Source organism: Enterobacter cloacae complex sp. 2021EL-01169, assembly GCF_020733125.1.
Classification (GTDB): Bacteria; Pseudomonadota; Gammaproteobacteria; order Enterobacterales; family Enterobacteriaceae; genus Enterobacter; species Enterobacter roggenkampii.
In genome coordinates, this window is sequence record NZ_JAJFTC010000002.1 from 511,082 (window position 1) to 568,752 (window position 57,671).

Here is a 57,671-nt window from a genome sequence, read left to right on the forward strand (position 1 = left end):
ACGGCGCGCTTCGCCTTAACGTCTGGGATACCGCCCCGGGCATTCCTGCCGGGCAGGAGTTGGCTATTTTCGAGAAATTCGCGCGCGGCAATAAGGAGTCGGCCATTCCGGGCGTGGGGCTGGGGCTGGCTATTTGCCAGGCGATCATTGACGTGCATGGCGGCTCCATTTCCGCGGAGAATCGTCCGGAAGGCGGTGCGCGTTTTTGTGTTACACTTCCTCTGGAAACCCCGCCAGAACTTAATGAATTACCAGAGGATTTGTGATCAACGTTCTGATTGTTGAAGATGAGATCGCCATTAGCCGCTTTCTGCGCGCTGCGCTGGAAGGAGACGGGCTGCGCGTCCATGATGCAGGTACGCTTCAGCGGGGGTTAATTGAAGCCGCCACCCGCAAGCCGGACCTGGTGATCCTCGATCTGGGTCTCCCGGACGGTGACGGCATCGATTTTATTCGTGAAGTCCGTCAGTGGAGCCAGATGCCGATCCTCGTGCTCTCCGCCCGTACTGAAGAGACGGATAAAATCGCCGCGCTGGATGCCGGGGCGGATGACTACCTGATTAAACCGTTTGGCATCGGCGAGCTACAGGCTCGCCTGCGCGTGGCGCTGCGTCGCCACAGCGCCACCACGCCAGCCGACCCAACCTACACGTTTGGGGATATCCGGGTTGACCTGGCCGCGCGGCGCATTGTGCGCGGCGAAGAGGAAATTCACCTCACGCCCATCGAATTTCGCCTGCTCGCCGTGCTGCTCAACAATCACGGCAAGGTTCTCACCCAGCGCCAGCTGTTAAGTCAGGTGTGGGGACCCAACGCCGTGGAACATAGTCACTATTTACGCATATATATGGGCCATCTTCGTCAGAAACTCGAAGTCGACCCCGCTCGCCCTCGCCATTTATTAACTGAAACCGGTATCGGTTATCGGTTTATGCTCTGAATAACTATTCAGTTTATTTTTAAATAAAATAAAAATCTCTCAGAAAATATTTCATAAATAATCCACTCGATATTTTTGGGTTATTTATGTCCATTTAAAACATTTGCAATACATCCTATTAACCCGATACCAACAAATCAGAATTTTGATCTGCGATATTCATCAAAAACGACTATTTATTTCTAAAATGATCGGTTAACGGTGATCTCCTTCACAGTTAATCGCGTTTTCCTGGATAAAATGACCGTGCTTTCAATTACTGAAAGGAAAATAAATCATGGAAAACAACAATCGTTTAATGCCCCATATAAGGCGGACAACACATATCATGATGTTTGCCCACCGAAACTGCTTTGACTTTCATCTCTTTAATGCCCGGTAGTCCTTCGACTTCTGGCGCATTCGCTTACAGGTCACCCTGAAACATCTTATTTTACAGGTCATTGCCTGTGAACGCGTGCGCTCATTCATTTTGATTCAGACCCATCCGCACCGGGCGGACTGAATTTCAATCATCAAAAAAGCAATGTACTGATTTTAATCAGCAGCCACCCTTTGCTTTTTTTCCGGAAAATTATCGATTTCTTTTTTGCAAGAAATCGAGGGACGCTTATTACCTAAAATAAAGAGAGAAAGATGAAAAGTTTAAAAATCGCAGCCAGCCGCGCATGTCCGGATTGCTTTACCACCCAGCGTGAACTGGTGGATGTCCGGGCCTCGGATTATATCGACGTTGCCGCTATTGTGCTGGCGGTCAGTGATATTACCGACGGCATACTGGAAGAAATAGAAGCCACCGGATTTGGCATTCCTGTTTTTGTCGCGACGCATAAAGAAGAATTCATTCCGGCAGATTATTTATCGCGCATTCATGGCGTATTTGAGTATTCAGACACCAGCAACGACTTTTATGGACGCCAGCTGGAGGCGGCTGCCCTGAAGTATGAAACCCAGCTGCGCCCGCCGTTTTTCCGCGCCCTGGTCGACTATGTAAAACAGGGCAACAGCGCGTTTGACTGTCCGGGGCATCAGGGCGGCCAGTTCTTCCGCCGCCATCCTGCCGGTAATCAGTTCGTTGATTTCTTTGGCGAGACGCTTTTCCGCGCCGATCTGTGCAACGCCGACGTGGCAATGGGCGATCTGCTGATTCACGAGGGCGCGCCGTGCATCGCACAGCAGCATGCGGCGAAGGTCTTTAATGCCGATAAGACCTACTTCGTGCTCAACGGCACCTCGTCATCCAACAAAGTGGTGCTTAACGCCCTGCTCACCCCGGGCGACCTGGTGCTGTTCGACCGTAATAACCACAAATCCAACCATCACGGTGCTCTCCTCCAGGCAGGCGCAACGCCGGTCTATCTGGAAACCGCGCGCAACCCGTACGGCTTTATCGGCGGCATTGACGCCCACTGTTTTGAAGAAAGCTATCTTCGCGAGCTGGTGGCAGAAGTCGCACCCGGCCGTGCACGCGATGCGCGTCCGTTCCGTCTGGCGGTGATCCAGCTGGGCACCTACGATGGCACCATCTATAACGCCCGCCAGGTGGTGGATAAGATTGGGCACCTGTGTGATTACATCCTGTTTGACTCGGCCTGGGTGGGTTACGAGCAGTTTATTCCAATGATGGCCGACTGCTCGCCACTGCTGCTGGAGCTGAACGAAAACGACCCGGGGATTTTGGTTACCCAGTCGGTGCATAAACAGCAGGCCGGCTTCTCCCAGACCTCGCAAATTCACAAGAAAGACAGCCACATCAAAGGTCAGCAGCGCTATGTCCCGCATAAGAGGCTGAATAATGCCTTTATGATGCACGCCTCCACCAGCCCGTTCTATCCGCTGTTTGCCGCGCTGGACATCAACGCCCGTATGCATGAAGGCCAGAGCGGCCGCAACATGTGGATGGACTGCGTGGTGAACGGGATTGAGGCGCGAAAATTAATCCTGGAGAACTGCCAGTATCTGCGCCCCTTCGTGCCGGAGACGGTGGATGGCCGTCCGTGGGAAAGCTGGGACACGGCGGAGATTGCGACCGATCTGCGCTTCTTCCACTTCGTACCGGGTGAAAACTGGCACGCTTTTGAAGGCTACGCCGAGCATCAGTATTTTATTGACCCGTGCAAGCTTCTGCTGACCACGCCGGGCATTAACGCCCGCACCGGGGAGTATGACGGCTTCGGCGTGCCTGCCACCATCCTCGCCAACTTCCTGCGTGAAAACGGCATCGTGCCGGAGAAATGCGATCTCAACTCGATCCTGTTCCTGCTCACGCCTGCGGAAGATATGGGCAAGCTGCAGCAGCTGGTGGCGCAGCTGGTGCGTTTCGAAAAACTGCTCGAGAGCGATGCTCCATTAAAAGAGGTGCTGCCTTCCATCTGCAGACAACATCCGGAACGTTACGCGGATTACACCCTGCGCCAGATCTGCCAGGAGATGCATGACCTGTACGCCCGTCACAATGTCAAACAGCTGCAGAAAGAGATGTTCCGCAAGTCTCACTTCCCGCGCGTGATGATGAACCCGCAGGACGCGAACTACGCCTATCTGCGCGGAGAAGTGGAACTGGTCTCCCTGCGCGACGCGGAAGGCCGCATCGCCGCGGAAGGCGCCCTCCCTTATCCACCGGGGGTATTGTGCGTGGTTCCAGGGGAGGTCTGGGGCGGCTCCGTGCTGCGCTACTTCGCCGCGCTGGAAGAAGGCATCAACCTGCTGCCGGGCTTCGCGCCGGAGCTGCAGGGTGTGTACGTCGAAGAGTGCGAGGGCCGCAAACAGGTTCGCTGTAACGTCATCAAACAACCCGCCGCTCAGCCCGCGCTGCTGAAAGGAGAGAAATTATGAGTAAGTCCAATAAGATGGGCGTGGTGCAGCTGACCATCCTCACCATGGTGAACATGATGGGTTCAGGGATCATTATGCTGCCCACCAAGCTTGCCGAAGTAGGAACCATTTCAATTATCTCCTGGCTGGTGACCGCCGTCGGCTCGATGGCGCTGGCGTGGGCGTTTGCCAAGTGCGGGATGTTCAGCCGCAAGTCAGGCGGCATGGGGGGCTACGCCGAGTATGCCTTTGGCAAGTCGGGCAACTTTATGGCCAACTATACCTACGGGGTGTCACTGCTGATCGCCAACGTGGCGATTGCCATCTCCGCCGTGGGCTACGGTACGGAGCTGTTTGGCGCGACGCTTAGCCCGGTACAGATTGGCCTGGCCACCATCGGCGTGCTGTGGATCTGCACCGTGGCTAACTTTGGCGGGGCGCGTATCACCGGACAGCTCTCCAGCATCACCGTCTGGGGCGTGATTATTCCAGTCGTCGGCCTGTGCATCATCGGCTGGTTCTGGTTCAGCCCGACCCTGTACGCCAACTCCTGGAACCCGCACCATGTGCCGTTCTTCAGCGCAGTCGGCTCTTCTATCGCCATGACGCTTTGGGCCTTCCTGGGCCTGGAATCCGCCTGCGCCAACGCAGAAGTGGTTGATAACCCTGAAAAGAACGTGCCGATTGCGGTCCTCGGCGGTACGCTGGGCGCAGCGGTGATCTATATCGTCTCGACAAACGTCATCGCGGGCATCGTTCCGAACATGGATCTGGCCAACTCCACGGCGCCGTTCGGGCTGGCCTTCGCGCAGATGTTCACGCCGGAAGTCGGGAAAGTGATTATGGGTCTGATGGTCATGTCATGCTGCGGTTCACTGCTTGGCTGGCAGTTCACCATCGCACAGGTATTTAAATCTTCGGCTGATGAAGGTTACTTCCCAAAAATCTTCTCCCGTGTGACCAAAGCCGATGCGCCGGTGCAGGGCATGCTGGCGATTGTTATCTTCCAGAGCGGATTGTCGCTGATGACCATTAGCCCGTCGCTGAACAGCCAGTTCAACGTGCTGGTCAACCTGGCGGTGGTGACGAACATCATTCCGTATATTCTGTCGATGGCGGCGCTGGTGATTATTCAGAAGGTTGCGAAGGTGGATCCGCGCAAGGCGCGTGCGGCCAATATCGTGGCGCTGATTGGCGCAATCTACAGCTTCTATGCGCTCTATTCCTCCGGCCAGGAAGCGATGCTGTATGGTGCGATGGTGACCTTTATGGGCTGGACGCTGTACGGTCTGGTGTCGCCGCGGTTTGAATTGAAGAATAAGCACAGTTGAAAAAAAGCCCGGTGGCGCTAGCGCTTACCGGGCCTACGATCGTTGTTGTAGGCCGGGCAAACGCAGTGCCGCCCGGCACACAAACCGCACTTACGCGTTTTTCAGCACTTCGCTGACAATCTCTACCGCTTCTTTCTCAATCTGCTGACGATGCTCAGCGCCGAGGAAGCTTTCGCAATAGATTTTATACGCATCTTCCGTACCGGATGGACGCGCAGCGAACCAGCCGTTTTCGGTCATTACTTTCAGACCACCAATAGACGCACCGTTACCCGGTGCCGCCGTCAGACGCGCGGTGATCGGATCGCCCGCCAGGGTGCTTGCACTGACCATCTCCGGAGAGAGTTTGGACAGGGCCGCTTTCTGGGCAGACGTCGCGCTGGCCTGAATACGGTTATAGCTTGGCGCACCAAAGCGTGCTGCCAGGTCGTTGTAATGTTCCTGCGGGTTTTTACCGGTGACCGCGGTGATCTCCGCCGCCAGCAGGCACATGATGATGCCGTCTTTATCAGTTGACCACGGCGTGCCGTCGAAGCGCAGGAAAGAGGCCCCCGCGCTCTCTTCACCACCGAAGCCAAAGCTGCCGTCGTGCAGACCGTCAACAAACCATTTGAAGCCCACAGGTACTTCCACCAGCTTGCGGCCCAGCGCCTCGACCACGCGGTCGATCATCGCGGAGGACACCAGCGTTTTACCGACAGCCACCTCTTTGCCCCACTGCGGACGGTGCTGGAACAGGTAGTTGATCGCAACGGCCAGATAGTGGTTCGGGTTCATCAGCCCGGCAGGAGTGACGATACCGTGACGGTCGTAATCCGGGTCGTTCGCAAACGCCAGATCGAATTTATCACGCAGCGCCAGCAGGCCCGCCATCGCGCACTCGGAGGAGCAGTCCATGCGGATCGCGCCGTCTTTGTCCAGGTGCATAAAGCGGAAGGTCTGATCGACGTGATCGTTTACGATGGTCAGATCCAGCTTGTAGTGCTCGGCAATACGTTTCCAGTATTCAATACCGGATCCGCCCAGCGGATCCACGCCCAGCTTCAGGCCGGCTTTCTGGATAGCCGCCATATCGACGATCTCCGCCAGCCCTTCCACGAACGGCTGAACCAGATCCTGCTCTTTTACGTGGCCGGACGCCATGGCCGCATCCAGAGAGATGCGCTTCACGCCTTTCAGACCGTCAGCCAGCAGGGCGTTCGCACGATCTTCCACCACTTTGGTGACGTTGGTTTCTGCCGGGCCACCGTTAGGCGGGTTGTATTTGATGCCGCCGTCTTCCGGCGGGTTGTGGGATGGCGTGATCACGATACCGTCAGCCAGCGCGCCACCTTTTTTGTTGTGCACCAGGATGGCGTTAGAGACCGCAGGCGTTGGGGTGAAGCCGTTGTTCTCCTGAACAATCACATCGACGCCGTTCGCAGTCAGAACTTCCAGCACGGAGATAAAGGCCGGTTCAGACAGCGCATGGGTATCTTTCCCCACGTAGCACGGACCGGTAACGCCATTTTTAGCGCGCTCTTCCGCAATGGCCTGAGCAATGGCCAGAATGTGCGGTTCGTTAAAGCTGTGGCGAGCCGCGCTGCCGCGGTGACCAGATGTACCAAACTTCACTGCGTGTTCTGCGTTGCCCACGACCGGCTTCAGCACGTAATACTGCGCGGTCAGCTGAGCGACGTTAATCAAATCGCTTTGTTGTGCAGGTTGGCCTGCACGGCTGTGATTTGCCATTACCGGGTCCTTCTGATGCAAGGGTTAAATTGTACCGCAAACCTTCTCAATCAATTCCGCCGGGAACTGCATGGACTGCATGATGTGTTCAATCATGCTGCACTTGCGGCCCGTATTGGTATTGGTGATCACCCAGTACGGGGTGCCAGGAACATGTTTGGGTTTGGTTTGATTGCCATTTTGCAGCAGCGTCTGCTCGTCGCCCGCGAAGTAGACGCGAGTACGACCGTGCAGCGACTCGGTCGCTTCAGCAAACGCTTTGTTATCCAGTGAATAAAGTGTAGACAGCACCAGCATAAAGCGGTTAACCGCCTTTTTTTGCTCCGCATATTCATCGGAGAGCAGCAGCTCGCGCATCGCGCGCACTTTATCTTTTGCCGGTGTCACGGCAGGTTTTGCTTGTGCAACAACGCTTGGCTGAGACACGACATCTTTGGTGACTGGGGTAGCAGGCTGTGAAGCGGCGGAAATTTTAAGCATGCGCCGTAAAATGTCGGACGCGCTCTCCCCGATATGCCGCGTCTGGCTGGCAATATACTGATAGAGTTCGTCATCAACTTCGATTGTTTTCATCTTAATCCAGTGCGATATCTTATCTGAATACAAGTCATTGGGATTATAAGGTCAAATCCCAACAGCGGATAGCGTCAAACCAGGTTGGCGGCAAAAGTCAGATTAAACTGGAACCTTGCAGCCGGGCGGCAGAATGGTCAACATGATACCCTAACCTGACATACGTAAAAAAAGAACTTTGCCATGAAATTGAATACCCGAGCGCAAACTGCACAATCGCCGAACAATAATTCTCCCATCGTACTGGTTCACGGGCTTTTTGGCAGCCTGGATAACCTGGGCGTGCTGGCGCGCGATCTGGTTACCGACCACGATATTCTTCAGGTCGATATGCGCAATCATGGTCTTTCCGGCCGTTCCGACGAGATGACCTACGCCGCGATGGCGCAGGATCTGCGGGATACGCTGGATGCCAACGACTTGCAAAAGGTGACCCTCATCGGGCATTCAATGGGCGGTAAAGCGGTGATGGCCCTGACGGCGCTGGCCCCGGAGCGTATTAACGGCCTGGTGGTGATTGATGTTGCGCCCGTGGATTACGACGTCCGCCGTCACGACGAAATTTTTGCCGCCATCAATGCTGTCACCGAAGCGGGTGTCGCGACGCGTCAGCAGGCGGCTGCCGTCATGCGTGAGCATCTTGATGAAGAAGGCGTCGTCCAGTTCCTGCTGAAGTCGTTTGTTGACGGGCAATGGCGTTTTAACGTGCCGGTGCTCTGGAACAAGTACAACAATATTGTGGGCTGGCAAACCGTACCCGCCTGGCCACACCCTACCCTCTTTATTCGCGGCGGCAATTCCCCTTACGTTACCGACGCGTACCGCGACGCCATACTGGCGCAATTCCCGCAGGCTCGTGCCCACGTCATTGCCGGAGCCGGACACTGGGTGCATGCGGAAAAACCTGACGCCGTGCAGCGCGCCATTCGCCGCTATCTTGCTGATACTGCAAATTGATTAAAAAGAGAGCGACTGGAAGGCTGCGGGCTTCCAGTCGTTGGCGCGCCGTTTTTGGTGATGTATGATGGCGCGCTTATCGCCCGGGCATTAGCAGGGCGGCGTGTTTCCCCCGAAGTCTCAGAATCATGGCCAAAGAACAAACGGACCGTACGACACTAGATCTGTTCGCGAATGAGCGTCGCCCGGGACGACCGAAGACGAATCCGCTTTCGCGCGATGAACAGCTGCGTATCAATAAACGCAATCAGCTTAAACGCGATAAAAATCGTGGGCTTAAGCGTGTCGAACTGAAGCTCAACGCCGACGCGGTCGATGCGCTTAACGAGCTGGCCGACGCGCGAAATATTAGCCGCAGCGAGCTCATTGAAGAGATGTTGATCGCCCAGCTTGAGATGCTGCGCAGCCAGGCATAAGTCTGAAAATTCCTTTAATTACCCTTTTCATGTAGCACAGAGTGCAGTCCTGCGCGATAGCTGTTTCCGCAGGGTTGCCAGTTCTGCTATTATTGCCCTTATCCGTGGCCGAATTGCGCCACCATACTATTAAGTTTCAAGAGGTTATTTTACTCATGGCAATCATCGGCATTTTCTTTGGCAGTGATACCGGCAATACCGAAAATATCGCGAAAAACATTCAAAAACAGCTCGGTAAAGACGTTGCTGATGTGCATGACATCGCCAAGAGCAGCAAAGAAGATCTCGAAGGCTATGACATTCTGCTGCTGGGTATTCCGACCTGGTACTACGGCGAAGCCCAGTGCGACTGGGATGATTTCTTCCCGACGCTGGAAGAAGTGGACTTCAACGGTAAGCTGGTTGCCCTGTTTGGCTGCGGCGACCAGGAAGACTACGCCGAGTACTTCTGTGACGCGCTGGGTACCATCCGCGACATCATTGAGCCGAATGGCGCTGTGATCGTCGGCCACTGGCCAACCGCCGGTTACCACTTCGAAGCGTCCAAAGGCCTGGCCGATGACGATCATTTCGTGGGTCTGGCCATCGACGAAGACCGTCAGCCAGAACTGACTTCAGAGCGCGTCGAGAAATGGGTTAAGCAGATCCGTGAAGAACTGCACCTGGACGATATTCTCAACGCCTGATTTTTATCGCGGCGCAACGGCGGTTGCGCCCGCGCACCAGGTCAAACCGATTAAATTAATTGCTACAATCTTTTAACTTTTTCGCCCAGACCTGTACAATGTCTCCCTGATAAAATGTGGTTTTCCACCGAGCAAGTTTGTTGGTGATACCCCATTTTTATAAGCATATTTTGCCTGAGACTTGCAGTTTTCATTTAGCCATGGCAGTTCTATAATGAGACGCATTATCCCGGGTGCATTTTCTGTCACTTCCTACAGAAGTGAATCGTTTAGCAACAGGACAGATTCCGCATGACTGACAACAATACCGCATTAAAGAAGGCTGGCCTGAAAGTTACGCTTCCTCGGTTAAAAATCCTCGAAGTGCTTCAGGGTCCAGACAATCACCATGTCAGTGCGGAAGACCTTTATAAACGTCTTATCGACATGGGTGAAGAGATTGGGCTGGCTACCGTCTATCGCGTGCTGAACCAGTTTGATGACGCGGGCATTGTCACCCGTCATAATTTCGAAGGTGGTAAATCTGTCTTCGAACTGACCCAGCAGCAGCACCACGATCACCTGATCTGCCTCGACTGTGGCAAGGTCATTGAATTTAGCGATGACTCTATCGAAGCGCGCCAGCGTGAAATCGCCGCGCGTCACGGTATCCGCCTCACTAACCACAGCCTGTACCTTTATGGTCACTGCGCTGAAGGCGATTGCCGCGAAAATGAACATGCGCATGACGCAAAATAAGTGAGTGTTCATACTCTGAGCCAGCCGTAAGGTTGGCTTTTTTTTGCCAGAAAAAAGCCCGGTGGCACTGTGACACCGGGCGTAAAGCAACTTATTTATTGTTATTGCGTATCTCGTTCCAGATCTTATCGCAACGCTTCGCCACTTCCTGATCGTTACCGGTTTTACGTGCCTGGATACAGGCCTGGTAATCCATCACGCGGACATTCTCCTGCGTCGCGAACTGCTCGTGCGCTTTCTCTTTCTTCAGCACGTTCAGCACGCTCTGGCAGGCTTCAATTTTCTCCGGCGATCCTTCCGCTGTATTAATACAGGCGCTGTAGGCCTCCTTGAGACGGGAGTCCTCTTTCGGTGCCTGAGTCTGGGCACACGCCACCAGCCCCGATGCCAACAGCGCGACGATTACGATTTTTTTCATCATTTGCAGTCTCCGGTCCGGCGGGATCTAACCCGCCGGACGATTCATCAGAAGATGGTGAACGGTGCGATAACCATGAATTTCACGTCACGTTCATCCTGGAAGATGTTGCCGTAACCGCCCGCGTAGCTCGGGATATCGGAGTGGTTGTCGTACTGGGTGAAGTGCAGTTTGAACATCGTGCCTTTCGCGCGGCCATCCTGCAGGGTATAGATAGCATCCAGGCTGTAGGAAGACTCTTTCAGGCGATAGTTTGGATCGTAGTAAGCATCCGGTGTTGCCATGTCGGCAGGTTTTGCATCCCAGGCGTAAGCGTAAGAAGCGCCCACGGCCCAGCCCGGCAGGTTCCAGTTTTTCAGGTCATACATCGCGCCGAAGAAGACCGCTTTCTCACCGTCGGCGTTGAAGTCGGAGCGGTTATCCCACCAGATATCAAGACGACCGTTGGAGGAAGCATAGGTCGGGGTCATACGCTGCAGGAAGTAGCCCTGCTGCCCTTCCGCTTTCACCCATGTGCCTTCCAGACGCAAATCAACCTGACCGATCTTGTAGCCGAAGGTTAACGCCTGCAGCCACGCGGTGCCGTCGTAGATATCATTGACGCCACCGTTACTGACTTTGTCGCGCGTACCGTAGAACTGGTAGCTGGTACTCAGCGGGCTACCCGCAATATCAAACTTATAGCTGGCCTTGGCAAAGTATTGATCGATATACCCTTGCGCCTGGCCGAATGCCGCTTCGAGAACCAGATCGTTTTTGAAGTCGTATTTCGCACCCAGCGAGTGAAGGTAATCGACTTTGGTTTTCTTATCGTTCTGGTAGAACTTGTCCATTTCAATGTGCCACGGTGCTTTGTACTCGTTGGTCCACATATAGGAGAAACTCAGCGCACCTGCGTCACCGTAGTCAAAGTTAGCCCCGGCTTCTGCACCCTGATAGGTACCCGGCATAAAGCTCCAGTGTGGGGCTAACAGCGTCTGGCCGGTTGGCTGAATATAGCCCCCACGCGCCCAGACCGGGCCGTATTTAAATTTCGCTGCGGCTTTGTAGAGGCTGATACCGCTCTTATCCCCGGACCAGTCTTCATCATAGGCTTTGTTGCTGGAGGAGAAGGCGATTTCGTTCGGGTGGCCGCTGTCGCCGTTTTCCGCCATTTCGATCGCAGTGAACGCGGCGATATCCAGACCGAACATATCCGCGGCGTAGCCTGACTGGAAGTCCAGGTTGGCGTTCCAGGTGGAGTGCGAGAGGTTGGTTTTGTATTTATCTTCAGTGACGTCTTTACGGTCACGCTCACGCTGCCAGTAATAAATACCGCCCGTGAGGGTAGAATCTTCGATGAAACCCGCTGCTTTTGCCTCTGGCGCAATCACCAGGCCCGACATTGCTGTCACACCGGCAATAGCCAGCGCCAGCGCACTACGTTTGCCACTGAACGTACGCATAGATTATTCCTCTTTGACGAATTAAAACGCCTGAAACGGCGTAAATAAAAAAGACCAAATGGTCAGAGGTAGTGTTAAATACCCTCGAATTAACTACCGTCTTTAGGTTATTTTTCGCGACGCGAATTATCAATGCTTTTCAGCGGGCAAAAGTCAGGATTATGACGAAGTGCACATAATTGGTAGTGCTTTGTAACATTTACAGGAAGGCAAGGAATGACGGGAAATTCTCAGCTATTTCAGTGTCCAGGCATGGGATCGGTTTCCTTTTTTATAACCCTTTTGAATTTCGTAATGACACAAACTTTTTTTAAAAAAATAAGTAGCACCTCATTGACCTGTTATTTTCATGACGCCACTTTAACCCCTGGCTTAATACTCTGATCGTTAAATAAAAAAACGCCGCATAATGCGGCGTTTGTTTCTCATTGACCAGAGCAGCAATATTATTCGCCGATCTTCGTCCAGGTATCACGCAGACCCACGGTACGGTTAAATACCGGTTTTTCCGCCGTGCTGTGACGGCTGTCCAGGCAGAAGTAACCTTCACGTTCGAACTGGAACGCTTTGCCTGCTTCAGCCGCTTTCAGAGAAGGCTCCGCATAACCCTGCTTGATCACCAAAGATTCCGGGTTAATGGTCGACAGGAAGTCTTCCGCCGCACCTGGGTTAGGCACGCTGAACAGGCGATCGTACAGACGAATCTCTACCGGCAGCGCGTGGGATGCGCTCACCCAGTGGATAACGCCTTTCACCTTGCGGCCATCCGCCGGATCTTTACTCAGCGTTTCAGCGTCATAAGTACAGAAGATGGTGGTGATATTTCCTTCCGCATCTTTTTCTACGCGCTCGGCTTTGATGACGTAAGCATTACGCAGACGCACTTCTTTACCCAGCACCAGACGCTTGTACTGCTTGTTGGCTTCTTCGCGGAAGTCAGCGCGGTCAATCCAGATCTCGCCGCTGAACGGCACGTCGCGGCTTCCCATTTCCGGTTTGTTCGGATGGTTAGGCATGGAGACCAGCTCGCTCTCGCCCTGCGGATAGTTTTCGATAACCAGCTTCACCGGGTCGATAACGGCCATCGCGCGCGGGGCATTTTCATTGAGGTCTTCACGAATGCAGGATTCCAGAGACGCCATCTCAATGGTGTTGTCCTGCTTGGTCACGCCGATGCGTTTGCAGAACTCACGAATAGAGGCGGCAGTGTAACCACGACGACGCAGACCAGAGATGGTTGGCATACGCGGGTCGTCCCAGCCCTCAACGTGCTTGTCGGTGACCAGCAGGTTCAGCTTACGCTTGGACATCACGGTGTATTCCAGATTCAGACGAGAGAACTCGTACTGACGCGGATGCACAGGAATGGTGATGTTATCCAGCACCCAGTCGTACAGACGACGGTTGTCCTGGAACTCCAGCGTACACAGCGAGTGGGTGATGCCTTCCAGCGCATCGCTGATGCAGTGGGTGAAGTCGTACATCGGGTAGATGCACCACTTGTTGCCGGTCTGGTGGTGTTCTGCGAACTTGATGCGGTACAGCACCGGATCGCGCATCACGATGAACGGAGACGCCATATCGATTTTGGCACGCAGGCACGCTTTGCCCTCTTCGAAGCCACCGGCACGCATTTTTTCAAACAGCGCCAGGTTCTCTTCCACGCTGCGATCGCGGAACGGGCTGTTTTTACCCGGTGCGGTCAGCGTACCGCGGTATTCACGGATCTCATCTGCAGACAGTTCGTCTACATACGCCAGACCTTTGTTGATGAGCTCTACCGCGTAGGCATACAGCTGATCAAAATAGTCAGAGGAGTAGCAGATATCGCCAGACCAGTTGAAGCCCAGCCATTGCACGTCATTTTTGATGGACTCAACGTATTCGATGTCTTCTTTTACTGGGTTGGTGTCATCGAAACGCAGGTTGCACTGTCCCTGGTAGTCTTGCGCAATGCCAAAGTTCAGGCAGATGGACTTCGCATGCCCGATATGCAGGTAGCCATTCGGCTCCGGCGGGAAACGGGTATGAATTGTGGTGTGCTTACCACTGGCCAGATCTTCATCGATGATCTGACGAATAAAGTTACTCGGGCGGGCTTCTGCCTCACTCATCGTGGATTCCTCAAAGCGTAAACAACGTATAACGGCATATGATCTTATAAGCCGGACGTAGTGACAACCCTTAGTTACGGAAAATACGTATCAGATGAAAATAATGGGGGCATTTGCTGCAAAAAAAAAAGCGGCGGAGGATATCCCCCGCCGCTTAAGGCATGACTCTACTCAGGAGCGATTACTTGCCTTTAATCTCATACAGCGGGGTTTGACCCGCAACAACCTGACCTTTCGCCTGGATGACCAGACCGCTGAAGTCGTCAATGTTGCTGCAAACCACCGGGCTTATCATGGAACGCGCGTTGGCATTCAGGAAGTCCAGATCCATTTCCAGAATCGGCTGCCCGGCCACCACTTCAGCGCCCTCTTCCACCAGGCGAGTAAAGCCCTGACCATTCAGCGCAACGGTATCGATACCCATGTGGACAACGATCTCCGCACCCTTTTCGGTTTCGAGGCAGAACGCGTGGTTGGTGTTGAAGATTTTCACGATGGTACCGGCAGCAGGAGACACCACGGTTTTATCCGTTGGTTTCACCGCCACACCGTCACCGACCGCTTTGCTGGCGAACGCTTCATCAGGTACCTGCTCAAGGTCAACCACGTCACCCGTTACCGGAGAGACCAGCGCGGCCACCGTCACGGCGTTAGGCACGGCCTGCGGCTTCGCTACCGGGGCAGCCGTCGACGCAGGTGCGCTGTCGGCTGATGCTGCCGCAACCGGACCGCGGGCAACCACTTTCTTCATTTCGTCACCGATGGATTCCGCTTTGGCACCCACGATAACCTGGATAGTTTGTTTGTTCAGTTTAACCACGCCCGATGCACCAAGGCGTTTACACATTGCGTCGCTGACGCGCGCAGAGTCACCTACCGTCAGACGCAGACGAGTGATACAGGCATCAATGGCTTTCAGGTTGTCAGTCCCCCCAACGGCAGCGATATAGCTGGTCGCCAGCTGGGTCAGACCCTCTTCGGTATTGCTATTAGCTTCGTTGGTGACCACTTCATCTTTGGTGTCTTCGCGGCCCGGCGTTTTGAGGTTAAACATACGAATAACCGCAGTGAACAGCACGAAGTAGATGACGAAGAAGACCAGACCCATTACCACCAGCATCCAGACGTTCTTGCTTGCCGCCGGCAGGTTGTACATCAACACGTAGTCGATCGCGCCTGCAGAGAAGGAGAAGCCAGCATGGATACCCAGCAGGGTCGCCACAAACAGGCTGATACCGGTCAGGACCGCATGCATGAGGTACAGCACCGGCGCCAGGAACATGAACAGGAATTCCAGCGGCTCGGTTACGCCGGTCAGGAACGCGGTAATCGCAACGGACAGCAGCATGCCGCCAACCATTGGGCGACGCGCTTTTGGCGCAGCCAGGTACATTGCCAGCGCAGCGCCCGGCAGACCAAACATCATGATTGGGAAGAAGCCAGACATGAACATGCCTGCGGTGCCGTCACCCGCGTAGAAGCGGTTGATGTCGCCGTGGAATACGGTGCCCGCAGCATTGGTGAACTCACCAATCTGGAACCATGCGATAGTGTTCAGCACCTGATGCAGACCGGTTGGGATCAGCAGACGGTTGATGAAACCAAAGATACCTGAGCCAAGTGCACCCGCTGATACAATCCACTCACCACCCGCATGGATCGCATGCTGTACCGGTGGCCAGACGTAGCCAAAGATAGCGGCCAGAACCAGACAGAAGAAACCTGTCGCGATCGGCACGAAACGTTTGCCGCCAAAGAAACTCAGGAAGTCTGGCAGCTTAATGTTTGCCCAGCGGTTGTACACAGCACCACCGACCAGACCGGTAATGATACCTGCCAGCACGCCCATGTTGATTTCCGGGTTAATCGTTACCATCGCTTTCGTCAGGATGAAATAACCGACTGCCCCTGCCAGCGCTGCAGCACCCGCGCTGTCTTTTGACCAGCTTGAGGCAACACCGATGGCGAAAATCAGCGCCAGGTTGTCAAAAATAGCACCGCCAGCCTGAGCAATAAACGGTACGTTAAGAAGATCGGGTTGCCCGAATCGCAGCAGCAATGCTGCAACCGGTAGCACGGCGATAGGGAGCTGCAAAGCCCTACCGAGGCGCTGGAAAAAACCTAAAATATTCATCCTATTCCCCCTACGAGACCCGTTTTTCAGGCTCGCGCATAAACTATGTTTTTATTGTGTCACGAACGATAGATACCGTTGATAATTCACTGGCAGTCTGAGTGTGTGAAAAATTAATTCGTATCGCAAATTAAACACCTATTTTTTGTGATTTTTGTCACCAAATATCGTATTCAGCCCTCCCTTACACTGGCTAACAGCGAAAACTTATTTTATCATTCAAAAAATCAAGACGGATTGATCCGGCCTGAAAGTTTCCAGGTTACGCTTTAGTATCAGGTTCCGAAGCCATCCGCCCACTCTTCTACTTAAACTTTGAGGTGAACAATGAGACTGATTCCCCTGGCAACTGCTGAACAAGTCGGTAAATGGGCCGCTCGCCATATCGTAAACCGCATTAACGCGTTCAAGCCGACCGCCGATCGTCCTTTCGTTCTTGGCCTTCCAACCGGCGGCACGCCGCTGACCGCCTACAAGGCGCTGGTTGAGATGCATAAAGCAGACCAGGTTAGCTTCAAACATGTTGTGACCTTCAATATGGATGAATACGTTGGCTTACCGAAAGACCATCCGGAAAGCTACCATAGCTTTATGCACCGCAATTTCTTTGATCACGTTGATATCCCTGCTGAAAATATTAACCTGCTGAATGGAAACGCGCCGGATATTGACGCAGAATGCCGTCAGTATGAAGAAAAAATCCGTTCCTACGGTAAAATCCACCTGTTCATGGGTGGCGTAGGTAATGATGGTCATATCGCGTTTAACGAACCGGCGTCCTCTCTGGCTTCCCGTACCCGTATTAAAACGCTGACCCATGACACGCGCGTGGCAAACTCCCGCTTCTTTGACGGTGACGTTAACCAGGTTCCAAAATACGCCCTGACCGTAGGCGTAGGCACCCTGCTGGATGCCGAAGAAGTGATGATTCTGGTGCTGGGCGGCGTGAAAGCGCAGGCGCTCCAGGCTGCTGTTGAAGGCAACGTTAACCATATGTGGACCATCAGCTGTCTGCAGCTGCATCCTAAATCAGTCATCGTCTGCGACGAGCCGTCCACGATGGAGCTGAAGGTTAAAACGCTGAAATACTTCAACGAGTTAGAAGCCGAGAACATCAAAGGTCTGTAATTGAATAACCGCCTCTTTCTCAAGAGGCGGCCGCTTTTTTTAACCGGGGGTCGTTATGTACGCTTTAACCCACGGTCGGATTTATACCGGCCATGAAATTCTGGATGACCACGCGATTGTTATCGCGAATGGCCTGATTGAACGTGTTTGCCCGCTGGCAGAACTGCCGCCGGAGATTGAACAGCGCTCACTCAATGGAGCAGTAATCTCCCCCGGTTTCATCGACGTACAGCTCAACGGCTGCGGCGGTGTGCAATTCAATGATACCGCCGATGCGGTAACGGTAGAAACGCTGGAGATCATGCAGAAAGCCAACGAGAAATCGGGCTGCACCAGCTATCTGCCAACGCTCATCACCAGCAGTGATGACCTGATGAAGCAGGGTATCCGCGTGATGCGCGAATATCTGGCCAAACACCCAAATCAGGCGCTCGGTCTGCACCTTGAAGGGCCATGGCTGAACATGGTCAAGAAAGGAACGCATAACCCGGATTACGTGCGTAAGCCCGATGCGGAGCTGGTTGACTACATATGTGCCAACGCCGATGTGATCACCAAAGTGACGCTGGCACCGGAAATGACCGGCACGGACGTCATCAGCAAGCTGGCCGCCGCCGGAATTGTGGTTTCAGCGGGCCACTCAAATGCCACGCTGAAAGAAGCGAAAGCCGGTTTCCGCGCGGGCATTACCTTTGCGACGCACCTTTATAACGCCATGCCATACATCACAGGTCGTGAACCGGGTCTGGTTGGCGCGATTCTGGATGAGCCAGACGTTTACTGCGGCATTATCGCGGACGGCTTACACGTTGATTACACCAACATTCGCAACGCCAAGCGGCTGAAAGGTGACAAGCTCTGCCTGGTAACGGACGCTACCGCACCGGCAGGTGCAAATATTGAGCAGTTCATTTTTGCCGGTAAAACAATATACTACCGCAATGGACTGTGTGTGGATGAAAACGGTACGCTGAGCGGTTCCTCTTTGACCATGATTGAAGGGGTGCGTAACCTGGTTGAGCATTGCGGAATTGCGCTTGATGAAGTCCTGCGCATGGCCACCCTTTATCCTGCGCGCGCTATCGGCGTGGATAAACAGCTTGGCGGAATTGCACCAGGTATGGTTGCAAACCTGACGGCATTCACACACGATTATAAAATTATTAAGACCATCGTTAATGGTAACGAGGTCGTCACTGAGTAAGTAAAAGTATGACACCTGGCGGACAAGCTCAAATCGGTAATGTCGATCTCGTTAAACAGCTTAACAGCGCGGCGGTATATCGCCTGATTGACCAACACGGGCCAATCTCACGTATTCAGATAGCCGAACAAAGCCAGCTTGCTCCCGCCAGCGTGACAAAAATTACCCGCCAGCTCATTGAGCGCGGTTTGATCAAAGAAGTCGATCAGCAGGCCTCCACCGGGGGCCGCCGCGCTATCTCCATTATTACCGAAACCCGCAATTTTCAGGCAATTGGCGTCCGTCTGGGCCGTCATGACACCACGCTCACGCTGTACGATCTGAGCAGTAAAGCCATTGCGGAAGAGCACTATCCCCTTCCGGAACGCACCCAGGAGACGCTGGAGCATGCGCTGCTGAATACCATCGCGCAGTTTATTGAAAGCTGTCAGCGCAAGATCCGCGAACTCATCGCCATCTCGGTGATTCTGCCCGGTCTGGTCGACCCGGAAAGCGGCGTGATCCGCTATATGCCGCACATTCAGGTTGAAAACTGGGGGCTGGTCGACGCGCTGGAAAAGCGCTTTAAAGTGACCTGCTTTGTGGGCCACGATATTCGCTCTCTGGCGCTGGCAGAGCACTACTTTGGTGCGAGCCAGGACTGTGAAGACTCTATTCTGGTGCGCGTTCACCGCGGTACGGGCGCAGGCATTATCTCTAACGGCCGAATTTTTATCGGTCGCAACGGTAACGTCGGTGAGATCGGCCACATTCAGGTTGAACCGCTCGGGGAGCGCTGCCACTGCGGCAACTTTGGCTGCCTTGAAACCATTGCCGCCAACACCGCCATCGAGCAGCGCGTTCGCCATCTGCTTGAACAGGGGTACCAAAGCCGCGTCACGCTGGACGACTGCAAGATAGGCACCATCTGCAAAGCCGCCAATAAAGGCGACGCGCTGGCCTGCGAAGTGATCGAGCAGGTGGGGCGCCATCTGGGGAAAACCATCGCCATCGCCATTAACCTGTTTAACCCACAAAAAGTGGTGATCGCCGGTGAAATTGTGGAAGCGGAAAAGGTGCTGCTCCCCGCGATTGAAGGCTGTATTAACACCCAGGCGCTGAAAGCATTCCGCCAGAATCTTCCGGTGGTTCGTTCAAAGCTTGACCATCGTTCGGCGATTGGGGCGTTCGCGCTGGTCAAACGCGCCATGCTCAACGGAATTCTGCTGCAGCATTTGCTGGAAAGTTGATCGGACCTTATAGTAACGCCTTCTTTTTTTTAATGTCGGACTGTCCATGACCATTAAGAATGTAATTTGTGATATCGACGGCGTGCTGATGCACGACAACGTTGCCGTGCCGGGTGCTGCGGAGTTTCTTCACCGCATCATCGACAAGGGAATGCCTCTGGTTCTTCTCACGAACTACCCTTCTCAGACCGGTCAGGATCTGGCAAACCGCTTTGCCACGGCGGGGGTCGACGTCCCGGACAGCGTGTTTTATACCTCGGCGATGGCCACGGCGGATTTTCTGAAGCGTCAGGAAGGAAAAAAAGCCTATGTGGTCGGTGAAGGCGCGCTGATCCATGAGCTGTATAAAGCGGGCTTTACCATCACCGACGTCAACCCGGACTTTGTGATTGTGGGTGAAACGCGTTCCTACAACTGGGAGATGATGCATAAGGCATCCTTCTTTGTGGCTAACGGCGCGCGCTTTATTGCGACCAACCCGGATACCCACGGTCGCGGTTTTTATCCGGCCTGCGGCGCGCTGTGTGCCGGTATCGAGAAGATCTCCGGGCGCAAGCCGTTCTACGTCGGCAAGCCCAGCCCGTGGATCATCCGTGCCGCACTCAACAAGATGCAGGCCCACTCAGAAGAGACCGTGATTGTCGGCGACAACCTGCGCACCGATATTCTTGCCGGTTTCCAGGCAGGCCTGGAGACGATTCTGGTCCTGTCAGGCGTCTCTCAGCTTGATGACATTGACTCAATGCCGTTCCGCCCAAGCTGGATTTACCCCTCTGTCGATGAAATTGACATCATCTGATACCGAACCACGCCTCAGGGCGTGGTTTTTTATTTTCTCACCTGCAAAACACGACTACATCTAACGAAAAAGCACTTTCATTGCATAATCATCAATAAAAGCGCTCATGAAATACGCGTTTTTCACTGATCTGCAACCACCATTGCACTATTTCCGTTTTCGCCCGTAAAACGCTTGCGCGCCCTGCCCCTTTGCGGCATTTTCATAAGCAAGCAACATTACAAAGCAACAGGGTTAACGGAGAAGGTTATGTGTTCAATTTTTGGCGTACTGGATATTAAAACTGACGCGGGCGAACTGCGTAAAAAGGCACTCGAACTGTCCCGCCTGATGCGCCATCGCGGCCCGGACTGGTCAGGCGTTTACGCCAGTGACAAAGCAATTCTGGCTCACGAACGTCTGTCTATTGTTGACGTCAACGCCGGTGCACAGCCGCTGTATAACGAGAAAAAAACGCACGCGCTGGCTGTCAACGGTGAGATCTATAACCACCAGGCGCTGCGCGCCGAGTACGGCGACCGCTACGCGTTCCAGACCGGGTCCGACTGTGAAGTGATCCTGGCGCTGTATCAGGAGAAAGGTCCCGAGTTTCTGGACGACCTGCAGGGTATGTTTGCCTTCGCCCTGTACGACAGCGAAAAAGACGCTTACCTGATTGGCCGTGACCACATCGGTATTATCCCGCTGTACATGGGCCACGATGAACACGGCAACTTCTACGTTGCGTCTGAAATGAAAGCCCTGGTGCCGGTCTGCCGCACCATCAAAGAGTTCCCGGCAGGCAGTTACCTGTGGAGTAAAGACGGCGAGATCCGTCCGTACTACCAGCGCGACTGGTTCGACTACGACGCGGTAAAAGACAACGTGACGGACAAAGCCGAGCTGCGTCAGGCGCTGGAAGATTCCGTGAAAAGCCACCTGATGTCAGACGTACCTTACGGCGTGCTGCTCTCCGGCGGTCTGGACTCCTCCGTGATCTCCGCGATCACCAAGAAATTTGCGGCTCGTCGCGTGGAAGATCAGGAGCGCTCAGAAGCCTGGTGGCCACAGCTGCACTCCTTTGCCGTGGGCCTGGAAGGCGCGCCGGATCTGAAAGCCGCGCAGGAAGTGGCAAACCACCTCGGCACCGTGCACCATGAAATTCACTTCACCGTGCAGGAAGGCCTGGATGCGATCCGCGATGTGATCTATCACATTGAAACCTATGACGTTACGACAATTCGCGCCTCCACGCCGATGTACCTGATGTCGCGTAAGATCAAGGCGATGGGCATCAAAATGGTGCTCTCCGGTGAAGGTTCTGACGAAGTGTTTGGCGGCTACCTGTACTTCCACAAAGCGCCAAATGCCAAAGAGCTGCACGAAGAGACCGTGCGTAAACTCCAGGCGCTGCATATGTTTGACTGCGCGCGTGCCAACAAAGCGATGTCGGCATGGGGTGTCGAAGCGCGTGTACCGTTCCTGGATAAGAAATTCCTCGACGTGGCGATGCGCATCAACCCGCAGGATAAAATGTGCGGCAACGGTAAAATGGAAAAACATATCCTGCGTGAATGTTTTGAATCCTACCTGCCGGCGAGCGTAGCATGGCGTCAGAAAGAGCAGTTCTCCGATGGCGTAGGCTACAGCTGGATCGACACCCTGAAAGAGGTAGCGGCGAAACAGGTTTCTGACCAACAGCTGGAAACCGCAAGCTTCCGCTTCCCATACAACACGCCGGGCTCGAAAGAAGCGTACCTCTACCGTGAAATTTTTGAAGAACTGTTCCCAGTACCGAGCGCTGCAGAGTGTGTGCCGGGTGGTCCATCCGTCGCCTGCTCGTCTGCCAAAGCGATTGAATGGGATGAATCGTTCAAATCCATGAACGATCCGTCAGGACGTGCGGTAGGCGTTCACCAGTCAGCCTACAAATAATCACGCATTTCATCTCAGGCCCTGCGGGGCCTGATTTTTTTTGCCCCGCTTTTGCACAGCTAAAACCGATTAATAACCAATAATTGCCGAATATTCGGTCACGCTGTTCGCAACCTAACCAAACAGTCACATTCCGGCTATTTTCGTTGAAAAAGGTGTTGACGCTGCAAGGGTCTATACGCATAATGCGCCCCGCAACGCCGATAAGGTAACGCGAAAAAAAGATGGCTACGTAGCTCAGTTGGTTAGAGCACATCACTCATAATGATGGGGTCACAGGTTCGAATCCCGTCGTAGCCACCATCTTTTTTTGCGGGAGTGGCGAAATTGGTAGACGCACCAGATTTAGGTTCTGGCGCCGCAAGGTGTGCGAGTTCAAGTCTCGCCTCCCGCACCATTCCCGGGTAAGCGTTGCACGGATGGGGTATCGCCAAGCGGTAAGGCACCGGTTTTTGATACCGGCATTCCCTGGTTCGAATCCAGGTACCCCAGCCATATTTCTTCGATTTTGCGGTTCTCCGCGGTATTGGGGTATCGCCAAGCGGTAAGGCACCGGTTTTTGATACCGGCATTCCCTGGTTCGAATCCAGGTACCCCAGCCATCGAAGATTGCAGTACTGGCTACGTAGCTCAGTTGGTTAGAGCACATCACTCATAATGATGGGGTCACAGGTTCGAATCCCGTCGTAGCCACCAAATTGAGATTATCGATCGATTTCGGTAATGAGAAAAAATTGTTGGGGTATCGCCAAGCGGTAAGGCACCGGATTCTGATTCCGGCATTCCGAGGTTCGAATCCTCGTACCCCAGCCAATTTACAAAGTCGTTAAGCAGCTTGTTTAACGCAATTGGGGTGTCGCCAAGCGGTAAGGCTCTGGTTTCTGATACCAGCATTCCGGGGTTCGAATCCCTGCACCCCAGCCACTTAAAACAAACAAGCCCGCTCTGCGGGCTTTTTTGTTTTTGTACAGAATTGTGCGGCCTGATGCCCTCACCCTGGCCCTCTCCCACGGGGAGAGGGAAAAAAGTTTAGAGTCCGAGAGCGTACTTAAGGGCCTGACGCTTCAGGCCACCGGCACGTTCCGCTGCCATCAGGCCTATATTACGCAGAATACGCACTGGCGCTACGTCATTGCTGAACCCCGCATAGAACAGATCCATCCCCGACTGCATGATGAAGTTATCCGCCATACGCCGCGTCTGATAACGCTTCAGCACCCGATGGCTGGCCCAGTTTTCCGCGTGTCCGCGGGCGCTGCCCAGCACATCCAGCAGGGCATCGACGTCACGATACCCCAGGTTCACGCCCTGCCCGGCCAGCGGATGAATGGTGTGTGCCGCATCCCCCACCAGCGCTAAGCCTTCGCGGGCATACTGCAACGCATGACGACGCGTGAGTGGGAACGCCCCGGCGGCGACCGGCGTGACGTGCCCCAGACGGCTCGGGAAGTGCAGCAGGATCTCGCGCTGCAGCTGTTCCATGTTCATCCCCTGCAGCTGACGAATGCGCGCCGGTTTGTCGTACCACACCAGCGACGCCCAGTTATCAAACAGCGGTAAAAAGGCATGCGGGCCGTTCGGCGTAAAGTGCTGCCAGGTGCTTTCACCCGGCGCATTCTCACACTCGGCGGTAATCAGCATACAGGACTGTTCATACTGCCAGGCATGACCCCCGATCCCCGCCATCTGTCTGACCTGCGAGTTAGCGCCGTCCGCCCCGATGACCAGCTTCACGGCCAGCTCATCGCCATTGTCGAGCGTCAGTAGATAGCCACGCTCGTGAGGATGCAGCGCCTTAAGCGACGCAGGAACGCGCAGCGTCACCTTCGGATGCGCCTCCAGCGCCTGCCAGAGCGCCCGCTGGAGCACGTTGTTTTCCACCATATACCCCAGGCGCGGCAGCTTCAGCTCTGCGGCATCAAACGCGACGTGGGCATTTTCCCACTCCCAGGTTTCGAGGCGGCTGTAAGGGTGCGCGCGCATCGCCTGCACTGCCTCCCAGACGCCCAGCCCGCGCAGCAGATCGACAGATGCCGCGCTGATCGCAGAAATGCGCACGTCCGGTTTGCTGGCGGGATCGTAGGCTGGCGGAGCCGCCTGTTCGATTACCGTTACCTCAAATCCCTGCTGCGCCAGCCCCAGCGCCAGCGCGCCGCCGACCATACCGCCGCCGACAACGGCAACTTCGGTGTGTTGGAGTGTCATGGTCAATTTTCCTTATTGGAGAATCCCTTAAGTTTACCGGATTTTTGCGGTCCTGAGACACATAACCTTCATACTGGTCACAACCCCACCAAAGCATTACAATACGCGGCTTGCAATCCTGAGCTGAGCAAGTCGATGACTAAAAAACTCCATATAAAAACCTGGGGCTGTCAGATGAACGAATACGATTCATCCAAGATGGCCGATCTGCTGGATACCACCCACGGATACCAGCTGACTGAAAATGCGAAAGAAGCCGATGTGCTGCTGCTGAACACCTGTTCAATTCGTGAAAAAGCGCAGGAAAAAGTCTTTCACGTGTTAGGCCGCTGGAAACTTCTCAAACGAAAAAATCCGGACCTGATCATCGGCGTGGGCGGCTGCGTCGCGTCGCAGGAAGGCAAGCTGATCCGCCAGAGAGCGCCGTATGTGGACATCGTCTTTGGCCCTCAGACCCTGCACCGCTTGCCTGAGATGATCAATCAGGTTCGCGGCAACCGTAGCCCGGTCGTTGACGTCAGCTTCCCGGAAATCGAAAAATTTGACCGTCTGCCTGAACCCCGTGCCGATGGCCCGACCGCCTTCGTCTCCATCATGGAAGGCTGCAACAAATACTGCACGTACTGCGTGGTGCCGTACACCCGTGGTGAAGAGGTCAGCCGCCCGGCAGATGATATTCTGTTTGAAATCGCGCAGCTTGCCGCGCAGGGTGTGCGCGAAGTGAACCTGCTGGGCCAGAATGTTAACGCCTGGCGCGGTGAGAACTACGACGGCACGACCGGCAGCTTTGCTGAGCTGCTGCGTCTGGTGGCCGCGATTGACGGCATCGACCGCATTCGCTTTACCACCAGCCATCCGATGGAATTTACCGATGACATCATTGACGTTTATCGCGATACGCCAGAGCTGGTGAGCTTCCTGCACCTGCCGATTCAGTGCGGCTCTGACCGCGTGCTGAACCTGATGGGCCGTCCCCATACGGTGCTGGAGTACAAATCCACCATCCGTAAGCTGCGTGAAGCACGTCCGGATATCCAGATTAGCTCCGACTTTATCGTCGGCTTCCCTGGCGAAACCGCAGAAGACTTCGAGCGCACCATGAAGCTCATCGGCGAAGTGAACTTTGACGTCAGCTACAGCTTCATCTTCTCTGCGCGTCCAGGAACACCGGCGGCCGATATGGTTGACGATGTACCGGAAGAAGAGAAAAAGCAGCGTCTGTATATTCTGCAGGAGCGCATCAACCAGCAGGCTAACGCCTGGAGCCGCCGCATGCTCGGTACCGTACAGCGCATTCTGGTGGAAGGCACTTCCCGCAAGAGCATTATGGAACTCTCTGGTCGTACGGAAAATAACCGCGTGGTGAACTTTGAAGGCACCCCGGATATGATCGGTAAATTTGTGGACGTCGAGATTGTCGAAGTGCTGACCAACTCGCTGCGCGCGAAAGTGGTCCGCACCGAAGACGAAATGGGCCTGCGTATTGCAGAGTCACCGGAATCCGTGATCTCGCGTACCCGCAAAGAAAACGATTCTGGCGTTGGGATTTACCAGCCATAATCCTTCAGGCCTGCCGCTTTGGCAGGCCTTGTATTTCCTCTCATCGCCCCCAATATCTTCCGCAACGCTTGCGCCTTTATTCTGTGGCGTGAATAATTTCGGTAATGACCGTTTTATTACGCCTGTCGCAACGGATCAGTTAACCAATCAAAGAGGAACAGTTTGAACATAGATACGCGTGAAATTAGCCTTGAGCCAGCAGACAACGCTCGCCTGCTGAGCCTGTGCGGGCCGTTTGATGACAACATCAAACAACTGGAGCGACGTCTGGGTATCGAAATCAATCGTCGCGATAATCATTTCAAACTCACCGGACGCCCTATCTGCGTCAACGCCGCTGCGGACATTCTGCGTAGTCTGTATGTCGACACCTCCCCCATGCGCGGCGAAATTCAGGATATCGAACCGGAGCAGATTCACCTCGCCATTAAAGAGGCGCGCGTGCTTGAGCAGAGCGCGGAGAGCGTGCCGGACTATGGCAAGGCGATCAACATTAAGACCAAGCGTGGCGTCATCAAGCCGCGTACGCCAAACCAGGCGCAGTATATCGCCAATATTCTCGACCACGACATCACCTTCGGCGTGGGGCCGGCGGGTACGGGTAAAACCTATCTGGCCGTTGCCGCGGCGGTCGATGCGCTGGAGCGTCAGGAAATCCGGCGTATCCTGCTGACCCGCCCTGCCGTTGAAGCCGGTGAAAAACTGGGCTTCCTGCCTGGCGATCTGAGCCAGAAGGTCGACCCGTATCTCCGTCCTTTATACGATGCGCTGTTCGAAATGCTGGGCTTTGAGAAGGTCGAGAAGCTCATTGAGCGTAACGTGATCGAAGTGGCCCCGCTCGCCTACATGCGCGGCCGTACGCTGAACGATGCGTTCATCATTCTCGATGAGAGCCAGAACACCACCATCGAACAGATGAAAATGTTCCTGACGCGTATTGGCTTTAACTCGAAAGCGGTGATTACCGGCGACGTCACGCAGATCGATCTGCCGCGCAGCACCAAATCGGGCCTGCGCCACGCCATCGAAGTGCTGGCCGAGGTCGATGAAATCAGCTTTAACTTCTTCCACAGTGAAGACGTGGTACGCCACCCGGTGGTCGCGCGTATCGTTAACGCTTATGAAGCCTGGGAAGAGGCAGATCAGAAGCGTAAGGCCGAACTGGCCGCAGAACGTAAGCGCGAAGCGCAGGAGCAAGAACAGAAATGAGTCAGGTGATCCTCGATTTACAGCTGGCCTGTGAAGACAATTCCGGCATGCCAGATGAGGCACAGTTTCAGAAATGGCTGGATGCCGTTATCCCCCAGTTTCAGGAAGAATCAGAAGTCACGATTCGCCTGGTGGATGAAGCAGAAAGCCATGAGCTTAACCTGACCTATCGCGGGAAAGATAAGCCAACCAACGTGCTCTCTTTCCCGTTCGAAGCCCCGCCGGGCATCGAGATGCCGCTGTTGGGCGATCTGATCATCTGCCGCCAGGTGGTTGAACAGGAAGCTAAAGAGCAGCAGAAACCTCTTGAAGCCCACTGGGCGCACATGGTGGTACACGGCAGCCTGCATCTGCTCGGCTACGATCATATTGAAGACGACGAAGCGGAAGAGATGGAGTCCCTCGAGACAGAGATAATGCTTGCTCTGGGCTATGAGGATCCGTACATTGCCGAGAAAGAATAGTCAGTCACCGGACTGACTCACCTGCCGCCACGAAAGGACATCGCGTGGCGGTAAACATTGAACTAACAAGAGAACCCTTAACAAACGCCATGAGCGACGACAATTCACACAGTAGCGACACGACAACCAGTAAAAAGGGATTTTTCTCCCTCATTCTGAACCAGCTTTTCCACGGCGAACCGAAAAACCGTGATGAACTGCTGGAGCTGATTCGTGATTCCGGGCAAAACGACCTTATCGACGAAGATACGCGCGAAATGCTCGAAGGGGTTATGGACATCGCCGACCAGCGCGTTCGCGATATCATGATTCCCCGCTCGCAGATGATCACCCTGAAACGTAACCAGACGCTGGACGAGTGTCTCGATGTCATCATCGAATCCGCCCACTCGCGTTTCCCGGTCATCAGCGAAGACAAAGATCACATCGAAGGGATTTTGATGGCGAAAGATCTGCTGCCGTTTATGCGCAGCGATGCCGAAGCCTTCAGCATGGAAAAAGTGTTACGCCAGGCCGTGGTTGTGCCGGAAAGTAAACGTGTGGATCGGATGCTGAAAGAGTTTCGCTCTCAGCGTTACCACATGGCGATTGTTATTGATGAATTTGGTGGCGTCTCCGGTCTGGTCACGATCGAGGATATCCTTGAGCTGATCGTGGGCGAAATCGAAGATGAGTATGACGAAGAAGAGGATATCGACTTCCGTCAGCTCAGCCGCCACACCTGGACCGTGCGGGCGCTGGCCTCCATTGAGGACTTCAACGACGCCTTCGGGACCCACTTCAGCGATGAAGAGGTCGATACCATTGGCGGGCTGGTGATGCAGGCCTTTGGCCACCTCCCGGCGCGCGGAGAGACCGTTGACATCGACGGTTACCAGTTCAAAGTAGCCATGGCCGACAGCCGACGTATTATACAGGTTCACGTCAGAACGCCGGACGACTCACCGGTGCCAAAACTGGAAGATTAATGTAAATGGCATTTGCCCCATTGCTTGAACGCCAGCGCGTCCGTTTGCTGCTGGCGCTGTTACTCGGAGCCAGCGGTACGCTGGCTTTTTCTCCTTACGATATCTGGCCTGCGGCCATTCTCTCCCTGATGGGGCTTCAGGGTTTGACCCTGAATCGTCGTCCGGTACAGGCTGCCGCTATCGGCTACTTCTGGGGACTGGGGCTGTTTGGCTCAGGTATTAACTGGGTCTACGTCAGCATCGCCCAGTTTGGCGGTATGCCGGGCCCGGTAAACGTCTTCCTGGTGGTACTGCTCGCCGCGTATCTCTCGCTCTATACCGGTCTGTTCGCCGGCATCCTTTCTCGCCTGTGGCCCAAAACCACCTGGCTGCGCGTCGCCATTGCCGCGCCGGTGGTCTGGCAGATCACCGAATTCCTGCGCGGCTGGGTGCTGACCGGCTTCCCGTGGCTGCAGTTCGGCTACAGTCAGATTGACGGCCCGCTGAAAGGCCTGGCGCCGGTCATGGGCGTTGAGGCCATTAACTTCCTGCTGATGGTCGTTAGCGGCCTGCTGGTATTAGCGCTGGTTTCACGATGCTGGAAACCGCTGGCTGTGGCGCTGGTGCTGTTCGCCCTGCCCTTCCCGCTGCGCTATATCCAGTGGTTCACGCCGGAGCCCGCGCGCGCCATGCAGGTCTCCATGGTGCAGGGGAATATCCCGCAGTCGATGAAGTGGGACGAGAAAGAACTGCTGAATACGCTGAAGATCTACGCCAACGCCACCGAAGAGGTGATGGGTAAATCGCAGCTGATTATCTGGCCGGAGTCTGCTATTCCCGATCTGGAGATCAACCAGCAGCCGTTCCTTAACATGATGAACGACCTGCTGCTCTCGCGTGGCAGTACGCTGATCACCGGGATTGTCGATGCGCGTCTGAATCAGCAGAACCGCTACGACACCTACAACACCATCATTACGCTCGGCAAAGACAGCGAATACAGCTACCACTCCACTGACCGGTACAACAAGAACCACCTGGTGCCGTTTGGTGAATTTGTGCCGCTGGAGTCAATTCTTCGCCCGCTGGCCCCGTTCTTCGATCTGCCGATGTCCTCCTTCAGCCGCGGACCGTACGTTCAGCCTCAGCTGCATGCGCACGGCGCAGCCCTGACGGCGGCCATCTGCTACGAAATCATTCTCGGCGAGCAGGTGCGCGACAACTTCCGCCCGGATACGGACTATCTGCTGACCATCTCTAACGATGCCTGGTTTGGTAAATCAATCGGCCCGTGGCAGCACTTCCAGATGGCACGCATGCGCTCCCTGGAGCTGGCCCGTCCGCTGCTGCGCAGCACCAACAACGGCATCACCGCCGTGATTGGTCCGCAGGGTGAAATCCAGGCCATGATCCCGCAGTTCACCCGAGAAGTGCTGACCACCAACGTCACTCCTACCACCGGGCTGACGCCGTACGCCCGCACCGGCAACTGGCCGCTGTGGATCCTGACCGCGCTGTTCGGCTTTGGCGCGGTGCTGATGAGCCTGCGCCAGCGTCGTCGATAATCCCTCCTCTTCCTGCCGGGTGGCGCTGACGCTTACCCGGCCTACTGTTTCGCTTTTGTAGGTCGGGTAAGCGTCAGCGCCACCCGACAATTCCCTCCGGACTTCAATTCTGGCACGCCTATTGCTTTGTTTATTCAGGTAAACGCAGTTTGGCTTACTGTGCAACCTTGTCGCACCAGCGTAGATCATCGGTAGCACCGAAACGGTGCAACGGGAGATATTTGCCTCTGAATGGTGCGGCGTGCTTCGCAAAAATAAACAATAACGCAGCAAAATCTTTACATTAAGCCAGACTAAATGTTAACAAGCTTGCATAACACTGCACTCGCATTGCGCGAGATATAACAACATCACAATGGGTATCAATGCGTCGCTGGCGCTGATAAAAAAGGAGTTGGGTATGCAATTACGTAAACTGGCCACAGCAATGCTGGTTATGGGGATGTCCGCAGGCGTGGTTCACGCTGAAGACGCTCCGGCAGCAGGCAGCACTCTCGACAAGATTGCCAAAAACGGCGTTATCGTGGTCGGCCACCGTGAATCTTCTGTCCCGTTCTCTTACTACGACAACACACAAAAAGTCGTGGGCTATTCACAGGATTACTCCAACGCCATCGTTGAAGCTGTGAAGAAAAAGCTGAACAAACCTGACCTGCAGGTGAAGCTGATCCCCATCACTTCACAGAACCGTATTCCGCTGCTGCAAAACGGCACCTTTGACTTCGAGTGTGGCTCCACCACCAACAACCTCGAGCGTCAGAAGCAGGCTGCCTTCTCCGACACCATCTTTGTTGTGGGCACCCGCCTGCTGACGAAGAAAGGCGGTGAGATCAAAGACTTCGCTGACCTGAAAGGGAAAGCGGTCGTTGTCACCTCCGGGACCACGTCTGAAGTGCTGCTGCACAAGCTGAACGACGAGAAGAAAATGGATATGCGCATCATCAGCGCGAAAGACCATGGCGACTCCTTCCGTACCCTGGAAAGCGGTCGTGCCGTCGCGTTTATGATGGACGACGCCCTGCTGGCAGGCGAGCGTGCGAAAGCGAAGAAACCAGACAACTGGGATATCGTCGGTACCGCGCAGTCGAAAGAAGCCTACGGCTGTATGCTGCGTAAAGACGATCCGCAGTTCAAAAAGCTGATCGATGACACCATCGCCCAGGTGCAGACCTCAGGCGAAGCGGAAAAATGGTTCGACAAATGGTTCAAGAACCCGATTCCACCAAAAAACCTGAACATGAATTTTGAACTGTCTGACGACATGAAAGCGCTGTTCAAATCTCCAAATGACAAGGCTCTTAACTAATTAGAACAACAGGGGCGGGATCTCCTGCCCTCTCGATTGTCGGGAAGCATGGACAGACTATACGTTGAGTGGTCGTTCCCCACTCAGCGCGAAAAATGAGCTTCTCACCAATCTTCGAGGGTAGCGCTGCTACCCTTTTTTTTCTGGAGTTTATTATGTCAATCGACTGGAACTGGGGCATATTCCTGCAACAAGCCCCGTTCGGCAACACCACCTATCTTGGCTGGCTGTGGAGCGGCTTTCAGGTCACCGTGGCATTATCGATAACGGCGTGGATCATCGCGTTTCTTGTCGGTTCTCTGTTCGGTATTCTGCGCACCGTCCCTAACCGTTTTCTTTCAACACTCGGCACCCTGTACGTGGAACTGTTCCGTAACGTTCCGCTGATCGTGCAATTCTTTACCTGGTATCTGGTTATCCCGGAACTGCTGCCGGAAAATATTGGCATGTGGTTCAAGTCGGAACTGGATCCGAATGTGCAGTTCTTTGTCTCCTCCATGATGTGTCTGGGGCTGTTTACCGCTGCGCGCGTTTGCGAGCAGGTGCGTGCCGCCATTCAGTCATTACCCCGCGGACAAAAAAATGCGGGTCTGGCGATGGGGTTAACCCTGCCACAAACCTACCGCTACGTGCTGCTGCCTAACGCCTACCGCGTCATCGTTCCACCGATGACCTCCGAGATGATGAACCTGGTGAAAAACTCGGCCATCGCCTCGACCATCGGCCTGGTCGATATGGCCGCGCAGGCGGGCAAGCTGCTGGATTACTCCGCTCACGCGTGGGAATCCTTCACCGCGATCACGCTCGCCTACGTTCTGATTAACGCTTTCATCATGCTGGTGATGAACCTGGTTGAACGCAAAATTCGCCTGCCGGGCAACATGGGGGGCAAATAATGTACGAATTTGACTGGAGTTCTATCGTTCCATCCATGCCTTACCTGCTTGATGGACTGATGATTACCTTAAAAATCACCGTCATTGCCATTATCGTCGGTATCGTCTGGGGCACCCTGCTGGCCGTTATGCGCCTGTCGAGCTTTAAGCCGCTCGCCTGGTTTGCGACCGCCTACGTTAACGTGTTCCGCTCCATCCCGCTGGTAATGGTGCTGCTGTGGTTTTACCTGATCGTGCCCGGCTTCCTGCAAAACGTGCTGGGTCTGTCGCCGAAAACCGACATCCGTCTGATCTCGGCGATGGTGGCGTTCTCGATGTTTGAGGCCGCTTACTACTCGGAGATTATCCGTGCGGGCATTCAGAGTATCTCCCGCGGGCAATCCAGCGCCGCGCTGGCGCTGGGGATGACGCACTGGCAGTCCATGCAGCTCATTATTCTGCCGCAGGCGTTTCGCGCCATGGTTCCGCTCCTGCTGACCCAGGGAATTGTGCTGTTCCAGGATACGTCCCTGGTCTACGTGCTTAGCCTGGCAGACTTCTTCCGTACCGCGTCCACCATCGGTGAGCGTGATGGTACGCAGGTTGAGATGGTGCTCTTTGCGGGAGCGGTCTATTTTGTGATTAGTTTAAGCGCGTCGCTGTTGGTCAGCTGGCTGAAGAAAAGGACGGTACAATGATTTCCCTGAAAAATGTTTCTAAATGGTATGGGCACTTTCAGGTGCTGACCGACTGCTCCACCGAAGTGAAAAAAGGCGACGTGGTAGTGGTGTGCGGGCCGTCCGGTTCCGGTAAATCGACGCTGATCAAAACCGTTAACGGACTGGAGCCGGTCCAGCAGGGTGAGATCGTCGTCAACGGCACCAAAGTCAACGACAAGAAAACCAATCTTGCTCAGCTTCGCTCTCACGTTGGCATGGTGTTCCAGCATTTTGAGCTGTTCCCTCACCTCTCCATTATTGAGAACCTGACCCTGGCCCAGGTGAAAGTGCTCAAGCGTGATAAAAAAGCGTCGCGCGAGAAAGGCCTGAAACTGCTGGAACGCGTTGGCCTCTCTGCGCATGCCGATAAGTTCCCGGCACAGCTTTCCGGCGGCCAGCAGCAGCGTGTGGCGATCGCCCGTGCGCTGTGCATGGATCCCGTGGCGATGCTGTTTGACGAGCCCACGTCGGCGCTCGATCCGGAGATGATCAACGAAGTGCTGGACGTGATGGTCGAGCTGGCGCACGAAGGGATGACCATGATGGTGGTGACCCATGAAATGGGCTTCGCCCGCAAGGTGGCCAACCGCGTGATCTTCATGGACGAAGGGAAAATTGTCGAAGATTCCCCGAAAGAGGAGTTCTTCGCCAACCCGAAATCGGAACGTGCGAAAGATTTCCTCGCCAAAATCCTGCACTAATCTTCTCGGTGCGCAATCTGCGGATTGCGCACTGCCTCACGCTTTCGCTCACTTCTTCTCGTCCGTGCCCCATTGCAGCGTTAACCTTGTCACAAAATAACGCTATGAATGGAGAACGCTATGGCACAACCTATAATTTTCGATTGCGACCCGGGTCATGATGACGCGATCGCGCTCGTCCTTGCACTTGCCTCCCCCGAGCTCGACGTCAAAGCCGTCACCTCTTCTGCCGGAAACCAGACGCCGGATAAAACCCTGCGTAACGTTTTGCGCATGCTGACGCTGCTCAAGCGCACGGATATTCCTGTCGCCGGCGGCGCCCTCAAGCCCCTGATGCGTGAATTAATTATTGCGGATAACGTGCATGGCGAAAGCGGGCTGGACGGTCCGGCGCTGCCGGAACCTGGCTTCACGCCGCAAAGCTGCACCGCCGTGGAGCTGATGGCAAAGGTGCTGCGCGAGAGCGCGGAACCCGTCACTCTGGTGGCAACGGGACCGCAAACCAACGTCGCGCTGCTGCTGAACAGCCATCCTGAACTGCACAGCAAAATCGCTCGTATCGTCATCATGGGCGGGGCTATGGGCCTGGGAAACTGGACGCCTTCCGCAGAGTTCAACATTTTTGTCGATCCGGAAGCAGCGGAGATCGTCTTCCAGTCGGGCCTGCCAGTTGTGATGGCAGGGCTGGATGTGACGCATCGCGCGCAGATTATGGCAGACGACATTGAGCGCTTCCGCTCCGTTGGCAATCCGGTCGCCACAACCGTGGCTGAGCTGCTCGACTTCTTTATGGAGTATCACAAAGCCGAGAAATGGGGATTCCACGGCGCGCCGCTGCACGATCCGTGCACCATTGCCTGGCTGTTAAAACCGGAGATGTTTACCACAGTCCACAGGTGGGTTGGCGTCGAAACGCAGGGGAAATACACCCAGGGGATGACGGTGGTGGACTACTACTCGCTGACGGGGAATAAACCGAATACCACGGTGATGGTGGATATTGACCGTGAGGCGTTTGTGGATTTGCTGGCGGAGAGACTGGCTTACTATAGTGCGTAGTGCGGCCTGATGCCCTCACCCCGGCCCTCTCCCACGGGGAGAGGGCGCAAACCTGCGCTTTTACCTAGGGCTCAAACGGCCGACGCTGGAACTGATCGTGGCCGCATTTCGGACACAGCGACAGGACCTCCGGCGTATACACCGCAATATGATGGTGGCAATTCTCGCACACCAGATTTCCCAGCCCGACCACTTCACCGCTGTGGTACACACCGTGGTGGTTTAAATCCTGAAAGACTTCACGCCACTCCAGCTGCGTTTTATCGGTGATATCGGCCAGCTCCTGCCACAGGCTCTCTTTGATCACCCGCATGAAAACGCTGTCCGTGACCTCCTCCTGGCTTTCCTGGTAGCTGCGCGCGAACTCTTCCAGATCGCGACGCACGGCGCGGGTCACCTCTTCCACTTCGGTTCGCGTTAACTCACCCGTTTGCGACACGCGGGCACGCGCCTGCTCCACCAGCGCGTCGATATCACGCTCGCCGTTACGCAGCCGTTCCGTCAGTGTCGCCACCAGTTCGCGGTAAAATTGAGCAACCTTGTTCATCATTTTGCCTCCCGGGTAAGTAACTATTTCTAATAATAGACCTTATTTAAGCGCCGCTTTGTCAGGTGAAGCACAGACCCGGTAAATTCCTGCAAAGCGCATTTGTGCGAAAGGCTGTTTTGACGCGGGCGTTTGGGCTATGCTATGCGGATCTGAATTACCACATCCATTGGCTACATTTGTAGCTGTATTGAACACAGGACCACTGGCTGCCATGCAAGAGCAATACCGCCCGGAAGAGATAGAATCAAAAGTCCAGCAACACTGGGACGAGAAGCGCACCTTTGAAGTAACCGAAGACGAGAGCAAAGAGAAGTATTACTGCCTGTCGATGCTTCCCTATCCTTCTGGTCGACTACACATGGGCCACGTGCGTAACTACACCATCGGTGATGTGATTGCGCGCTACCAGCGCATGCTGGGCAAAAACGTTCTGCAACCCATCGGTTGGGATGCGTTCGGTCTGCCTGCGGAAGGCGCGGCGGTCAAAAATAATACGGCGCCGGCACCGTGGACGTACGACAACATCGCGTACATGAAAAACCAGCTCAAAATGCTGGGCTTTGGCTATGACTGGAGCCGCGAGCTGGCAACCTGTACCCCGGAATATTACCGCTGGGAACAGAAATTCTTCACCGAGCTGTACAAAAAAGGCCTGGTGTACAAGAAGACCTCTGCCGTTAACTGGTGCCCGAATGACCAGACCGTTCTCGCAAACGAACAGGTTATCGATGGCTGTTGCTGGCGCTGTGATACTAAAGTAGAGCGTAAAGAGATCCCGCAGTGGTTTATTAAAATCACCGCTTACGCTGATGAGCTGCTGAACGATCTGGATAATCTGGACCACTGGCCAGATACCGTTAAGACCATGCAGCGCAACTGGATCGGCCGTTCTGAAGGCGTGGAAATTACCTTCAACGTTGAGAACTACGACCAGACCCTGACCGTCTACACCACCCGTCCGGACACCTTCATGGGCGCGACCTACCTGGCCGTGGCCGCAGGACACCCGCTGGCGCAGAAAGCGGCAGAAAACAATCCGGAACTGGCTACCTTCATCGACGAGTGCCGCAACACGAAAGTGGCCGAAGCCGATATGGCAACGATGGAGAAAAAAGGGGTTGATACCGGCTTTAAGGCCATTCACCCACTGACGGGCGAAGCGATCCCTGTCTGGGCCGCCAACTTCGTACTGATGGAATACGGCACAGGCGCCGTGATGGCTGTTCCAGGTCACGACCAGCGCGACTATGAATTTGCCACTAAATATGGCCTGACCATCAAGCCTGTTATTCTGACGGCTGACGGTTCTGAACCAGACCTGTCCGAACAAGCGCTGACCGAAAAAGGGACCTTGTTCAACTCCGGCGAGTTCAACGGTCTGAGCTTCGAAGAGGGCTTCAACGCTATCGCCGACAAGCTGGCCTCCCTTGGCGTGGGCGAGCGTAAAGTTAACTTCCGTCTGCGCGACTGGGGCGTTTCCCGTCAGCGTTACTGGGGTGCGCCAATTCCAATGGTGACGCTGGAAGATGGCACCGTGATGCCAACGCCGGAAGATCAGCTGCCGGTGATCCTGCCGGAAGACGTGGTCATGGACGGTATCACCAGCCCGATCAAAGCCGATCCTGAGTGGGCAAAAACCACCGTCAACGGTCAGCCCGCGCTGCGCGAAACCGACACCTTTGACACCTTTATGGAGTCATCCTGGTACTATGCTCGCTACACCTGTCCTCAGTATCAGGACGGCATGCTGGATTCCAAAGCAGCGAACTACTGGCTGCCGGTAGATATCTACATCGGTGGTATCGAACACGCCATCATGCACCTGCTCTACTTCCGCTTCTTCCACAAGCTGATGCGCGATGCGGGCATGGTGAACTCTGACGAACCTGCAAAACAGCTGCTGTGCCAGGGCATGGTGCTGGCGGATGCCTTCTATTACGTCGGGGCAAACGGCGAGCGTAACTGGGTATCTCCGGTTGACGCGATCGTTGAGCGCGACGAGAAGGGCCGTATCGTGAAGGCGAAAGACGCTGAAGGTCACGAGCTGGTCTACACCGGCATGAGCAAAATGTCCAAGTCGAAAAACAACGGTATCGACCCGCAGGTGATGGTTGAGCGTTATGGTGCGGATACCGTGCGTCTGTTCATGATGTTTGCCTCTCCGGCAGACATGACGCTGGAATGGCAGGAGTCTGGCGTGGAAGGCGCAAACCGCTTCCTGAAACGCGTCTGGAAGCTGGTTTACGAGCACACCTCACTGGGCGATGCCCCGGCGCTGAACGCTGCTGCCCTGACTGAAGATCAGCAGGCGCTGCGTCGTGACGTTCATAAAACCATTGCGAAAGTGACCGATGATATTGGTCGTCGTCAGACCTTCAATACCGCAATTGCGGCTATTATGGAACTGATGAACAAGCTGGCGAAAGCCCCGCAGGACGGCGAGCAGGATCGTGCCTTAATGCGTGAAGCGCTGCTGGCCGTCGTTCGCATGCTGAACCCGTTCACGCCGCACATTAGCTTTACCCTGTGGCAGGAGCTGAAAGGCGAAGGCGATATCGACAACGCGCCGTGGCCGCAGGCTGACGAAGCCGCGATGGTGGAAAACACCACGCTGGTCGTGGTCCAGGTGAACGGTAAAGTCCGCGGTAAAATTACCGTGGCGGTCGATGCAACCGAAGAACAGGTTCGCGAGCGCGCGGGCCAGGAACCACTGGTCGCTAAATATCTTGAGGGCGTTACCGTACGTAAAGTGATCTACGTACCGGGTAAACTGCTGAATCTGGTCGTTGGCTAAGCGCGGGAGGAAACGTGCGACAACTGGCAACAATACTCTTATCTCTGGCGGTGCTTGTCACCGCTGGCTGCGGCTGGCACCTGCGCAATACCACGGCGGTGCCTGCTCAGATGAAAACCATGATCTTTGATTCCGGAGATCCGAACGGTCCACTCAGCCGGGCAATTCGCAATCAGCTGCGTCTGAACGGCGTTGAGCTTGTTGAGAAACAGACGCTGCGTCAGGACGTACCGTCTCTGCGTGTGACAGGAAGTGGTCTGTCGAGAGACACTGCGTCTATCTTCCAGGATGGCCGTACCGCAGAGTATCAAATGGTGTTGACGGTCAACGCGGCAGTCCTGATCCCGGGTAAAGACATCTATCCGATCAGCACGAAAGTGTACCGTTCGTTCTTCGATAACCCGCAGACGGCGCTGGCAAAAGATGCCGAACAGCAGATTATCATCAACGAAATGTATGACAAGGCGGCGGAACAGCTGATCCGTAAACTGCCAAGTATTGCAGCGTCAACCAAACAAGGATCTGACATTGTTGATAAACCGGTTGATGGCACGCTTCCTGCTGCTAACTCTCTGGGTAAATGATGATCAGGCTGTATCCTGAACAACTCCGCGCGCAGCTCAATGAAGGGCTGCGCGCGGCGTATCTGCTTCTTGGAAACGATCCGTTATTACTTCAGGAAAGCCTGGATGCCGTGCGGCATGCCGCCGCCGCGCAGGGCTTTGATGAACACCACACCGTCCAGCTGGATAACAATACCGACTGGAACGCCCTCTTCTCGCTTTGTCAGGCGATGAGCCTGTTCGCATCGCGCCAGACAATTCAGATCCTGCTGCCGGAAAACGGGCCTAACGCGGCGATGAACGAGCAGCTCGCTACGCTGGTCAGCCTCTTACACAGCGATCTGATCCTGATTGTGCGTGGCAACAAGCTGACCAAAGCGCAGGAAAACGCGGCATGGTTTACCCAGCTCGCGCCCCACGCGGTGCTGGTCACCTGTCAGACGCCTGAGCAGGCGCATCTGCCTAAATGGGTCGCCGCGAGAGCGAAGCAGCACAACCTTCAGCTGGATGATGCGGCGAACCAGCTGCTCTGCTACTGCTATGAAGGTAACCTGCTGGCCCTGGCGCAGGCGCTGGACAGACTCTCCCTGCTCTGGCCGGACGGCAAGCTGACCTTGCCGCGCGTCGAGCAGGCCGTTAACGACGCGGCGCACTTCACGCCGTTCCACTGGGTGGACGCGCTGCTGTCGGCAAAAAGTAAACGCGCCCTGCATATTCTGCAGCAGCTGCGCCTCGAAGGGAGCGAACCGGTCATTCTGCTGCGTACGCTGCAGCGCGAACTGCTGCTGCTGATTACGCTCAAGCGTCAGTCTGCCCATACGCCTTTGCGTTCGCTGTTTGATAAACACCGGGTGTGGCAAAATCGCCGGGCTTTGACTTCCGAGGCCATCAACCGTCTGAGTCATGAACAGCTTCGCCAGGCGGTACAGCTTCTGATGCGCGCCGAACTCACGTTAAAACAAGATTACGGCCAGTCGGTCTGGGCAGAGCTGGAAAGCCTTTCCCTGCTGCTCTGCCACAAGGCGCTGGCAGACGTTTTTATTGATGGATAGTATGCACTCTTTACAGGCCCTGTATGGCGGCACCTTCGACCCGGTACACTACGGGCATCTGAAGCCGGTTGAAATTCTGGCGAATCTGATCGGCCTTCAGCGCGTCACCATCATGCCGAATAATGTCCCGCCCCATCGTCCACAGCCTGAGGCGACCAGCGAGCAGCGAAAAGAGATGCTTGCCCTGGCCATCGCAGATAAGCCGCTCTTCCGGCTTGACGAGCGTGAGCTGCGTCGCGATACGCCCTCCTGGACCTCGCAGACGCTTCAGGAATGGCGCACAGAACAAGGTCCAGACCAGCCGCTGGCTTTTATCATCGGACAGGACTCCCTGCTGAACTTCCCCACATGGCATAAATATGAAACCATCCTGGAGAACAGCCACCTGCTCGTCTGCCGCCGTCCTGGCTATCCGCTGACCATGCGCGAAGCGCAGTACCAGCAGTGGCTGGAAGATCATCTCACCGCCAATGTTGAAGATCTTCACACTCAGCCTGCCGGGAAGATTTATCTGGCCGAAACGCCGTGGTTCGATATCTCTGCGACCCTCATTCGCGAGCGCTTACAGCAGGGTTTAGCGTGTGACGATCTGCTCCCCGCACCGGTGCTGGCCTATATCCATACGCATGGTTTGTATCAGAAAAGCGCAGATGAATAGCCGGAGAGCATAAAAAGCGGCTTATTGTTTATCCTGCCTTGACAGGGTAAGCCATACTGTTATTCTCCGCTGCCAGACTTTCCCGCCGATGATTGCTTTACAGAAATTGTTTTACAAAAATGGCGATGCAATCTCAGGCAGAGGGTGGGATGATACCCGCCTTCAAAAGCCCGACCGGAGACTTTTGTCCCGATACAGGCATGAGTTCAGGTATACTGTCTGGCTACGAATTCAACGTTTTACAATCTCATTCACCCAGGGGGAAAACTTGCAGGGTAAAGCACTCCAGGATTTTGTTATTGACAAAATTGATGACCTGAAAGGTCAGGACATCATCGCTATCGACGTTAAAGGTAAATCCAGTATTACCGACTGCATGATCATCTGCACCGGTACGTCCACACGTCACGTTGTTTCGATTGCTGACCATGTTGTTCAGGAATCGCGCGCGGCAGGGCTGCTTCCGCTGGGCGTTGAAGGTGAAGCGACCGCTGACTGGGTGGTTGTCGATCTCGGCGATGTGATTGTCCACGTCATGCAGGAAGAGAGCCGTCGCCTGTATGAGCTGGAAAAACTCTGGGGTTAATGCGTGAAGTTGCAGCTGGTCGCCGTCGGCACCAAAATGCCGGACTGGGTACAAACCGGTTTTACTGAATATCTGCGTCGTTTTCCAAAAGACATGCCGTTCGAACTGGTGGAAATCCCCGCCGGTAAGCGCGGCAAGAACGCCGATATCAAACGTATTCTCGATAAAGAGGGCGAACTGATGCTGGCTGCCGCTGGCAAAAACCGCATCGTCACCCTCGATATTCCAGGAAAACCCTGGGATACGCCGCAGCTGGCGCACGAACTGGAGCGCTGGAAGCAGGATGGCCGAGACGTCAGTCTGTTGATTGGCGGACCCGAAGGGTTATCCCCTGCCTGCAAAGCGGCAGCAGAACAAAGTTGGTCCCTCTCCGCGCTGACGCTTCCCCACCCGCTCGTTCGGGTACTGGTGGCAGAAAGCCTGTATCGCGCGTGGAGCATTACTACCAACCACCCCTATCACCGCGAGTAATGACTGACCAGGGTAGATTAAGCAGCGGATGAAACTACAGAATTCTTTTCGCGACTATACGGCTGAGTCCGCGCTGTTTGTGCGCCGGGCGCTGGTCGCCTTCACCGGGATTTTGCTGCTTACCGGCGTGCTGATCGCCAACCTTTATAATCTGCAAATTGTCCGTTTTACCGACTACCAGACGCGTTCCAACGAAAACCGTATCAAGCTGGTGCCTATCGCGCCCAGCCGCGGCATTATTTACGATCGCAACGGCACCCCGCTGGCGTTAAACCGCACCATCTATCAAATCGAGATGATGCCGGAAAAAGTCGATAATGTTCAGGATACGCTGGAAGCGCTGAAAAGCGTTGTCGACCTTAACGACGACGATATCGCCGCCTTCAAAAAAGAGCGCGCCCGCTCACACCGATTCACCTCCATCCCGGTTAAAACCAACCTGACGGAAGTCCAGGTGGCCCGCTTTGCGGTAAACCAGTACCGTTTCCCCGGCGTGGAAGTAAAGGGGTACAAGCGTCGCTACTACCCTTACGGATCCGCGCTGACGCATGTGATTGGCTACGTCTCCAAGATTAACGACAAAGACGTCGACCGCCTCGATAAAGACGGCAAGCTGGCGAACTACGCCGCAACGCACGACATCGGTAAGCTCGGTATTGAACGCTACTACGAAGATGTCCTGCACGGGCAAACCGGCTATGAAGAGGTTGAGGTTAACAACCGTGGCCGCGTGATTCGCCAGCTTAAAGAAGTGCCGCCTCAGGCGGGGCATGACGTCTATCTGACCCTCGACCTTAAGCTTCAGCAGTATATTGAAACCCTGCTGGCGGGCAGCCGCGCAGCCGTTGTGGTCACCGATCCCCGCACCGGCGGCATCCTGGCGATGGTGTCTATGCCAAGCTATGACCCGAACCTGTTTGTTGACGGCATTTCCAGTAAAGACTACTCCGGTCTGCTGAATGACCCCAACACGCCGCTGGTGAACCGCGCGACGCAAGGGGTTTACCCGCCGGCATCCACGGTTAAACCGTACGTGGCGGTCTCTGCACTGAGTGCTGGCGTCATCAACCGCAATACCAGCCTGTTTGACCCGGGCTGGTGGCAGTTGCCCGGTTCAGAAAAGCGCTATCGCGACTGGAAAAAATGGGGCCACGGTCATCTGAACGTCACCAAATCGCTGGAGGAGTCTGCGGATACCTTCTTCTATCAGGTGGCGTATGACATGGGGATCGACCGCCTGTCAGAATGGATGAGCAAATTCGGCTACGGACACTACACCGGCGTTGACCTGGCGGAAGAACGCTCCGGCAACATGCCGACGCGCGAATGGAAGCTGAAGCGCTTTAAAAAACCGTGGTATCAGGGCGACACCATTCCGGTGGGTATCGGTCAGGGTTACTGGACGGCAACGCCGCTTCAGATGAACAAAGCCATGATGATCCTCATCAATGACGGCGTGGTGAAAGTGCCTCACCTGCTGCAGAGTACGGTTGAAGACGGCAAAAAAGTGCCGTGGAACCAGCCGCACGAAGCGCCGGTGGGTGACATTCATTCCGGCTTCTGGGAAATCGCGAAAGACGGTATGTACGGCGTGGCAAACCGCCCCAACGGTACCGCACACAAGTATTTCGCCGGTACGCCGTACAAAGTGGCGGCGAAGTCCGGTACTGCGCAGGTCTTTGGTCTGAAAGCCAACGAAACCTATAACGCGCACCGCATTGCCGAACGTCTGCGTGACCACAAGCTGATGACGGCGTTTGCCCCTTACGACAACCCGCAGGTCGCGGTGGCGATGATTCTGGAGAACGGCGGTGCCGGGCCTGCAGTAGGGACCATCATGCGCCAGATCCTTGACCACATTATGCTGGGTGATAACAACACCGAACTGCCGGCTGAAAACCCGGCCGCCGCTGCGGCGGAGGACCAATAATCATGACGGATAATCCAAATAAAAAATCGCTGTGGGACAAAATCCACATCGACCCAGCCATGCTGCTGATCCTGCTGGCTCTGCTGGTTTACAGCGCGCTGGTTATCTGGAGCGCCAGCGGCCAGGACATCGGGATGATGGAGCGTAAAATCGGCCAGATCGCCATGGGCCTGATCATTATGGTGGTGATGGCGCAGATCCCGCCGCGCGTCTACGAAGGCTGGGCGCCCTACCTCTACATCTTTTGTATTATTTTGCTGGTTGCGGTCGATGCGTTTGGGGCCATTTCAAAAGGGGCGCAGCGCTGGCTGGATTTGGGTATTGTCCGCTTCCAGCCCTCGGAGATTGCCAAAATCGCCGTTCCACTGATGGTGGCACGCTTTATCAACCGCGACGTCTGTCCGCCGTCGCTGAAGAATACCGCCATCGCGCTGGTGCTGATTTTCCTGCCAACGCTGCTGGTTGCGGCACAGCCTGACCTGGGTACCTCTATCCTCATCGCCCTCTCTGGCCTGTTTGTCCTGTTCCTGTCGGGCCTGAGCTGGCGCCTGATTGGTATCGCGGTAGTGCTGATTGCGGCGTTCATCCCTATTCTCTGGTTCTTCCTGATGCACGATTACCAGCGCCAGCGCGTCATGATGCTGCTCGATCCGGAAACCGATCCGCTGGGCGCGGGCTATCATATTATTCAGTCCAAGATTGCGATTGGCTCCGGCGGCCTGCGCGGTAAAGGCTGGCTGCACGGCACGCAGTCGCAGCTGGAATTTTTACCGGAACGTCACACCGACTTTATCTTTGCCGTCCTGGCGGAAGAGCTGGGGCTGGTGGGCATCTTAATACTCCTGGCCCTATACGTTCTGCTGATCATGCGAGGATTGTGGATTGCAGCACGCGCGCAAACGACCTTTGGTCGCGTCATGGCTGGCGGGTTGATGCTGATTTTATTCGTTTATGTCTTCGTAAATATTGGTATGGTGAGTGGTATTCTGCCGGTGGTAGGCGTACCGCTGCCGCTGGTGAGTTACGGAGGCTCGGCACTGATCGTGTTGATGGCCGGGTTTGGTATCGTGATGTCGATCCATACCCACAGAAAAATGTTGTCAAAAAGCGTATAAAAATAAGGGGATCGGAATGCGTAAGCAGTGGCTGGGGATCTGCATTGCGGCAAGTTTACTTGCGGCCTGTACTAGTGATGATGGTCAGCAACAGGCAACCGTCGCGCCGCCGCAGCCTGCGGTGTGTAATGGCCCGATCGTAGAAATCAGCGGTGCCGATCCCGTTTATGAACCGCTGAATGCCAGTGCCAATCAGGATTACGAGCGCGACGGCAAAAGCTATAAAATTGTTCAGGATCCTTCCCGTTTCAGCCAGGCGGGCTTTGCCGCCATTTATGATGCCGAGCCAGGCAGTAACCTGACGGCCTCCGGAGAGACGTTCGACCCCATGCAGCTGACGGCGGCACATCCGACGCTGCCGATCCCAAGCTATGCTCGTATCACCAACCTGGCAAACGGCCGAATGATCGTCGTGCGTATCAACGACCGCGGCCCGTACGGTAATGACCGGGTGATCTCCCTGTCGCGCGCGTCTGCCGATCGCCTGAATACCTCGAACAACACCAAAGTCCGTATTGACCCAATTATCGTGGCGCAGGATGGCTCCCTCTCCGGGCCGGGTACCGCGTGTACGACGGTGGCGAAACAGACCTATGCCCTTCCCGACCGCCCCAATCTTGACGGGGGAATGGGCAGAGTCTCTTCTCCGGCCGAGCCTGCTCAGCCGGGGGGAGAAATACGCCCAATCAGCAACGACACGCTGCAAAGCGACGATTCAACGGGCGCACCGGTAAAGAGCAGCGGTTTTCTTGGCGCACCGACGACCTTAGCCTCGGGCGTGCTGGAAGGCAGTGAACCTACCCCAGCCCCCGCTCCCGTTGCTGCACCAGCGACCCAGTCGGCTCCCGTAACGGCGCCCGCGGCCACGCAAAGTGCTGCGGTGGCGGCTCCAACAGCGGCCAGCGGCAGCTATGTGGTTCAGGTCGGTGCTGTGAGCGATCAGGCCCGGGCTAAACAGTATCAGCAGCGTCTGAGCCAGCAGTTTGGCGTACCAGGACGCGTTGAGCAGAACGGTGCGGTCTGGCGCATTCAGATGGGGCCGTTTGGCAGCAAATCGCAGGCAGCCTCCCTGCAGCAGCGTCTGCAGAATGAAGCTCAGCTTCAGTCATTTATCGCTGTTGCGAAATAATTAACCGGCGGTATCCGAATTGTCAGTTTGTGTAAAACACATTCACAAACTCATGCTTAAAGTCGGATGCCTGCCTGAATAGCATTTGCTATAGTAAGGCACTTTTTTTAATTCCATCACGGATGTCGTAGTTCTGACCATGAAGACCACTTTTTCTGCTCGTTTTGTGCAGCGCATGGCGCTGACCACGGCCCTTTGCGCGGCTGCGCTCTCTGCAGCTCACGCCGATGACCTGAATATCAAGACCATGATCCCTGGCGTTCCGCAAATCGACGCGGAATCCTACATCCTGATCGATTACAACTCTGGCAAAGTGCTGGCAGAACAGAATGCCGATGCCCGCCGTGACCCGGCCAGCCTGACCAAAATGATGACCAGCTACGTTATCGGCCAGGCGATGAAGGCAGGTAAATTCAAAGAAACGGATCTGGTCACCATCGGTAACGATGCGTGGGCAACCGGGAACCCGGTCTTTAAGGGCTCCTCTCTGATGTTCCTGAAACCGGGTATGCAGGTTCCTGTTTCCCAGCTGATTCGCGGTATCAACCTGCAGTCGGGTAACGATGCCTGCGTGGCGATGGCCGATTTCGCCGCCGGTAGCCAGGATGCCTTCGTAGGCCTGATGAACAGCTACGTGAACGCGCTGGGTCTGAAAAACAGCCATTTCCAGACCGTACACGGCCTGGACGCAGACGGTCAGTACAGCTCGGCACGTGACATGGCGTTGATTGGTCAGGCGCTGATCCGCGATGTTCCTAATGAGTACTCTATCTATAAAGAGAAAGAGTTCACCTTCAACGGTATTCGTCAGACCAACCGTAACGGCCTGCTGTGGGATAACAGCCTGAACGTTGACGGCATCAAAACCGGTCACACCGACAAAGCGGGCTACAACCTGGTCGCCTCCGCCACTGAAGGCCAGATGCGTCTGATCTCTGCCGTGATGGGTGGCCGCACCTTTAAAGGCCGTGAGACAGAAAGCAAGAAGCTGCTGACCTGGGGCTTCCGTTTCTTCGAAACCGTGAATCCACTGAAAGCAGGCAAAGAGTTTGCGTCTGAACCGGTCTGGTTCGGCGACAACGACCGTGCTTCTCTCGGCGTTGATAAAGACCTCTACCTGACCATTCCGCGCGGTCGTATGAAGGATCTGAAAGCCAGCTACGTCCTGAACAGCACCGAGCTGCACGCCCCGCTGCAGAAAAATCAGGTCGTGGGCACAATCAACTTCCAGCTGGATGGCAAAACGATCGATCAGCGCCCGCTGGTGGTCCTGCAAGAAATTCCTGAAGGCAATTTCTTCGGCAAAATCATTGATTATATTAAATTGATGTTCCACCACTGGTTTGGTTAAAAATCGAACACTTGAAAGTGTGATTTTGATCCCCATATACTAAGTATCCTGATAACTCCCACCTGACGTGGGAGTTATTATTTTTTGACGTTACGCCGGAGCTGACATGAAAACCAAACTTAACGAACTGCTTGAATTCCCTACCCCATTTACCTACAAAGTAATGGGTCTGGCGAAACCTGAGCTGGTTGATCAGGTGGTTGAAGTGGTACAGCGCCATGCGCCGGGTGACTACTCTCCGTCAGTAAAACCAAGCAGCAAGGGCAACTACCACTCGGTTTCTATTACCATCACTGCGACACACATTGAGCAGGTTGAGACGCTGTACGAAGAGCTCGGCAATATCGAAATCGTTCGTATGGTGCTGTAGTCCCTTTGCGGTTACCCGGTTTGCCGGGTAACCCCTCTCCCCGCTGTGATATACTCCCGCATACCTTTTGTCCCTCGTCTTCGGAGACGCAGTTTTGTATCAGGATAAAATTCTGGTCCGTCACCTCGGGCTGCAACCTTACGAGCCTGTCTCCCAGGCTATGCATGACTTCACCGATTCACGCGATGACACTACCCCCGATGAGATCTGGCTGGTCGAACACCTGCCGGTCTTTACGCAGGGTCAGGCGGGAAAAGCAGAACATTTATTAATGACGGGCGATATTCCGGTTATCCAGAGCGATCGCGGCGGTCAGGTCACGTACCATGGACCCGGGCAGCAGGTGATGTACGTCCTGCTCAATCTGAAGCGCAGAAAGCTCGGCGTGCGTGAACTGGTTACCTTACTGGAACAGACAGTCGTCAATACGCTGGCGGAATACGGGATTGACGCGCATCCGCGAGCCGATGCGCCTGGGGTCTACGTTGGGGAAATGAAGATCTGCTCTCTGGGGCTGCGTATTCGTAAAGGCTGCTCATTCCATGGCCTGGCCTTGAATATTAATATGGATCTCGCGCCTTTCCAGCGCATAAACCCCTGTGGCTACGCCGGCATGGAAATGACGCAAATGCGCCAGTGGGTAGAAACCGCTACGCCAGACACGATTCGTCCCGTGCTGTTAAAGAACGTGTTAGCACTACTTAACAATCCCCCGCACGAATATATCCCTGCTTAATATATCGTACAACAGGGCTCGCTAATTTGACGGGCCACTGTCTATTTACCGTTTTTGCACTTTACAATAATCCATAGATTCTATATTTTCGAAGCGCCCGAATATTACCGCTACATATTATTTAGCCTCCAGCATGCACGGCAAACACGGCATAAGTAACGTGAGCAATTATCACACAAGTGTTTGCTTTTGATAAATAAATGAAACAAAACCAACACTTTACGAATCTCTACAAGCATAATAAATAAATTCAACTATCATTCATATTGTGAATGTATACGGAGTGAAAGCGTGGAGTATAATAATTTACCAGCCAAACGACTGAATGAACCTGGTGGCGAAGACAAGCCGCAAATTTTTCGGACTTTACGTAATATTGATCTCAATTTACTGACTATTTTTGAGGCAGTATATGTCCATAAGGGTATCGTTAACGCTGCGAAAATTCTTAATCTCACGCCTTCAGCAATTAGCCAGTCCATCCAAAAGCTACGCGCTATATTTCCTGACCCGTTATTTATCCGTAAGGGCCAGGGGGTAACGCCGACGGCCTACGCCACGCATCTTCATGAGTACATCAGCCAGGGGCTGGAGTCGATTCTGGGCGCACTGGATTTAACCGGGAGCTACGATAAGCAGAGAACCATCACCATCGGCTGTTCCCCTTCGGTGGGTGTGCTGGTGATGCCAGCGATCTTCCAGGCCGTAAAAGAGCATGCTCCGCAGCTCCTGCTTCGCAATGTGCCTCTCCATGAGCCTGACGTTCAGCTTGCCCAGTTCCAGACGGACCTGATTATTGAAAGCGGCAGCTTCAGTGCCAGAGCGCTGGGGCAAAATGTGCTCTATGCGGATAACCTGGTACTGGTTTGCCGTCAGCAGCATCCTGCCCTCAGCGAGCCGCTGACCATCGAAAACCTGCGCAACTACGACCACTCGTCTTTCATGACCGAAGGGCAGTCCAACCATGGCCTTCGTCAGCGTATTGATGAAATTTTCCCGGAACGTCAGATCAGCTTCAGCAGTTACAATATGTTCACCACCGCATCCCTGATAGGCAGCAGCGATATGCTGTGCATCATGCCATCGCGCCTGTACAGCCTGCTCCGGAAATGCTGGCCGCTGGACAGTATCCCCCTCAGCCAGCTTAATGCGGAATCTATTGAAATTTCACTGCATTACAACAAGCTGAGCTTGCGCGATCCGGTTCTGGAAAACGTCATCCGCATTATCCGTCAGGCCTTCTGACAGGTTGAGCCAGCATAAGCCCCTGCGGCAGGCAGGGCAAAAGGCACAAAACAACAACTATTTTACAAATTGGCGATCTGGCAGGCTGCTTTAACGACCGTTTCAATGATATACTGCCTGTCGTTCGTTCAAAAATAGTTGATAAATACAACATTCCCTTGAATTGAAACGCTTTCCTTCGATATTCGCAACTGGAACACGCACGCTATGAGTAAACCCATTGTGATGGAACGCGGTGTTAAATACCGCGATGCCGATAAAATGGCCCTTATCCCGGTTAAAAACGTGGCTACAGAGCGCGAGGCGCTGTTAAGAAAACCGGAATGGATGAAAATCAAACTTCCGGCCGACTCTTCGCGTATCCAGGGGATCAAAGCGGCGATGCGCAAGAATGGCCTTCACTCCGTTTGTGAAGAAGCCTCTTGTCCGAACCTTGCTGAATGTTTCAATCACGGTACCGCGACGTTTATGATTCTGGGTGCTATCTGTACCCGCCGCTGCCCGTTCTGCGATGTTGCTCATGGTCGTCCGGTCGCACCTGATGCTAACGAACCCCAGAAGCTGGCGCAGACCATCGCCGACATGGCGCTGCGCTATGTGGTTATCACGTCCGTTGACCGTGACGATCTGCGCGACGGCGGGGCGCAGCACTTCGCTGACTGTATTACGGCCATTCGCGAGAAAAGCCCAAACATCAAAATCGAGACGCTGGTGCCAGACTTCCGCGGCCGTATGGACCGCGCGCTGGATATCCTGACCGCGACGCCGCCAGATGTATTTAACCACAACCTGGAAAACGTACCGCGTCTCTATCGTCAGGTGCGCCCGGGCGCTGACTATAACTGGTCTCTGAAACTGCTGGAACGCTTCAAAGAAGCGCATCCGCATATTCCGACCAAGTCAGGTCTGATGGTAGGTCTGGGTGAAACTAACGATGAAATCATCGAGGTGATGCGCGATCTTCGCCGCCACGGTGTAACCATGCTGACTCTGGGCCAGTATCTGCAGCCAAGCCGTCACCACCTGCCGGTACAGCGCTACGTGAGCCCGGACGAGTTTGATGAAATGAAGGCCGAAGCGCTGGCGATGGGCTTTACTCACGCCGCATGCGGCCCGTTTGTTCGCTCCTCCTACCATGCAGATATGCAGGCAAAAGGCGAAGAAGTTAAATAATGCTGTAATATTCATTTACAGTAATACAAAAAAACCGGCCTCATGAGCCGGTTTTTTTTTCGCAAGCCCTCAGGCGTTGCTGTCACTCTTTGTGAGAAAGCTTGTCTGCCGGGACGTCATTCTCAGCGCTTTTCTTCGCGGCTGTATCATCGTCGTTCATTGCTTTCTTAAAGCCTTTGATGGCAGCCCCCAGGTCACCACCCAGCGTGCGTAACTTCTTGGTACCAAACAGCAGGACGACCAGTGCGGCAACCACCAGCAGTTTGGTAATACTAATCTCACCCATAGATACCTTCTTTACTTAAAACAGGCTGCATTCAGCGCCAAAACCTGACTGTATTAACGGTCATTTAGCGCGTGCACACAATAGCAATCTGTAACAAGGTGAATCAAGCATTGTTGAAAAAAACATCACAATAATTGCGGTGGCGCAAACCGACGATTGCGAAGAACAGGTAATTGCTGACGTGCAAGCGCAATTCTGTCTATGTTTATCTCCGCCACCAGCAAATCCGGGGCTTCCGCAGCGGCGGCGATCGTCACACCCAGCGGATCGACTACCCTGCTTTGCCCGATGTTCTTCGTTCCGCATTCTCCTGCAGCAACGACATAGCAGGTGGTATCCAGCGCGCGTGCCGCCAGCAGCGTTGCCCAGTGATGTTCCTTTAACGGCCCTTTAACCCACGCGGCAGGCAGAACCAGCACGTCCGCCCCCTGTAGCGCCAGATGGAGTGCCAGCTCCGGAAAACGCAGGTCATAGCAGGTCATCAGCCCAACCTTTAATCCGTCAATCTCCAGCAGCGGCGGAACACGGTCTCCTGGGTCGACGCGCCGTGATTCCTGAATGCTGAAGGCATCATAAAGATGGAGCTTGGCGTAACGTGCGACTATGGCTCCGCCGCGAATCGCCACCAGCGTATTCACCGCCCGACCCGGCGTAGAGGGAACATGGATTGTTAAGATCGTCGTCATCGTATTGCCCACGCTCTGGGCGAGCAATTGCTGTAAAAATTCACCGTCCAGCGGCTGCGCGGACTTCACGGATAAATCCGGGTCATTATCATCCCTGGCCAGTAGCGCCTCAGGAAGTACCAGCAGCGACGCGCCTTTCTGTTGGGCCTGCATCATCAGATTGACGCATTTTATCGCGTTAGCCTGCCAGTCAGGCGTGACCGCAAATTGCCCTACCGCAACATACATATTTGTCCCCTCATCATAAACGGCGTTAAACTCGCTTCTCTTACACATCAAATAGCAGGTATTTAGCGTGTTACAACTACTTTTAGCCGTTTTTATTGGTGGGGGAACGGGTAGCGTTGCGCGATGGTTTCTCAGTATGCGGTTTAACCCCCTGCATCAGGCGATTCCCATGGGGACGCTGGCTGCAAACCTGATAGGTGCCTTTATCATTGGCATGGGGCTGGCCTGGTTTAACCGAATGACACACATTGACCCAATGTGGAAAGTCCTGATTACCACCGGATTCTGCGGCGGGTTAACCACCTTCTCAACCTTTTCTGCGGAAACGGTTTTTCTCTTTCAGGAAGGCCGTATCGGCTGGGCGCTGATGAATATGGCGATCAATATGCTCGGCTCCTTTGCGATGACGGGGATCGCATTTTGGCTATTTTCTTCCGCAAGCGCGCATTAACAGCCGAACCGTTAATGTTGGCTTAATTTTTCTCTGTCACTCTGGATGCAGTACTGAACGAGGGTGACAGAATGAAACAGAGTCTGATGAGCGCAGGCATGGTGTTGTTAAGCGTGCTGATCGTGGCCAGCTTCCTGAAAATGTATCTGCTTGGCTGATTCAAAACGAAAAAAACCCGCTCAGTGAGCGGGTTTTGAAATTCTTGCTGACGCGTCTGGATTACAGAGCGATTACGTTAGCAGCAGAAGGGCCTTTGGCACCGTTAGTGATTTCGAACTCTACACGCTGACCTTCAGCCAGAGTTTTGAAACCATTAGACTGGATTGCAGAGAAGTGTACGAACACGTCTTTGCTGCCATCTTCAGGAGTAATGAAACCGAATCCTTTGGACTCATTAAACCACTTAACGTTACCTTTAATCTTAGACATCAAAATTACCTTTACATTAAAAAACGACACAAATGCTGTGTCGGTTACCAGTACATCAATTGTGAGACCTTTTGTCCAGCGGATCTTTGATAAAAAGTGACTAAAGTCGCGTTAATTTTCACTGGCAGATTTTTATCGTTTATGAATCAACGGCTGCGCGTTTTATCACCAACAGGTAAAGTTTTTTCAGTTAAAACTGAAAACGCATCCAGGCGAAGTAAACGTTACCGTTGTTGTACGTGCCCGGGATGTAGGTCATCTGGAACGTTGCGGGGCCGTAACCGATAGAGGCCAACGGCAGCAGCACCGGGATCGGAATGTAGTTCCAGTTGTCACGTGCGGTGACCCCCGCGGTATAGCCCAACCCGACATGGAAGTTCTCGTCGGCTAGCGGGCGCCAGGTTTTCTCCCAGCCGTAGCCCCCAATCGGCTCCCATTTATTAAAGGAGTCTTTAAAGGCCATCAGATAGATGCCATGCCAGTTTCCCTTATCATCCCAGCGCGACTGACCGAAACCAGCGCCCCACGGACGCTCGTTATATTTATCGGTTTTCTCTTTGTCGTAAGCAAAACGCGCATGCCACGTTATTGCCGGAACATAGAGATCATAATGTTCGGGCGCCGTCCAGGTCTGAGAGACATTATCCGTAAAGGTTGAGAACCACCCTTTATCCGTCGCGTTGTCCTCTGCCTGTGCAACAGAAGAAAACGTTAACTGCCCAAAAATAAACAATAAAATTGAGAAAAATGTATTACGTACGATCACAATGCAATTACCATTCTTAGTATTCGAGGCAAAGTTTACCATAAAGTAGTTGAATCAAGGCTTAACGACATCAGCGTTATTCCTAATTATTCGGCCTTTTGCCGGGAATATTCTTAATAAACTGGACCGCAAGTCTGAATAAGCACATTCAGAGTGAGCCTTTAACCTGTTTAGCCTTGTATATCAGCAACATGCTGAATTACACAAAATATTAACAATCTGTTATCATTGTAAAGACATATTGCGCTATTTCTGGCGGTCAAGACTCTCATGGCGTAAATGTAAGAGCCATGGCAAAAACACGGTTGTTCTGCTCTCTAGTCGTCTGTTTATTGATTTTAATCAGCAAGAACAGGCCATTTATTCGGCACATTTTCATCCTTCTTATTTTTATTGATTTTTTGTGCTCCATTGCAGCAGAGATACAGGGGAAATCATGCTTACGTTATTCGAACTCCTTATTGGGGTCGTCGTCATTGTCGGTGTCGCACGCTACATCATTAAAGGCTATTCGGCCACGGGCGTATTATTTGTTGGCGGTTTAACGCTGCTGATTATCAGCGCCATAATGGGACATCAGGTATTACCTGCCAGTGCAACCAGTACGGGTTACACCGCCACTGATATTGTTGAATACATTAAGATATTACTCATGAGCCGCGGCGGCGACCTGGGTATGATGATCATGATGCTGTGCGGTTTTGCCGCCTACATGACCCATATCGGTGCCAACGACATGGTCGTTAAGCTTGCCTCAAAACCGCTGCAGTACATCAACTCACCCTATCTGCTGATGGTCGCCGCCTATTTTCTCGCCTGCCTGATGTCGCTGGCCGTGTCGTCGGCAACCGGACTTGGCGTACTGCTCATGGCCACGCTGTTCCCGGTCATGGTGAACGTCGGTATCAGCCGCGGCGCGGCAGCAGCCATTTGCGCGTCTCCGGCAGCCATTATTCTCTCCCCGACCTCCGGCGACGTTGTGCTGGCGGCAAAGGCTGCGGAGATGTCGCTCATCGACTTCGCCTTTAAAACCACGCTGCCAATCTCTATTGTCGCCATTGTGGGAATGGGAATCGCGCATTTCTTCTGGCAGCGCTATCTGGATAAGAAAGAAAACATCAGCCACGAGATGATGGATGTGAGTGAGATCACCACCACCGCACCCGCGTTTTATGCCATTCTGCCCTTCACGCCGATTATCGGAGTGCTGATTTTTGACGGCAAATGGGGCCCGCAGCTGCACATCATCACCATTCTGGTGATCTGCATGCTGCTGGCTGCCGTGCTGGAGTTTGTGCGCGGTTTCAACACGCAAAAGGTGTTCTCTGGTCTGGAAGTCGCCTATCGCGGTATGGCGGATGCCTTCGCTGGCGTGGTGATGCTGCTGGTGGCAGCGGGCGTTTTTGCTCAGGGTCTGAGCACCATCGGCTTTATCCAGAGCCTGATCTCTATCGCCACCTCGTTCGGCTCGGCCAGTATTATCCTGATGCTGGTCCTGGTGGTACTCACCATGCTGGCGGCCATGACCACCGGTTCCGGCAATGCGCCTTTCTACGCTTTCGTGGAGATGATCCCGAAACTGGCCCACTCCTCCGGTATTAACCCGGCCTATCTCTCCATTCCCATGCTGCAGGCGTCAAACCTGGGCCGTACCATTTCCCCGGTATCGGGCGTGGTCGTCGCCGTTGCCGGGATGGCAAAAATCTCGCCATTTGAAGTGGTAAAACGCACCTCAGTGCCCGTTATGGTTGGGCTGATTATCGTGATTATCGCCACGGAAGTGCTGGTGCCCGGCGCAGCCTAAGCTAAATTCCTGATATCCAGAAAGCGCCTGCGGGCGCTTTTTGTGCTTTAATAACCCCCAGAAATCAATCACGCTCATTCGATCAGGAAATCATATGTTCAGGAAGGATATCGTTATCCCGTCTGGGGCAATCGCGCTTGCCCTCTGTGTTTTCTCCACGCAGGCAGAACCGCTCAAGGCAACCCAGTATGGCGATTTCGATCGCTATGTTTTGGCTCTGTCCTGGCAAACCGGGTTTTGCCAGAGCATGGTCGAGCGCAACCGCAATGAACCTGACGAATGTCGCCTGCAAAAAGAACGCGAAAATAAAGCTGATTTTCTGACCGTTCACGGGCTATGGCCCGGCCTGCCGAAATCCATTGCCGCACGCGGGGTGGATGAACGTCGATGGATGCGTTTTGGCTGCGCCACGCGCCCCATTCCGAACATGCCGGAAGTGAAGGCCAGCCGCAAATGCGATGCCGCCGAAACCGGACTGTCGCTTTCTGCTGCCGCAAAGCTCAACGACGTGATGCCGGGTGCGGGCGGTAATTCCTGCCTGGAACGCTACGAATACGCCAAACATGGCGTCTGCTTTGGTTTCGATCCGGATGCCTATTTCGGCACGATGGTGCGGATGAATCAGGAAGTTAAAAACAGTGCGGTCGGTAAATTCCTTGCCAATAACTACGGAAAACCCGTCAGTCGCAGCGACTTTGACAGTGCCGTGGCCAAAAGCTGGGGCAAGGAGAACGTCAAAGCGTTCAAGCTGACCTGCAACGGCAATCCGGCTTATCTGACCGAGATGCAGATTTCGCTGAAGGCTGACGCCATTAACAATCCGCTTTCTGCGACCTCATTTGCCCCGCAGCCACATCCGGGTAACTGCGGAAAACAATTCGTGATTGATAAAGCCGGTTACTGATCCGCGCCCGGGCGCACCATATCAAACCGGTTTTCATCGCTGATGCCATAGTATGCCGTCGGCCCACCCGCACGCAGGATGGGCTGCGCTTTCGCCGTCTGGTATATCCCCTCTTCCAGCAGCGTTTCGGCAATATGGATACCGACCACTTCCCCCAGCACCAGCCACGTGTCCACCGGCGTACCGTCGGCTCCGGTAAGCTGAATGCACTGGGACAGTCGACATTCAAAATTCACCGGGCTTTCTGCAACGCGGGGGGCGTTAACCAGCTGGCTGGCCGCTGGCGTGAGTCCGGCAAAGCTAAATTCATCCCGATCGTGGGGAAGCATCGCGGAGGTTTGATTCATCGCATGTGCGAGATCGCGCGTTGCCAGGTTCCAGACAAACTCCCCGGTTTCCGTAATATTACGCACGCTGTCCTTCCAGCCGTTGCTGGAAAAGCCGATGATCGGCGGGCGGTAGTTAAAGCAGTTGAAGAAACTGTACGGTGCAAGGTTCAGCTGACCGACCTTGTCGCAAGAGGAGATCCAGCCTATCGGACGTGGACCAATAATGGCGTTCAGCGGGTCATGCGGCAGGCCGTGCCCCTGAGACGGTTGATAGAAGTACATAATTCTCTCTCGTTGGTGGGCAACGCCCGGGTTCAGGACACTCAGCGTAACGTATTCCGTCAGGAATGAAGACTGAATAAATTTCAGCGAAAATTCATATGGCCCATGAATGTGACTTTCATCACTTCAAACTTGCGCGCTCAGCCAGTATCATCGGGAGAGTTAAACCCTCGCTGCCAGACGGCGAGGGTTTTCTTTTGGATCAGTTTCTGCGTTAGACGCAGCATTAACGACATGGAGTAAAAAATGTCCAGACCTACCATTATCATCAATGAGCTCGACGCAGAACGTATCGACAGGCTGCTGGAAAAAGCGGAATTTGCCTCGCTCCCCGTGGCCGACGCCCTGAATGAGGAGCTCGACCGGGCACAGATGTGCACGCCTGAGACGATACCGCATGACGTGGTCACCATGAACAGCCAGGTGAAATTCCGCAACCTGACCACCGGTGAAGAGTTGACCCGTACGCTGGTATACCCGGCTCAGATGACCGACAGCAGCACACAGCTTTCTGTTCTGGCCCCTGTGGGTGCCGCACTGCTGGGGCTGCGTACGGGGGATACGATCCACTGGGAATTACCGGGCGGTGCGTCAACCCATCT

The 57,671-nt window shown here is 54.4% G+C and carries 55 protein-coding genes and 7 tRNA genes (2 of these 62 running past the window's edge); 49 read left to right on the plus strand and 13 right to left on the minus strand.

Going from position 1 to position 57,671, the window contains the following annotated elements:
• From kdpD to potE, 5 genes are all read left to right on the plus strand, one after another.
• Positions 1-266: the final stretch of a two-component system sensor histidine kinase KdpD gene (kdpD, locus tag LLF79_RS08820; RefSeq protein ID WP_227879392.1), read on the plus strand. Its footprint begins 2,422 nt before the window's first position; only the last 266 of its 2,688 coding nucleotides appear in the window; its start codon lies off the left edge, out of view; its stop codon occupies positions 264-266.
• On the plus strand, positions 263-940 hold the full coding sequence (kdpE, locus tag LLF79_RS08825) for a two-component system response regulator KdpE (protein ID WP_008501074.1): 678 nt from the start codon (positions 263-265) through the stop codon (positions 938-940). Before kdpD ends, kdpE begins: the two co-directional genes overlap by 4 nt.
• 277 nt (positions 941-1,217) lie before the next feature.
• Entirely contained in the window at positions 1,218-1,322 is a 105-nt protein-coding gene (speFL, locus tag LLF79_RS08830) for a leader peptide SpeFL (RefSeq protein WP_003858645.1), read from the plus strand.
• Positions 1,323-1,576: 254 nt separating this feature from the next.
• On the plus strand, positions 1,577-3,775 hold the full coding sequence (gene speF, locus LLF79_RS08835; RefSeq protein WP_032674369.1) for an ornithine decarboxylase SpeF: 2,199 nt from the start codon (positions 1,577-1,579) through the stop codon (positions 3,773-3,775).
• Positions 3,772-5,085: a putrescine-ornithine antiporter gene (gene potE, locus LLF79_RS08840; RefSeq protein WP_008501072.1), complete on the plus strand. Its 1,314-nt coding sequence runs from the start codon at positions 3,772-3,774 to the stop codon at positions 5,083-5,085. The genes speF and potE overlap by 4 nt, the downstream gene beginning before the upstream one ends.
• Before the next feature lie 90 nt (positions 5,086-5,175).
• Here the strand turns inward: potE and pgm are convergent, their stop codons facing one another.
• Both pgm and seqA read right to left on the minus strand, forming a co-directional pair.
• Positions 5,176-6,816 carry a phosphoglucomutase (alpha-D-glucose-1,6-bisphosphate-dependent) gene (gene pgm / locus LLF79_RS08845; RefSeq protein WP_227879393.1) on the minus strand — a complete coding sequence of 547 codons (1,641 nt, stop codon included), beginning with the start codon at positions 6,814-6,816 and terminating at the stop codon, positions 5,176-5,178.
• Between the two features lie 24 nt (positions 6,817-6,840).
• On the minus strand, positions 6,841-7,389 hold the full coding sequence (seqA, locus tag LLF79_RS08850; protein ID WP_008501070.1) for a replication initiation negative regulator SeqA: 549 nt from the start codon (positions 7,387-7,389) through the stop codon (positions 6,841-6,843).
• A 183-nt stretch (positions 7,390-7,572) separates the two neighbouring features.
• On the opposite strand from seqA, the gene ybfF reads away from it, so the two are divergent.
• From ybfF to fur, 4 genes are all read left to right on the plus strand, one after another.
• On the plus strand, positions 7,573-8,346 hold the full coding sequence (gene ybfF / locus LLF79_RS08855) for an esterase (protein WP_227879394.1): 774 nt from the start codon (positions 7,573-7,575) through the stop codon (positions 8,344-8,346).
• 128 nt (positions 8,347-8,474) lie between these two features.
• Positions 8,475-8,762, plus strand: coding sequence for a LexA regulated protein (ybfE, locus tag LLF79_RS08860; protein WP_008501068.1), 288 nt, complete (start codon positions 8,475-8,477; stop codon positions 8,760-8,762).
• Between the two features lie 155 nt (positions 8,763-8,917).
• On the plus strand, positions 8,918-9,448 hold the full coding sequence (gene fldA / locus LLF79_RS08865; RefSeq protein WP_204624882.1) for a flavodoxin FldA: 531 nt from the start codon (positions 8,918-8,920) through the stop codon (positions 9,446-9,448).
• A gap of 291 nt (positions 9,449-9,739) precedes the next feature.
• A complete protein-coding gene (fur, locus tag LLF79_RS08870; protein WP_008501066.1) occupies positions 9,740-10,186 on the plus strand; it encodes a ferric iron uptake transcriptional regulator in 447 nt (148 codons plus the stop codon).
• A gap of 91 nt (positions 10,187-10,277) precedes the next feature.
• Here the strand turns inward: fur and chiQ are convergent, their stop codons facing one another.
• The 4 genes from chiQ to nagE all read right to left on the minus strand — a co-directional run bounded on the left by chiQ (position 10,278) and on the right by nagE (position 16,297).
• Positions 10,278-10,604, minus strand: coding sequence for a ChiQ/YbfN family lipoprotein (chiQ, locus tag LLF79_RS08875; protein ID WP_025912725.1), 327 nt, complete (start codon positions 10,602-10,604; stop codon positions 10,278-10,280).
• Positions 10,605-10,651: 47 nt separating this feature from the next.
• Positions 10,652-12,049, minus strand: coding sequence for a chitoporin (gene chiP / locus LLF79_RS08880; protein WP_008501064.1), 1,398 nt, complete (start codon positions 12,047-12,049; stop codon positions 10,652-10,654).
• Positions 12,050-12,495: 446 nt separating this feature from the next.
• Entirely contained in the window at positions 12,496-14,163 is a 1,668-nt protein-coding gene (gene glnS / locus LLF79_RS08885) for a glutamine--tRNA ligase (protein WP_063617901.1), read from the minus strand.
• A gap of 181 nt (positions 14,164-14,344) precedes the next feature.
• The gene (gene nagE, locus LLF79_RS08890; RefSeq protein ID WP_032663960.1) at positions 14,345-16,297 is read right to left on the minus strand and encodes a PTS N-acetyl glucosamine transporter subunit IIABC; all 1,953 of its coding nucleotides are present in this window, start codon (positions 16,295-16,297) and stop codon (positions 14,345-14,347) included.
• Positions 16,298-16,624: 327 nt separating this feature from the next.
• Here nagE and nagB point away from each other — a divergent pair, with 327 nt between their 5' ends.
• The 12 genes from nagB to LLF79_RS08950 all read left to right on the plus strand — a co-directional run bounded on the left by nagB (position 16,625) and on the right by LLF79_RS08950 (position 23,495).
• On the plus strand, positions 16,625-17,425 hold the full coding sequence (nagB, locus tag LLF79_RS08895) for a glucosamine-6-phosphate deaminase (RefSeq protein WP_227879395.1): 801 nt from the start codon (positions 16,625-16,627) through the stop codon (positions 17,423-17,425).
• A gap of 55 nt (positions 17,426-17,480) precedes the next feature.
• Positions 17,481-18,629: an N-acetylglucosamine-6-phosphate deacetylase gene (gene nagA / locus LLF79_RS08900; protein WP_063617902.1), complete on the plus strand. Its 1,149-nt coding sequence runs from the start codon at positions 17,481-17,483 to the stop codon at positions 18,627-18,629.
• A gap of 8 nt (positions 18,630-18,637) precedes the next feature.
• Positions 18,638-19,858, plus strand: a complete 1,221-nt coding sequence (locus LLF79_RS08905) for an N-acetylglucosamine repressor (RefSeq protein ID WP_021242995.1) — start codon at positions 18,638-18,640, stop codon at positions 19,856-19,858.
• Positions 19,859-19,904: 46 nt separating this feature from the next.
• Positions 19,905-20,657 carry a ribonucleotide monophosphatase NagD gene (nagD, locus tag LLF79_RS08910; RefSeq protein WP_008501057.1) on the plus strand — a complete coding sequence of 251 codons (753 nt, stop codon included), beginning with the start codon at positions 19,905-19,907 and terminating at the stop codon, positions 20,655-20,657.
• Positions 20,658-20,906: 249 nt separating this feature from the next.
• The gene (asnB, locus tag LLF79_RS08915) at positions 20,907-22,571 is read left to right on the plus strand and encodes an asparagine synthase B (protein WP_021242994.1); all 1,665 of its coding nucleotides are present in this window, start codon (positions 20,907-20,909) and stop codon (positions 22,569-22,571) included.
• A gap of 226 nt (positions 22,572-22,797) precedes the next feature.
• Positions 22,798-22,874 (plus strand) — tRNA-Met (locus tag LLF79_RS08920).
• Between the two features lie 9 nt (positions 22,875-22,883).
• Positions 22,884-22,968, plus strand: a tRNA-Leu gene (locus LLF79_RS08925).
• A 23-nt stretch (positions 22,969-22,991) separates the two neighbouring features.
• A tRNA-Gln gene (locus LLF79_RS08930) sits at positions 22,992-23,066 on the plus strand.
• A 32-nt stretch (positions 23,067-23,098) separates the two neighbouring features.
• Positions 23,099-23,173: transfer RNA gene (locus tag LLF79_RS08935), tRNA-Gln, on the plus strand.
• 17 nt (positions 23,174-23,190) lie between these two features.
• A tRNA-Met gene (locus LLF79_RS08940) sits at positions 23,191-23,267 on the plus strand.
• 42 nt (positions 23,268-23,309) lie between these two features.
• Positions 23,310-23,384, plus strand: a tRNA-Gln gene (locus tag LLF79_RS08945).
• Positions 23,385-23,420: 36 nt separating this feature from the next.
• Positions 23,421-23,495 (plus strand) — tRNA-Gln (locus LLF79_RS08950).
• A gap of 105 nt (positions 23,496-23,600) precedes the next feature.
• Here the strand turns inward: LLF79_RS08950 and ubiF are convergent.
• Complete coding sequence (gene ubiF, locus LLF79_RS08955; protein ID WP_227879396.1) at positions 23,601-24,776, minus strand: 3-demethoxyubiquinol 3-hydroxylase; 1,176 nt, start codon at positions 24,774-24,776, stop codon at positions 23,601-23,603.
• 135 nt (positions 24,777-24,911) lie between these two features.
• Here ubiF and miaB point away from each other — a divergent pair, with 135 nt between their 5' ends.
• From miaB to rihA, 10 genes are all read left to right on the plus strand, one after another.
• The gene (gene miaB, locus LLF79_RS08960; protein WP_021242573.1) at positions 24,912-26,336 is read left to right on the plus strand and encodes a tRNA (N6-isopentenyl adenosine(37)-C2)-methylthiotransferase MiaB; all 1,425 of its coding nucleotides are present in this window, start codon (positions 24,912-24,914) and stop codon (positions 26,334-26,336) included.
• 162 nt (positions 26,337-26,498) lie between these two features.
• Positions 26,499-27,545 (plus strand): PhoH family protein, encoded by a 1,047-nt coding sequence (locus LLF79_RS08965; RefSeq protein WP_008501053.1) that lies wholly within the window; start codon positions 26,499-26,501, stop codon positions 27,543-27,545.
• The gene (gene ybeY, locus LLF79_RS08970; RefSeq protein ID WP_008501052.1) at positions 27,542-28,009 is read left to right on the plus strand and encodes an rRNA maturation RNase YbeY; all 468 of its coding nucleotides are present in this window, start codon (positions 27,542-27,544) and stop codon (positions 28,007-28,009) included. Before LLF79_RS08965 ends, ybeY begins: the two co-directional genes overlap by 4 nt.
• 89 nt (positions 28,010-28,098) lie before the next feature.
• A complete protein-coding gene (gene corC, locus LLF79_RS08975) occupies positions 28,099-28,977 on the plus strand; it encodes a CNNM family magnesium/cobalt transport protein CorC (protein ID WP_021242574.1) in 879 nt (292 codons plus the stop codon).
• A 5-nt stretch (positions 28,978-28,982) separates the two neighbouring features.
• Positions 28,983-30,521: an apolipoprotein N-acyltransferase gene (lnt, locus tag LLF79_RS08980; protein WP_021242575.1), complete on the plus strand. Its 1,539-nt coding sequence runs from the start codon at positions 28,983-28,985 to the stop codon at positions 30,519-30,521.
• Between the two features lie 400 nt (positions 30,522-30,921).
• Positions 30,922-31,827 carry an amino acid ABC transporter substrate-binding protein gene (locus LLF79_RS08985; protein WP_008501049.1) on the plus strand — a complete coding sequence of 302 codons (906 nt, stop codon included), beginning with the start codon at positions 30,922-30,924 and terminating at the stop codon, positions 31,825-31,827.
• Positions 31,828-31,982: 155 nt separating this feature from the next.
• Complete coding sequence (gene gltJ / locus LLF79_RS08990; protein WP_008501048.1) at positions 31,983-32,723, plus strand: glutamate/aspartate ABC transporter permease GltJ; 741 nt, start codon at positions 31,983-31,985, stop codon at positions 32,721-32,723.
• Entirely contained in the window at positions 32,723-33,400 is a 678-nt protein-coding gene (gltK, locus tag LLF79_RS08995; protein ID WP_008501047.1) for a glutamate/aspartate ABC transporter permease GltK, read from the plus strand. The genes gltJ and gltK overlap by 1 nt, the downstream gene beginning before the upstream one ends.
• Positions 33,397-34,122 carry an amino acid ABC transporter ATP-binding protein gene (locus LLF79_RS09000; RefSeq protein WP_014883001.1) on the plus strand — a complete coding sequence of 242 codons (726 nt, stop codon included), beginning with the start codon at positions 33,397-33,399 and terminating at the stop codon, positions 34,120-34,122. The genes gltK and LLF79_RS09000 overlap by 4 nt, the downstream gene beginning before the upstream one ends.
• 120 nt (positions 34,123-34,242) lie before the next feature.
• Positions 34,243-35,181 (plus strand): pyrimidine-specific ribonucleoside hydrolase RihA, encoded by a 939-nt coding sequence (gene rihA / locus LLF79_RS09005; protein ID WP_008501045.1) that lies wholly within the window; start codon positions 34,243-34,245, stop codon positions 35,179-35,181.
• 64 nt (positions 35,182-35,245) lie between these two features.
• Here the strand turns inward: rihA and LLF79_RS09010 are convergent, their stop codons facing one another.
• A complete protein-coding gene (locus LLF79_RS09010; RefSeq protein ID WP_023617134.1) occupies positions 35,246-35,728 on the minus strand; it encodes a zinc ribbon-containing protein in 483 nt (160 codons plus the stop codon).
• A 214-nt stretch (positions 35,729-35,942) separates the two neighbouring features.
• Between LLF79_RS09010 and leuS the strand changes: the two genes are divergently transcribed.
• From leuS to lipA, 14 genes are all read left to right on the plus strand, one after another.
• The gene (leuS, locus tag LLF79_RS09015; protein ID WP_063417929.1) at positions 35,943-38,525 is read left to right on the plus strand and encodes a leucine--tRNA ligase; all 2,583 of its coding nucleotides are present in this window, start codon (positions 35,943-35,945) and stop codon (positions 38,523-38,525) included.
• A 14-nt stretch (positions 38,526-38,539) separates the two neighbouring features.
• Positions 38,540-39,109 (plus strand): LPS assembly lipoprotein LptE, encoded by a 570-nt coding sequence (gene lptE / locus LLF79_RS09020; protein ID WP_008501042.1) that lies wholly within the window; start codon positions 38,540-38,542, stop codon positions 39,107-39,109.
• Positions 39,109-40,140: a DNA polymerase III subunit delta gene (gene holA, locus LLF79_RS09025; protein ID WP_039024429.1), complete on the plus strand. Its 1,032-nt coding sequence runs from the start codon at positions 39,109-39,111 to the stop codon at positions 40,138-40,140. The genes lptE and holA overlap by 1 nt, the downstream gene beginning before the upstream one ends.
• Positions 40,133-40,798, plus strand: coding sequence for a nicotinate-nucleotide adenylyltransferase (gene nadD, locus LLF79_RS09030; protein ID WP_032622886.1), 666 nt, complete (start codon positions 40,133-40,135; stop codon positions 40,796-40,798). The genes holA and nadD overlap by 8 nt, the downstream gene beginning before the upstream one ends.
• A 268-nt stretch (positions 40,799-41,066) precedes the next feature.
• Positions 41,067-41,384 (plus strand): ribosome silencing factor, encoded by a 318-nt coding sequence (gene rsfS, locus LLF79_RS09035; protein WP_003858696.1) that lies wholly within the window; start codon positions 41,067-41,069, stop codon positions 41,382-41,384.
• Positions 41,385-41,387: 3 nt separating this feature from the next.
• Positions 41,388-41,855, plus strand: coding sequence for a 23S rRNA (pseudouridine(1915)-N(3))-methyltransferase RlmH (gene rlmH, locus LLF79_RS09040; protein WP_003858701.1), 468 nt, complete (start codon positions 41,388-41,390; stop codon positions 41,853-41,855).
• Positions 41,856-41,883: 28 nt separating this feature from the next.
• Entirely contained in the window at positions 41,884-43,785 is a 1,902-nt protein-coding gene (mrdA, locus tag LLF79_RS09045) for a peptidoglycan DD-transpeptidase MrdA (protein ID WP_023293034.1), read from the plus strand.
• Positions 43,786-43,787: 2 nt separating this feature from the next.
• Positions 43,788-44,900, plus strand: coding sequence for a peptidoglycan glycosyltransferase MrdB (gene mrdB / locus LLF79_RS09050; protein WP_008501037.1), 1,113 nt, complete (start codon positions 43,788-43,790; stop codon positions 44,898-44,900).
• A 16-nt stretch (positions 44,901-44,916) separates the two neighbouring features.
• Positions 44,917-46,029 carry an endolytic peptidoglycan transglycosylase RlpA gene (rlpA, locus tag LLF79_RS09055; protein ID WP_227879397.1) on the plus strand — a complete coding sequence of 371 codons (1,113 nt, stop codon included), beginning with the start codon at positions 44,917-44,919 and terminating at the stop codon, positions 46,027-46,029.
• Positions 46,030-46,168: 139 nt separating this feature from the next.
• On the plus strand, positions 46,169-47,380 hold the full coding sequence (gene dacA, locus LLF79_RS09060) for a D-alanyl-D-alanine carboxypeptidase DacA (protein WP_008501035.1): 1,212 nt from the start codon (positions 46,169-46,171) through the stop codon (positions 47,378-47,380).
• A gap of 106 nt (positions 47,381-47,486) precedes the next feature.
• Positions 47,487-47,750, plus strand: coding sequence for a DUF493 family protein YbeD (gene ybeD / locus LLF79_RS09065; protein ID WP_003858718.1), 264 nt, complete (start codon positions 47,487-47,489; stop codon positions 47,748-47,750).
• A gap of 94 nt (positions 47,751-47,844) precedes the next feature.
• Positions 47,845-48,486 carry a lipoyl(octanoyl) transferase LipB gene (lipB, locus tag LLF79_RS09070; protein ID WP_008501034.1) on the plus strand — a complete coding sequence of 214 codons (642 nt, stop codon included), beginning with the start codon at positions 47,845-47,847 and terminating at the stop codon, positions 48,484-48,486.
• A 291-nt stretch (positions 48,487-48,777) separates the two neighbouring features.
• Positions 48,778-49,731: a YbeF family transcriptional regulator gene (locus LLF79_RS09075; RefSeq protein WP_021242582.1), complete on the plus strand. Its 954-nt coding sequence runs from the start codon at positions 48,778-48,780 to the stop codon at positions 49,729-49,731.
• Positions 49,732-49,938: 207 nt separating this feature from the next.
• Entirely contained in the window at positions 49,939-50,904 is a 966-nt protein-coding gene (gene lipA / locus LLF79_RS09080; protein WP_008501032.1) for a lipoyl synthase, read from the plus strand.
• A gap of 82 nt (positions 50,905-50,986) precedes the next feature.
• Here the strand turns inward: lipA and tatE are convergent, their stop codons facing one another.
• Both tatE and LLF79_RS09090 read right to left on the minus strand, forming a co-directional pair.
• Positions 50,987-51,190, minus strand: coding sequence for a twin-arginine translocase subunit TatE (gene tatE, locus LLF79_RS09085; RefSeq protein ID WP_222664779.1), 204 nt, complete (start codon positions 51,188-51,190; stop codon positions 50,987-50,989).
• 125 nt (positions 51,191-51,315) lie between these two features.
• Positions 51,316-52,104, minus strand: coding sequence for a deaminated glutathione amidase (locus LLF79_RS09090; RefSeq protein WP_021242583.1), 789 nt, complete (start codon positions 52,102-52,104; stop codon positions 51,316-51,318).
• A gap of 67 nt (positions 52,105-52,171) precedes the next feature.
• On the opposite strand from LLF79_RS09090, the gene crcB reads away from it, so the two are divergent.
• The gene (crcB, locus tag LLF79_RS09095; RefSeq protein ID WP_008501029.1) at positions 52,172-52,555 is read left to right on the plus strand and encodes a fluoride efflux transporter CrcB; all 384 of its coding nucleotides are present in this window, start codon (positions 52,172-52,174) and stop codon (positions 52,553-52,555) included.
• Between the two features lie 219 nt (positions 52,556-52,774).
• Here crcB and cspE read toward each other — a convergent pair whose 3' ends face one another.
• Together cspE and pagP are read right to left on the minus strand one after the other, a co-directional pair.
• On the minus strand, positions 52,775-52,984 hold the full coding sequence (gene cspE / locus LLF79_RS09100) for a transcription antiterminator/RNA stability regulator CspE (RefSeq protein ID WP_002439184.1): 210 nt from the start codon (positions 52,982-52,984) through the stop codon (positions 52,775-52,777).
• A gap of 190 nt (positions 52,985-53,174) precedes the next feature.
• Positions 53,175-53,792, minus strand: a complete 618-nt coding sequence (gene pagP / locus LLF79_RS09105) for a lipid IV(A) palmitoyltransferase PagP (protein WP_008501026.1) — start codon at positions 53,790-53,792, stop codon at positions 53,175-53,177.
• A 394-nt stretch (positions 53,793-54,186) separates the two neighbouring features.
• On the opposite strand from pagP, the gene dcuC reads away from it, so the two are divergent.
• On the plus strand, positions 54,187-55,554 hold the full coding sequence (gene dcuC / locus LLF79_RS09110) for an anaerobic C4-dicarboxylate transporter DcuC (RefSeq protein WP_021242585.1): 1,368 nt from the start codon (positions 54,187-54,189) through the stop codon (positions 55,552-55,554).
• Positions 55,555-55,648: 94 nt separating this feature from the next.
• Positions 55,649-56,458 (plus strand): ribonuclease I, encoded by an 810-nt coding sequence (rna, locus tag LLF79_RS09115; RefSeq protein ID WP_021242586.1) that lies wholly within the window; start codon positions 55,649-55,651, stop codon positions 56,456-56,458.
• Here the strand turns inward: rna and LLF79_RS09120 are convergent.
• On the minus strand, positions 56,452-57,069 hold the full coding sequence (locus LLF79_RS09120) for a flavin reductase family protein (protein WP_032656216.1): 618 nt from the start codon (positions 57,067-57,069) through the stop codon (positions 56,452-56,454). The genes rna and LLF79_RS09120 overlap by 7 nt on opposite strands.
• 246 nt (positions 57,070-57,315) lie before the next feature.
• Here LLF79_RS09120 and rnk point away from each other — a divergent pair, with 246 nt between their 5' ends.
• Positions 57,316-57,671: the 5' portion of a nucleoside diphosphate kinase regulator gene (gene rnk, locus LLF79_RS09125; protein ID WP_021242588.1), read on the plus strand. It continues 55 nt past the right edge of the window; only the first 356 of its 411 coding nucleotides appear in the window; the start codon lies at positions 57,316-57,318; the stop codon falls past the right edge of the window.

Coding starts and splice junctions, on each gene's coding strand:
- speFL (WP_003858645.1), top strand. CDS start 1,218: ATGGAAAACAACAATCGTTTAATGCCCCATATAAGGCGGACAACACAT.
- speF (WP_032674369.1), top strand. CDS start 1,577: ATGAAAAGTTTAAAAATCGCAGCCAGCCGCGCATGTCCGGATTGCTTT.
- potE (WP_008501072.1), top strand. CDS start 3,772: ATGAGTAAGTCCAATAAGATGGGCGTGGTGCAGCTGACCATCCTCACC.
- pgm (WP_227879393.1), bottom strand. CDS start 6,816: ATGGCAAATCACAGCCGTGCAGGCCAACCTGCACAACAAAGCGATTTG.
- seqA (WP_008501070.1), bottom strand. CDS start 7,389: ATGAAAACAATCGAAGTTGATGACGAACTCTATCAGTATATTGCCAGC.
- ybfF (WP_227879394.1), top strand. CDS start 7,573: ATGAAATTGAATACCCGAGCGCAAACTGCACAATCGCCGAACAATAAT.
- ybfE (WP_008501068.1), top strand. CDS start 8,475: ATGGCCAAAGAACAAACGGACCGTACGACACTAGATCTGTTCGCGAAT.
- fldA (WP_204624882.1), top strand. CDS start 8,918: ATGGCAATCATCGGCATTTTCTTTGGCAGTGATACCGGCAATACCGAA.
- fur (WP_008501066.1), top strand. CDS start 9,740: ATGACTGACAACAATACCGCATTAAAGAAGGCTGGCCTGAAAGTTACG.
- chiQ (WP_025912725.1), bottom strand. CDS start 10,604: ATGAAAAAAATCGTAATCGTCGCGCTGTTGGCATCGGGGCTGGTGGCG.
- chiP (WP_008501064.1), bottom strand. CDS start 12,049: ATGCGTACGTTCAGTGGCAAACGTAGTGCGCTGGCGCTGGCTATTGCC.
- glnS (WP_063617901.1), bottom strand. CDS start 14,163: ATGAGTGAGGCAGAAGCCCGCCCGAGTAACTTTATTCGTCAGATCATC.
- nagE (WP_032663960.1), bottom strand. CDS start 16,297: ATGAATATTTTAGGTTTTTTCCAGCGCCTCGGTAGGGCTTTGCAGCTC.
- nagB (WP_227879395.1), top strand. CDS start 16,625: ATGAGACTGATTCCCCTGGCAACTGCTGAACAAGTCGGTAAATGGGCC.
- nagA (WP_063617902.1), top strand. CDS start 17,481: ATGTACGCTTTAACCCACGGTCGGATTTATACCGGCCATGAAATTCTG.
- LLF79_RS08905 (WP_021242995.1), top strand. CDS start 18,638: ATGACACCTGGCGGACAAGCTCAAATCGGTAATGTCGATCTCGTTAAA.
- nagD (WP_008501057.1), top strand. CDS start 19,905: ATGACCATTAAGAATGTAATTTGTGATATCGACGGCGTGCTGATGCAC.
- asnB (WP_021242994.1), top strand. CDS start 20,907: ATGTGTTCAATTTTTGGCGTACTGGATATTAAAACTGACGCGGGCGAA.
- ubiF (WP_227879396.1), bottom strand. CDS start 24,776: ATGACACTCCAACACACCGAAGTTGCCGTTGTCGGCGGCGGTATGGTC.
- miaB (WP_021242573.1), top strand. CDS start 24,912: ATGACTAAAAAACTCCATATAAAAACCTGGGGCTGTCAGATGAACGAA.
- ybeY (WP_008501052.1), top strand. CDS start 27,542: ATGAGTCAGGTGATCCTCGATTTACAGCTGGCCTGTGAAGACAATTCC.
- corC (WP_021242574.1), top strand. CDS start 28,099: ATGAGCGACGACAATTCACACAGTAGCGACACGACAACCAGTAAAAAG.
- lnt (WP_021242575.1), top strand. CDS start 28,983: ATGGCATTTGCCCCATTGCTTGAACGCCAGCGCGTCCGTTTGCTGCTG.
- LLF79_RS08985 (WP_008501049.1), top strand. CDS start 30,922: ATGCAATTACGTAAACTGGCCACAGCAATGCTGGTTATGGGGATGTCC.
- gltJ (WP_008501048.1), top strand. CDS start 31,983: ATGTCAATCGACTGGAACTGGGGCATATTCCTGCAACAAGCCCCGTTC.
- gltK (WP_008501047.1), top strand. CDS start 32,723: ATGTACGAATTTGACTGGAGTTCTATCGTTCCATCCATGCCTTACCTG.
- LLF79_RS09000 (WP_014883001.1), top strand. CDS start 33,397: ATGATTTCCCTGAAAAATGTTTCTAAATGGTATGGGCACTTTCAGGTG.
- rihA (WP_008501045.1), top strand. CDS start 34,243: ATGGCACAACCTATAATTTTCGATTGCGACCCGGGTCATGATGACGCG.
- LLF79_RS09010 (WP_023617134.1), bottom strand. CDS start 35,728: ATGAACAAGGTTGCTCAATTTTACCGCGAACTGGTGGCGACACTGACG.
- leuS (WP_063417929.1), top strand. CDS start 35,943: ATGCAAGAGCAATACCGCCCGGAAGAGATAGAATCAAAAGTCCAGCAA.
- holA (WP_039024429.1), top strand. CDS start 39,109: ATGATCAGGCTGTATCCTGAACAACTCCGCGCGCAGCTCAATGAAGGG.
- nadD (WP_032622886.1), top strand. CDS start 40,133: ATGGATAGTATGCACTCTTTACAGGCCCTGTATGGCGGCACCTTCGAC.
- mrdA (WP_023293034.1), top strand. CDS start 41,884: ATGAAACTACAGAATTCTTTTCGCGACTATACGGCTGAGTCCGCGCTG.
- mrdB (WP_008501037.1), top strand. CDS start 43,788: ATGACGGATAATCCAAATAAAAAATCGCTGTGGGACAAAATCCACATC.
- rlpA (WP_227879397.1), top strand. CDS start 44,917: ATGCGTAAGCAGTGGCTGGGGATCTGCATTGCGGCAAGTTTACTTGCG.
- dacA (WP_008501035.1), top strand. CDS start 46,169: ATGAAGACCACTTTTTCTGCTCGTTTTGTGCAGCGCATGGCGCTGACC.
- ybeD (WP_003858718.1), top strand. CDS start 47,487: ATGAAAACCAAACTTAACGAACTGCTTGAATTCCCTACCCCATTTACC.
- lipA (WP_008501032.1), top strand. CDS start 49,939: ATGAGTAAACCCATTGTGATGGAACGCGGTGTTAAATACCGCGATGCC.
- tatE (WP_222664779.1), bottom strand. CDS start 51,190: ATGGGTGAGATTAGTATTACCAAACTGCTGGTGGTTGCCGCACTGGTC.
- LLF79_RS09090 (WP_021242583.1), bottom strand. CDS start 52,104: ATGTATGTTGCGGTAGGGCAATTTGCGGTCACGCCTGACTGGCAGGCT.
- cspE (WP_002439184.1), bottom strand. CDS start 52,984: ATGTCTAAGATTAAAGGTAACGTTAAGTGGTTTAATGAGTCCAAAGGA.
- pagP (WP_008501026.1), bottom strand. CDS start 53,792: ATGGTAAACTTTGCCTCGAATACTAAGAATGGTAATTGCATTGTGATC.
- dcuC (WP_021242585.1), top strand. CDS start 54,187: ATGCTTACGTTATTCGAACTCCTTATTGGGGTCGTCGTCATTGTCGGT.
- rna (WP_021242586.1), top strand. CDS start 55,649: ATGTTCAGGAAGGATATCGTTATCCCGTCTGGGGCAATCGCGCTTGCC.
- LLF79_RS09120 (WP_032656216.1), bottom strand. CDS start 57,069: ATGTACTTCTATCAACCGTCTCAGGGGCACGGCCTGCCGCATGACCCG.